Source organism: Flavobacterium sp. ASW18X (assembly GCF_005144745.1).
Classification (GTDB): Bacteria; Bacteroidota; Bacteroidia; order Flavobacteriales; family Flavobacteriaceae; genus Croceivirga.
On record NZ_SWKK01000004.1, the window covers coordinates 1 to 57,671 of the forward strand.

At 36.7% G+C, this 57,671-nt stretch carries 55 protein-coding genes (1 of these 55 running past the window's edge); 33 read left to right on the forward strand and 22 right to left on the reverse strand.

The features are described from left to right. The 8 genes from FBT53_RS02740 to FBT53_RS02775 form a co-directional block, all read left to right on the forward strand. Window positions 1–854, forward strand: an 854-nt coding sequence (locus FBT53_RS02740) for a T9SS type A sorting domain-containing protein (protein WP_136949645.1), incomplete at its 5' end; no start/stop codon positions are given. 65 nt (window positions 855–919) lie between these two features. Continuing rightward, on the forward strand, window positions 920–3,373 hold the full coding sequence (locus tag FBT53_RS02745) for a hypothetical protein (RefSeq protein WP_136949646.1): 2,454 nt from the start codon (window positions 920–922) through the stop codon (window positions 3,371–3,373). 4 nt (window positions 3,374–3,377) lie between these two features. After that, window positions 3,378–9,038 carry a fibronectin type III domain-containing protein gene (locus FBT53_RS02750; RefSeq protein ID WP_136949647.1) on the forward strand — a complete coding sequence of 1,887 codons (5,661 nt, stop codon included), beginning with the start codon at window positions 3,378–3,380 and terminating at the stop codon, window positions 9,036–9,038. A gap of 2 nt (window positions 9,039–9,040) precedes the next feature. Continuing rightward, on the forward strand, window positions 9,041–9,769 hold the full coding sequence (locus tag FBT53_RS02755; protein ID WP_136949648.1) for an NADAR family protein: 729 nt from the start codon (window positions 9,041–9,043) through the stop codon (window positions 9,767–9,769). A gap of 462 nt (window positions 9,770–10,231) precedes the next feature. Beyond that, window positions 10,232–10,705 carry a DUF6495 family protein gene (locus FBT53_RS02760; RefSeq protein WP_136949649.1) on the forward strand — a complete coding sequence of 158 codons (474 nt, stop codon included), beginning with the start codon at window positions 10,232–10,234 and terminating at the stop codon, window positions 10,703–10,705. A gap of 80 nt (window positions 10,706–10,785) precedes the next feature. Beyond that, the gene (hisS, locus tag FBT53_RS02765) at window positions 10,786–12,171 is read left to right on the forward strand and encodes a histidine--tRNA ligase (RefSeq protein WP_136949650.1); all 1,386 of its coding nucleotides are present in this window, start codon (window positions 10,786–10,788) and stop codon (window positions 12,169–12,171) included. Window positions 12,172–13,002: 831 nt separating this feature from the next. Further along, a complete protein-coding gene (locus FBT53_RS02770; RefSeq protein ID WP_080318507.1) occupies window positions 13,003–13,239 on the forward strand; it encodes a type II toxin-antitoxin system ParD family antitoxin in 237 nt (78 codons plus the stop codon). Continuing rightward, on the forward strand, window positions 13,239–13,547 hold the full coding sequence (locus tag FBT53_RS02775) for a type II toxin-antitoxin system RelE/ParE family toxin (protein ID WP_080318506.1): 309 nt from the start codon (window positions 13,239–13,241) through the stop codon (window positions 13,545–13,547). Before FBT53_RS02770 ends, FBT53_RS02775 begins: the two co-directional genes overlap by 1 nt. Window positions 13,548–14,456: 909 nt before the next feature. On the opposite strand, the gene FBT53_RS02780 is transcribed toward FBT53_RS02775, so the two are convergent. Both FBT53_RS02780 and FBT53_RS02785 read right to left on the reverse strand, forming a co-directional pair. After that, the gene (locus FBT53_RS02780; protein ID WP_136949651.1) at window positions 14,457–15,011 is read right to left on the reverse strand and encodes an NUDIX domain-containing protein; all 555 of its coding nucleotides are present in this window, start codon (window positions 15,009–15,011) and stop codon (window positions 14,457–14,459) included. 6 nt (window positions 15,012–15,017) lie between these two features. Beyond that, on the reverse strand, window positions 15,018–16,106 hold the full coding sequence (locus tag FBT53_RS02785) for a M42 family metallopeptidase (protein ID WP_080318504.1): 1,089 nt from the start codon (window positions 16,104–16,106) through the stop codon (window positions 15,018–15,020). A 101-nt stretch (window positions 16,107–16,207) separates the two neighbouring features. Between FBT53_RS02785 and FBT53_RS02790 the strand changes: the two genes are divergently transcribed. After that, on the forward strand, window positions 16,208–16,888 hold the full coding sequence (locus tag FBT53_RS02790; protein WP_136949652.1) for a DUF4294 domain-containing protein: 681 nt from the start codon (window positions 16,208–16,210) through the stop codon (window positions 16,886–16,888). On the opposite strand, the gene FBT53_RS02795 is transcribed toward FBT53_RS02790, so the two are convergent. From FBT53_RS02795 to FBT53_RS02845, 11 genes are all read right to left on the reverse strand, one after another. Further along, on the reverse strand, window positions 16,885–17,121 hold the full coding sequence (locus FBT53_RS02795; protein WP_136949653.1) for a DUF6095 family protein: 237 nt from the start codon (window positions 17,119–17,121) through the stop codon (window positions 16,885–16,887). The two genes, FBT53_RS02790 and FBT53_RS02795, sit on opposite strands and share 4 nt — an antisense overlap. Before the next feature lie 24 nt (window positions 17,122–17,145). Next, a complete protein-coding gene (locus FBT53_RS02800) occupies window positions 17,146–19,539 on the reverse strand; it encodes a TonB-dependent receptor (protein ID WP_136949654.1) in 2,394 nt (797 codons plus the stop codon). Window positions 19,540–19,553: 14 nt separating this feature from the next. Next, complete coding sequence (locus FBT53_RS02805; protein WP_136949655.1) at window positions 19,554–20,369, reverse strand: DUF4249 family protein; 816 nt, start codon at window positions 20,367–20,369, stop codon at window positions 19,554–19,556. Between the two features lie 80 nt (window positions 20,370–20,449). Further along, window positions 20,450–22,666 (reverse strand): NADP-dependent isocitrate dehydrogenase, encoded by a 2,217-nt coding sequence (locus tag FBT53_RS02810; protein ID WP_136949656.1) that lies wholly within the window; start codon window positions 22,664–22,666, stop codon window positions 20,450–20,452. Between the two features lie 593 nt (window positions 22,667–23,259). Then, the gene (gene rplS, locus FBT53_RS02815; RefSeq protein ID WP_136949657.1) at window positions 23,260–23,610 is read right to left on the reverse strand and encodes a 50S ribosomal protein L19; all 351 of its coding nucleotides are present in this window, start codon (window positions 23,608–23,610) and stop codon (window positions 23,260–23,262) included. A 123-nt stretch (window positions 23,611–23,733) separates the two neighbouring features. Beyond that, entirely contained in the window at window positions 23,734–24,048 is a 315-nt protein-coding gene (locus FBT53_RS02820) for a hypothetical protein (protein ID WP_136949658.1), read from the reverse strand. 3 nt (window positions 24,049–24,051) lie between these two features. Beyond that, window positions 24,052–24,732 (reverse strand): tRNA (guanosine(37)-N1)-methyltransferase TrmD, encoded by a 681-nt coding sequence (gene trmD, locus FBT53_RS02825; RefSeq protein ID WP_136949659.1) that lies wholly within the window; start codon window positions 24,730–24,732, stop codon window positions 24,052–24,054. 24 nt (window positions 24,733–24,756) lie between these two features. Further along, window positions 24,757–25,206 (reverse strand): GNAT family N-acetyltransferase, encoded by a 450-nt coding sequence (locus tag FBT53_RS02830; RefSeq protein ID WP_136949660.1) that lies wholly within the window; start codon window positions 25,204–25,206, stop codon window positions 24,757–24,759. Window positions 25,207–25,212: 6 nt separating this feature from the next. Then, window positions 25,213–25,824: a tRNA (guanine-N1)-methyltransferase gene (locus tag FBT53_RS02835; protein ID WP_136949661.1), complete on the reverse strand. Its 612-nt coding sequence runs from the start codon at window positions 25,822–25,824 to the stop codon at window positions 25,213–25,215. Between the two features lie 82 nt (window positions 25,825–25,906). Beyond that, window positions 25,907–27,355 (reverse strand): glyceraldehyde-3-phosphate dehydrogenase, encoded by a 1,449-nt coding sequence (locus tag FBT53_RS02840; RefSeq protein ID WP_136949662.1) that lies wholly within the window; start codon window positions 27,353–27,355, stop codon window positions 25,907–25,909. Window positions 27,356–27,481: 126 nt separating this feature from the next. After that, the gene (locus tag FBT53_RS02845) at window positions 27,482–28,873 is read right to left on the reverse strand and encodes a S1C family serine protease (RefSeq protein WP_136949663.1); all 1,392 of its coding nucleotides are present in this window, start codon (window positions 28,871–28,873) and stop codon (window positions 27,482–27,484) included. A gap of 104 nt (window positions 28,874–28,977) precedes the next feature. Between FBT53_RS02845 and dapF the strand changes: the two genes are divergently transcribed. The 4 genes from dapF (at window position 28,978) to FBT53_RS02865 (ending at window position 32,137) form a co-directional block, all read left to right on the forward strand. Further along, on the forward strand, window positions 28,978–29,787 hold the full coding sequence (gene dapF / locus FBT53_RS02850; RefSeq protein WP_240729750.1) for a diaminopimelate epimerase: 810 nt from the start codon (window positions 28,978–28,980) through the stop codon (window positions 29,785–29,787). 23 nt (window positions 29,788–29,810) lie between these two features. Then, entirely contained in the window at window positions 29,811–30,305 is a 495-nt protein-coding gene (locus FBT53_RS02855) for a GNAT family N-acetyltransferase (RefSeq protein WP_370323662.1), read from the forward strand. Beyond that, a complete protein-coding gene (mltG, locus tag FBT53_RS02860) occupies window positions 30,302–31,348 on the forward strand; it encodes an endolytic transglycosylase MltG (protein ID WP_136949666.1) in 1,047 nt (348 codons plus the stop codon). The genes FBT53_RS02855 and mltG overlap by 4 nt, the downstream gene beginning before the upstream one ends. A gap of 147 nt (window positions 31,349–31,495) precedes the next feature. Beyond that, window positions 31,496–32,137 (forward strand): hypothetical protein, encoded by a 642-nt coding sequence (locus FBT53_RS02865; protein ID WP_136949667.1) that lies wholly within the window; start codon window positions 31,496–31,498, stop codon window positions 32,135–32,137. Between the two features lie 10 nt (window positions 32,138–32,147). On the opposite strand, the gene FBT53_RS02870 is transcribed toward FBT53_RS02865, so the two are convergent. From FBT53_RS02870 to dnaA, 3 genes are read right to left on the reverse strand one after another with little or no spacing between them, the layout of a single operon-like run. Continuing rightward, a complete protein-coding gene (locus FBT53_RS02870) occupies window positions 32,148–32,870 on the reverse strand; it encodes an SAM-dependent methyltransferase (protein ID WP_136949668.1) in 723 nt (240 codons plus the stop codon). After that, window positions 32,870–33,322: a low molecular weight protein-tyrosine-phosphatase gene (locus FBT53_RS02875; protein WP_136949669.1), complete on the reverse strand. Its 453-nt coding sequence runs from the start codon at window positions 33,320–33,322 to the stop codon at window positions 32,870–32,872. The genes FBT53_RS02870 and FBT53_RS02875 overlap by 1 nt, the downstream gene beginning before the upstream one ends. A gap of 12 nt (window positions 33,323–33,334) precedes the next feature. After that, entirely contained in the window at window positions 33,335–34,759 is a 1,425-nt protein-coding gene (gene dnaA / locus FBT53_RS02880) for a chromosomal replication initiator protein DnaA (protein WP_136949670.1), read from the reverse strand. Between the two features lie 212 nt (window positions 34,760–34,971). Between dnaA and FBT53_RS02885 the strand changes: the two genes are divergently transcribed. Next, a complete protein-coding gene (locus FBT53_RS02885) occupies window positions 34,972–35,370 on the forward strand; it encodes a thioesterase family protein (RefSeq protein ID WP_136949671.1) in 399 nt (132 codons plus the stop codon). On the opposite strand, the gene FBT53_RS02890 is transcribed toward FBT53_RS02885, so the two are convergent. From FBT53_RS02890 to ribD, 4 genes are read right to left on the reverse strand one after another with little or no spacing between them, the layout of a single operon-like run. Then, a complete protein-coding gene (locus tag FBT53_RS02890) occupies window positions 35,359–35,976 on the reverse strand; it encodes a YigZ family protein (protein WP_136949672.1) in 618 nt (205 codons plus the stop codon). The two genes, FBT53_RS02885 and FBT53_RS02890, sit on opposite strands and share 12 nt — an antisense overlap. After that, the gene (locus FBT53_RS02895) at window positions 35,976–36,839 is read right to left on the reverse strand and encodes a DMT family transporter (protein WP_136949673.1); all 864 of its coding nucleotides are present in this window, start codon (window positions 36,837–36,839) and stop codon (window positions 35,976–35,978) included. The genes FBT53_RS02890 and FBT53_RS02895 overlap by 1 nt, the downstream gene beginning before the upstream one ends. Then, window positions 36,839–37,438, reverse strand: coding sequence for an HAD family phosphatase (locus FBT53_RS02900; protein ID WP_136949674.1), 600 nt, complete (start codon window positions 37,436–37,438; stop codon window positions 36,839–36,841). The genes FBT53_RS02895 and FBT53_RS02900 overlap by 1 nt, the downstream gene beginning before the upstream one ends. Further along, window positions 37,431–38,480 (reverse strand): bifunctional diaminohydroxyphosphoribosylaminopyrimidine deaminase/5-amino-6-(5-phosphoribosylamino)uracil reductase RibD, encoded by a 1,050-nt coding sequence (gene ribD, locus FBT53_RS02905; RefSeq protein WP_136949675.1) that lies wholly within the window; start codon window positions 38,478–38,480, stop codon window positions 37,431–37,433. The genes FBT53_RS02900 and ribD overlap by 8 nt, the downstream gene beginning before the upstream one ends. Before the next feature lie 30 nt (window positions 38,481–38,510). Here ribD and FBT53_RS02910 point away from each other — a divergent pair, with 30 nt between their 5' ends. Genes FBT53_RS02910 through FBT53_RS02935 form a run of 6 tightly spaced genes read left to right on the forward strand, consistent with a single transcriptional unit; the run spans window position 38,511 to window position 43,016 of the window. Continuing rightward, window positions 38,511–38,996 carry a GNAT family N-acetyltransferase gene (locus FBT53_RS02910; RefSeq protein WP_136949676.1) on the forward strand — a complete coding sequence of 162 codons (486 nt, stop codon included), beginning with the start codon at window positions 38,511–38,513 and terminating at the stop codon, window positions 38,994–38,996. 1 nt (window position 38,997) lies between these two features. Beyond that, on the forward strand, window positions 38,998–39,864 hold the full coding sequence (prmC, locus tag FBT53_RS02915) for a peptide chain release factor N(5)-glutamine methyltransferase (protein WP_136949677.1): 867 nt from the start codon (window positions 38,998–39,000) through the stop codon (window positions 39,862–39,864). Between the two features lie 18 nt (window positions 39,865–39,882). After that, window positions 39,883–41,877 carry an NAD-dependent DNA ligase LigA gene (gene ligA, locus FBT53_RS02920; protein ID WP_136949678.1) on the forward strand — a complete coding sequence of 665 codons (1,995 nt, stop codon included), beginning with the start codon at window positions 39,883–39,885 and terminating at the stop codon, window positions 41,875–41,877. A 3-nt stretch (window positions 41,878–41,880) separates the two neighbouring features. Next, window positions 41,881–42,273 (forward strand): hypothetical protein, encoded by a 393-nt coding sequence (locus FBT53_RS02925; RefSeq protein ID WP_136949679.1) that lies wholly within the window; start codon window positions 41,881–41,883, stop codon window positions 42,271–42,273. A gap of 1 nt (window position 42,274) precedes the next feature. Then, window positions 42,275–42,727, forward strand: coding sequence for a hypothetical protein (locus FBT53_RS02930; RefSeq protein WP_136949680.1), 453 nt, complete (start codon window positions 42,275–42,277; stop codon window positions 42,725–42,727). Continuing rightward, window positions 42,711–43,016 (forward strand): hypothetical protein, encoded by a 306-nt coding sequence (locus FBT53_RS02935; protein ID WP_136949681.1) that lies wholly within the window; start codon window positions 42,711–42,713, stop codon window positions 43,014–43,016. The genes FBT53_RS02930 and FBT53_RS02935 overlap by 17 nt, the downstream gene beginning before the upstream one ends. Here FBT53_RS02935 and FBT53_RS02940 read toward each other — a convergent pair. Beyond that, window positions 43,013–44,134 carry a DUF695 domain-containing protein gene (locus FBT53_RS02940; protein ID WP_136949682.1) on the reverse strand — a complete coding sequence of 374 codons (1,122 nt, stop codon included), beginning with the start codon at window positions 44,132–44,134 and terminating at the stop codon, window positions 43,013–43,015. The two genes, FBT53_RS02935 and FBT53_RS02940, sit on opposite strands and share 4 nt — an antisense overlap. 461 nt (window positions 44,135–44,595) lie before the next feature. Next, window positions 44,596–45,645, reverse strand: a complete 1,050-nt coding sequence (locus FBT53_RS02945; RefSeq protein WP_136949683.1) for a hypothetical protein — start codon at window positions 45,643–45,645, stop codon at window positions 44,596–44,598. Window positions 45,646–45,866: 221 nt separating this feature from the next. Between FBT53_RS02945 and FBT53_RS02950 the strand changes: the two genes are divergently transcribed. From FBT53_RS02950 to FBT53_RS03010, 13 genes are all read left to right on the forward strand, one after another. Then, window positions 45,867–46,394: a hypothetical protein gene (locus tag FBT53_RS02950; RefSeq protein ID WP_136949684.1), complete on the forward strand. Its 528-nt coding sequence runs from the start codon at window positions 45,867–45,869 to the stop codon at window positions 46,392–46,394. Window positions 46,395–46,397: 3 nt separating this feature from the next. Beyond that, a complete protein-coding gene (dapA, locus tag FBT53_RS02955; RefSeq protein ID WP_136949685.1) occupies window positions 46,398–47,288 on the forward strand; it encodes a 4-hydroxy-tetrahydrodipicolinate synthase in 891 nt (296 codons plus the stop codon). A 103-nt stretch (window positions 47,289–47,391) separates the two neighbouring features. Beyond that, a complete protein-coding gene (locus FBT53_RS02960) occupies window positions 47,392–48,228 on the forward strand; it encodes an outer membrane protein assembly factor BamD (protein WP_136949686.1) in 837 nt (278 codons plus the stop codon). A gap of 17 nt (window positions 48,229–48,245) precedes the next feature. Continuing rightward, window positions 48,246–48,572 (forward strand): DNA-directed RNA polymerase subunit omega, encoded by a 327-nt coding sequence (locus FBT53_RS02965; RefSeq protein WP_136949687.1) that lies wholly within the window; start codon window positions 48,246–48,248, stop codon window positions 48,570–48,572. After that, window positions 48,573–49,781 carry a bifunctional phosphopantothenoylcysteine decarboxylase/phosphopantothenate--cysteine ligase CoaBC gene (gene coaBC / locus FBT53_RS02970; RefSeq protein ID WP_136949688.1) on the forward strand — a complete coding sequence of 403 codons (1,209 nt, stop codon included), beginning with the start codon at window positions 48,573–48,575 and terminating at the stop codon, window positions 49,779–49,781. Further along, window positions 49,774–50,664, forward strand: a complete 891-nt coding sequence (locus FBT53_RS02975; protein WP_136949689.1) for a DUF4835 family protein — start codon at window positions 49,774–49,776, stop codon at window positions 50,662–50,664. Before coaBC ends, FBT53_RS02975 begins: the two co-directional genes overlap by 8 nt. Window positions 50,665–50,713: 49 nt before the next feature. Continuing rightward, entirely contained in the window at window positions 50,714–52,372 is a 1,659-nt protein-coding gene (recN, locus tag FBT53_RS02980; protein WP_136949690.1) for a DNA repair protein RecN, read from the forward strand. A gap of 59 nt (window positions 52,373–52,431) precedes the next feature. Then, window positions 52,432–53,244 carry an enoyl-ACP reductase gene (locus tag FBT53_RS02985; RefSeq protein ID WP_136949691.1) on the forward strand — a complete coding sequence of 271 codons (813 nt, stop codon included), beginning with the start codon at window positions 52,432–52,434 and terminating at the stop codon, window positions 53,242–53,244. 59 nt (window positions 53,245–53,303) lie between these two features. Further along, window positions 53,304–54,311: a glycosyltransferase family 2 protein gene (locus FBT53_RS02990; RefSeq protein WP_136949692.1), complete on the forward strand. Its 1,008-nt coding sequence runs from the start codon at window positions 53,304–53,306 to the stop codon at window positions 54,309–54,311. After that, window positions 54,308–55,270, forward strand: coding sequence for a YbbR-like domain-containing protein (locus FBT53_RS02995; RefSeq protein WP_136949693.1), 963 nt, complete (start codon window positions 54,308–54,310; stop codon window positions 55,268–55,270). The genes FBT53_RS02990 and FBT53_RS02995 overlap by 4 nt, the downstream gene beginning before the upstream one ends. Continuing rightward, window positions 55,267–55,857, forward strand: coding sequence for a dephospho-CoA kinase (gene coaE, locus FBT53_RS03000; protein ID WP_136949694.1), 591 nt, complete (start codon window positions 55,267–55,269; stop codon window positions 55,855–55,857). Before FBT53_RS02995 ends, coaE begins: the two co-directional genes overlap by 4 nt. A 72-nt stretch (window positions 55,858–55,929) precedes the next feature. Then, window positions 55,930–57,507, forward strand: a complete 1,578-nt coding sequence (locus FBT53_RS03005) for a sensor histidine kinase KdpD (RefSeq protein ID WP_167988038.1) — start codon at window positions 55,930–55,932, stop codon at window positions 57,505–57,507. A 5-nt stretch (window positions 57,508–57,512) separates the two neighbouring features. After that, window positions 57,513–57,671: the 5' end (the start) of a response regulator transcription factor gene (locus FBT53_RS03010; RefSeq protein ID WP_136949695.1), read on the forward strand. Its footprint extends 564 nt past the window's final position; 159 of the gene's 723 nt are visible here — the first part of the coding sequence; its start codon is at window positions 57,513–57,515; its stop codon lies off the right edge, out of view.

Sequence of the window (57,671 nt, forward strand, 5' to 3'; positions counted from 1 at the left end):
CAGGTTTTTACACGGTAACGATAAGTGGTTTTGCAAGCGGAACAGAAACCCGCACGTATGAGTTGGTTAACCCCCCATTACTCACGGTAGACTTGGGGCAAGACGTAGTATTGTGTAGAGACCAAGGTGTGAGTTACGATATTAGCACAGAAGCAGAAGGCGCCATCTACCAGTGGACGTCCGACACAGGATTTAGCAGCAGCTCGCCCATAGTAGATTTAGACCAAGCCGGTACCTATAGCGCCACAGTAAGCACTCCACTAGGTTGTACAGCCAGCGGCACGGTTACCATAACCACGGTAGCGCAAGATATAAGTGCAGAACTAGCATTATCTACCCAAGCCTTTACCGATGAGAGCATCATGGCAGTAGACATCAGTTATCCACTCCCAGACCGTGTAGAATGGATATTACCAGAAAAGGCGGAGTTATTGGAGCAAGACCAAGACCAGGTAGCTTTCTTGTTTCAAGAGCCCGGGGAGTATGAGATAGGAATGATTACTTACCGTGGACCATGTACGGCATTCCAATACAAGACTATATTGGTATTAGAAAAAGACCAAACGGTTAGCGGCGAGGGTACGGATGGGTATCAAAAGCGGGTAGATGAGTTTTTAGCTTATCCTAACCCTACTACCGGTAGTTTCACAGTAGAAGTAGGGCTAACAGAGGTAGCCAACGTATCGGTTAAGGTATTCAACCTAGCCAACAACCGTGTTATAGCAGCAGAAAAGGTAGGGGGAGAAGATTATTACCAAATGGCAATGGATATCAGCTCTGAACCCGCAGGCATATACGCTGTACTCATAGAAACCCCGTATGGAAAATACCTAAGAAAAGTGATTAAAAACTAATTGATATAAAATAGAACCATTTATCCGTAGTAAAGCGGAAGATTAAAGCAATTAAACCAACCAACTTGAGTAAAACACTAGTACTAATTTTTATGATGTGCTCATCATTTGTTTTTGCGCAAAGCATCAATTTTGACCAGCTAGGTAAAGAAAAATGGCTGCGTTATAATGGTGGTATATCCGCAAATGGTATTTATTATGATGGTACAGCCAATAGGCAACCCTTTACCTATTATTTAAATGGTAACTTAAACTTTAATGTAGCTGGGGTATATAATATTCCATTATCCTTTAGTTATTCTAATCAAGAATTTGATTTTCCCAATCCATTCAAATTTAACCGGTTTAGTTTTCATCCCTCTTACAAATGGATTACAGGTCATTTTGGAGACGTAGCGATGACATTTTCACCATATACACTGGCAGGGCATCAATTTACTGGGGCAGGATTAGAGTTAAATCCAGAAGGGAAATTTAAGATTAGTGCTATGTATGGGCGTTTATTAAGACCTACAGAGTATAATCCAGAAGAACCTCAAGCACAAACAGCATATCAACGAATGGGGTACGGGCTTAAAACATCGTATGAATTTGAATTTGCCCAATTTGGGGCTATAATTTTTAGGGCTAAAGATGATATCAATTCTTTAACCAATCCCATACCTATAGAAACTGGCGTACAACCCAAAGAGAATACGGTAGTATCCTTGGAATCTGACTTTAAATTATTTGATAAAGCAAGGTTGCATATAGAGTATGCTGTTTCTGGTATAACAGAAGATACCAGACAAGCTACGGCTAGACCAACGGCAGGTATGTTATCTTTTTTGTTAGATGAAAACATTACCACCAATTATTACAACGCAATAAATGCCAATATAACATACCCAGCAGGGAATGGAACTTTGGGGGTTGGTTACGAGCGTATAGACCCGGAATATAAAACCTTGGGAGCTTATTTCTTTAATAATGATTTGGAAAATATCACCGTTAATGCTTCGCAAACCTTATTCAATGGTAAATTAAATGTTGCTGCCAATGCAGGTTTACAACAAGATAACCTAGATAAAAGTAAGAACACACAGCTGCAACGCATTGTAAGTGCCTTTAATGTTGGGTTAAATGCATCGGAAAAAGTGAGTATGAATGCATCTTACAGTAATTTTCAATCATACACCAACATACGGGACCAGTTTGACTATATCAACCAAGTAGGGCAATTAGATAATGTAGACACTTTAAATTACCGTCAAATTTCGCAAAACGCCAATTTTGGCTTAAACGTTGCCACAAAAAAATCAGAAACCAAACAACACAATGCAAGCATTAATTTGGTCTACCAAACATCTGACAATCAACAAGAGGGAGAGACCATAGATGGCGGTAAATCTTCTTTTTACAATGCAGCAATAGCCCATACGTGGGGTTTTATGCCGCATCAACTTAAAATAGCATTGGCAGGTAACGTATCTTACAATACTACTGGTGGTATAGATGATAATATGATTCTAGGCCCTACACTTTCTGTAGGCAAACAGTTTTTTGATAAGCGGTTAAGAACCAATTTATCTTCTAGTTACAATACCTCATTCACCAATGGCAATCAAGACAACTCGGTTTTCAATATTCGCTTTAACAGCGGCTATACTTGGTTTAAAAAGCACAATTTTAATTTCTCAGCCTTATACCTCACTAGAAATAGTAGCACAAGCACCGGGAACGATGTTACCCTTTCTTTAGGCTATACCTATACCTTTGATAATTTTAGGTTAGACCTTAAGTGGAACAAAAGCGAGCGGATAAAAAAAGAACGCAACTATGTTAGTTTTAGGTTCCGTAACGTTACCTATAGTGGCAGCATAGCAGAAGTAAATACACAATTATCAGATGTATTTAATAGCGAACAGTTTCGTTTTATCCCCGAAAAAGAAAAAGAGGCTTTGATTTTAGATTTAACAATTGTTAAAAAAGAGACCAAAAGTGGTAAGTACAAAGAAAAAGCACTCGATTTCTTGTCTAAACTATATGATTTTAAGGATTTTGAAGAATTGTTTAACCGCAGTTTATTCAATGCAATCCGTAAAACCAAGGCTGAGTTTAACCAGCGCGATTTAAACTTGGAAGAAGACATGGTCTTGGCAAAATCAGATTTAATAAGTCATCCATTGCATGGTAAGGATAGTATTGGTTTACAGATTGAAGAATTAAAGTTATTGCCAGCATACCGTAAATTAAAATTGCATCATAAGGACCGGTTAGAAAAATTGGTGGGTTACCGTTGGATGCAGCAAGATTTAGAAAAATACACCAATGTCTATGCCGTAAAAGGTATGGATGGGCATTTAAAGCGCTTTAAAGACAAGTTTTTTATCAAAGCCAAGGAGACCTTAGAACAGTCTGGAGATGAAAGTATACTAACAGCTTGGTTAGAAAGAGAAATGAACATTTACTATTATAAAAAGTCGTTACAACTGGTAGACCCAGAGGCTTTTATATTAAAATATACCTATAAGAATTAACCTTATGGAAAAGTACAACAACATATTAAGAAGTATGCTAAAATGTAGTAGTAGCTTCTTGGGTAATACCAAGCTAGGATTCATGGCATTGTTATGGGGACTTTTACTGAGTGGTTGGGCAACAAATGCACAAGGCTATCCTGTACAAGTGATACCACAGGTAACCCCCCCGCCGCCCATATACTTATCAGAATATGCAGATGCATCTGTTACCAATGGGCCGTTACGGGTACAATTGTTGTTGAATGATTTTTCTATCTCTAATAGAGAAGTACGGTTACGCATGTATTTTGATGGTAACGGACTTTCTTTCCAAAGCAACCCCATAGTAAATGGCGCAGCACCTTTATTTTTAGATGGTGGGGTGCCTTTAGTTTTAACACAAACGGATTTAGCGCCTTATTTTCAGTTCGAGAATATTAGCGGTGTTTCTGGCAATGCCTATGGTAAAGTATTGGCAGAAGGTTCGTATAGTGTATGTTATGAAGTTATAGATGTGCTCACGGGCAATGCCTTGTCTGCGCGTACCTGTGCTGCAGCTATTGTTTTCCAGAATGAACCTCCTTTGTTGGTAATGCCATACAACCGTGCCCATGTAGAGGAAAAAAATCCACAAAATATTGTATTTCAATGGACGCCAAGACACCTTAACGTGACCAATGTGGAATACCAGCTAGATATTGTAGAAGTGTGGGATAACCAAGTAGACCCACAGCAAGCATTTTTGTCTTCGCCACCTGTTTTTAGTATTACAACCAATAGTACCAACTACGTTTATGGCCCCGCAGACCCACTCCTATTATCTGGTAAGCGCTATGCTTGGCGGGTAACGGCAAAAGCCTTGCAGGGTACGGAAGAAATAGGGTTATTTAAGAACCAAGGGCACTCAGAAATCTATAGTTTTAGCTACGCAGGGGAGTGTGGTTTACCAGAAGGCGTAACTTATGAAGTTAAAGGTAAGTCTAATGTTAACCTGTATTGGACAGATTTTTCTACTGACGTACCAGAATATACCATACGTTACCGTAAAAAAGAAGGGGAGAACAACGAGTGGTTTTATAGTAAAACTACGAGCAATACAACAACCCTTTGGGATCTTACAGCAGGGACCACCTACGAGTACCAAATTGCCAAAAGTTGTGGTATTGTGGTAAGTGATTTTACCCCTGTAGATGAATTTACCACCGCACTAGAAAATGAAGAAGATAGTTTGTACGAGTGTGGTATAGACCCTAATTTTTCTGTAGAAAACACCAATCCATTAGCGAGTTTAAGTCCTGGGGAAAGCTTTGTAGCTGGGGATTTCCCGGTTACCGTAGAAACCGCAAGTGGTAGCAATGGCCGTTTTACCGGTACGGGCTTTGTACGGATTCCCTATTTGCGAAACTTAAAAGTAGCCGTAGAGTTTACCAATGTGTTGGTAAATACAGACAGCCAGTTAGCAGAGGGTAGTGTACGTACGGTGTATGATTATGAAAATAGCAGTATTTTAGATATAGATGAAGTCATAGATACCATAGACACTATAGCGGAGCAAGTGGGTGAGTTTTTTGAAGGGGATAACGATTTAGACGAAATAACCGTAAACTTCCCTATAGCAGATACCACGGCTATTAAGGTGCAAGACGGTAACGTTGTTATAACCAACCCCGCCAATGGCGCCACCGTTACCGAACCTCTTGGAGACGATATGGTAATTACCGATTCTGAAGGAAACGTGTACCACGTAGATGCAGCAGGTAATGTTACCAAGGGTGGTATTAAAGACTCCGGGGGAATAGTAAATGCAGACAATGTTTCTGGGGTTAATAACAGAGGTGAGATAGAATCTTTAACAGCACCTGGCATAAAAGTAACCTTTAACACCAAGGGCACTTACGGTATGGACCGTATGCCAAGTGGTGCTAATGCTGCCTTAAAAGAAGAGTATACTATAATAAAAGATTATGAAGGCAAAGACTATGTACTAACCCACCATGCGGTAAAAAAAGGTGCAGACACTCAAATTTTAGCAAACATAGCGGTAACGGGTAATGACTACACCGCAGAAGACCTTATTTTTAAGACCAAGCAAGGCGAAACGGTAACCAAAGACGTTGTAAATGGAGAAACCTATTTAAAATTAAATGGGCATTACACCTTAGAGAGTGAGACTATTTATGCCGTAGTTACCTCTAAGCAAGATACTACCAAGCAACTTACCGCAGGGGCGTTTACCCTTTGGCATTTAACGGAGCGCAGTGTAGACGTAGCACTCGTAGCGGTAAATAATGCCCAATTAGATAATTACCAAGATACCATAGACCAAATTTTTAACCAAGGTGTAGCCCAAGTAAATTTTGCAAAGCCTTTACAAATAAGCATAACTGCTGAAGAATTGGGCGGTAGTTTAGATGTTGGGGACAGCCCATTTGCAGCGGCATATAATGCGGAGCAAAAAATGCTAATAAATAAGGTTAAAAATCATCCAGATTACAATAGGGATACCTATTATATTTTGGTGTTTAATGATATACCTGCCGCTACGGGCATTGCCGGCTTTATGCCACTACAACGCCAATTTGGGTTTGTGTTCTCTGGCTCAGGAGAAGAAGAAGGGAAAGGTGGCGATAAAGGCAAAGTATTGGCGCACGAAATGGGCCATGGCATTTTTGCCTTACAACACCCATTTGCAAAATACGGCAGCGATATGGAAAACGCTACCGATTGGTTAATGGATTATAACGGAGGCACCGGCTTGCCCCACATGCATTGGGCACAAATACACAACCCAGACCTTAAATTTTACACCTTCCAAGATGAGGAGGATGGGGAGTACGAACCTTGGGAATTTGTAACCAGTCAAGATTTCTCCATAGCCAATTTAAGTGCGGATATCGAAAACTATACATTTATTACCCCAGCTGGAGTTTTATTTACGCTACCTAACACAGCGGTAGATGTATCCTTTTTAAGTGGCTTTCTACATGCTTTTACCATTGCAAATGAGAGATACGTTGCAGGGCAGGGTAAAAGTTCCAAACGTTTTTTAGGTTATTATGCAGATTTTAATAAAAACAATACCAAATACAAAGACCTTATTACCACAACCCTAGCCGATTCAAATATTAGAGCCTATTACGGTTATGTAGATGAAAACCTTGGTTGTAACGGAAATAAATTGCTGAGCGCTACTTTTATAGGTGATCGCAATGGAACAACATATGGTAATGTCTCGGATAAAAACATCAAATCATTCATCCATTTGGCAAAAAAGGCCTACGATGAAGATGTAAATTTATTAGCTCAAAATGACATTGAAGAAATAACTCAGGTACAAGATGTTTTCAATTGTTTAAAATCCGATGATTTAAAGGTTCTTTACAAGTACATACAATACCAACACCCAGATTTTGCACACTTGGAATCGATGTTTCAAAATTTGAATAAGCTGGGGCAAGTGCGTATAATGGGATTTTTATCAACCGCTGATGACGATACTTCATCTACTGAAAATACGGTTGATTTTGATTTGTCTACGACCGGGTTAGCAATAGAGTTCAAGAATGCTGTTGATGGTTATGTTAGCAGATTTACAGAAGAGCAATTAAAAACCAAAAATCTGCATATAAAAGTTATGCTTGGCGGTAAGCACGCTTTTAGTTTTAAAACATGGCAAGATGTTTTTAATTGTACCGTATCCTTTACAAATACTTTTCAATCAACAGATAGTTTTGTACCCAGATGTATGTGGTATGGTATAGATGAAGGCATTCAATACTATAGCAAGTTTGATCCAGCATTTATGTCTGGGGTTACAGATGGCGGTCTTATGGCTGTTAAGGATGTGGTTGAGTTGGTGAATCAACTTCAACAGTTGTCAGAAGCGTATACACAAGGTTTAGCTTTTCTACCAGAGGAGGAAATAGAAGCAGAAGTTACAAGGTTGATTACAACACTATCTGACATTGTAACCAATTTGCCACGGCTACAAGGCTATTATACTGTTCAGAGTGAATATCAAGAATATTTAGAATTATTTAAAATAAGTGCAATAGTAAATCAATTAATTATTGATGGGGTTGCTAATTATGCCGAAGATACCGCTATTGATAGTTTTAAAAAATTGATTGAAAGCTTAAAAACCAATGCGCCAGAAAAATATAGGGAGTGGCAAAATTGGGTAGGCAACAATACTTCTGAATCCTTCACGAGTCGTAAAGCCGAATATCAAGCAACTAGAGACGAGTTTATTACTGTTTTAACCTTTCTAAAAGATCTAACAGATCCTGAAAATCAAGAAATGAGAGATGCTGTATTTGCGTCTTTACAGCAAGAACTTGGTGATTATTGGGAAACAGTTGCAGCTAAAAATAGTGTAGCAAGATACCAACAAGGTAAAATAGTTTTTCAGATAGTTTCAGAATTGGCAATTGCCTATGTTTCTGGCGGTAGCGGTAATATGGCCACTATACTCTCAAAGGCAGGTGCGCTCTCACAAAAATCCATAAGAATAGCCACAAGAATTGCTAAAAGAATATTAAGGAATTTAAATGAGGTTAGCATAAAGGTAGATGGCAACGATTTATTACTGGATAACCAAACAATCGCAAAAATACTACAAGATGGTTTGGAAATGGAGATAGATAAAGTTCCAAATACCATTAATCTTGAAGAAACTGAGACAATTTTAGATGAAATTCAATTACCGGTACTGCAACAAGATGGTACCTTTAAAGAAACCACTATAAAAGTAGTTGAAAGTAATGGTATTAAATATTACGTAGAAGTAGATATTGATTTAAATGACCTAGTAAACTCTCTAAAAAATAGTTTACCAGCTAATTATAGCAATAAAGTAGACCAGCTTTTGGATAATTTAAATCTAACAACTACTTTAACGGATCAAGAAAAAGGAGCGCTATTAAATAAAGTTTTAGATTTAGAAGACGCCCATAAGTTCATTGATGATTTTGCTGCAGATGCCGATAAACTGGCCACCATAGCTGGGAAACCGCAGTTGGTTGATAGTTGGAAGGTGCTACAGAATACTTCTTTTAGTACCGAAATTAAGTGGCTCGAATCATTTGATGCTCTTAAAAAGAATGATCTATTAAAGTATGTAAGTGATATTAGTGACGCAGAAGTTACTGCGATTCACCGATATACTGTTAATAATTTCGAGTTAACTAAAGGAGCATATACAGGTACATTAACTGTGAAACAACAGGAGTGGATAGATTTAGTAAACTCAGGATTAGACAAATTGAGACCGACCAAAGGTTATCAAGGAAAAGTTTTTAGAGGGAGTAACCGACCAGAATCAGAAATCATTGAAAAGTATGTTATTGTTTATAACGAGGGGGGCGCAAGAGGAATTACTCCAAGAGTAAATGAACCGCCATTACTTTCAACTTCAAAGAATGCAGATGTAGCAGAAGATTTTATTCAAAGGTTTAAGTCACCTAATAATGCTGAAGTAATGTTTGAAATAACATCAAGGAGAGGTGTTGATATTGATGACATATCAGATTACGGTAAAAATTTAGGTCCTAAAAATCATCCTGACAGGTTGGTGCAAGAGGAAGTAATTTTGTCAAATAATCAAGATTATGAAATCTTAGATGTAATAAAGTCCACTAATACTGATGGTTCTATCAGGTATTTAATCAAGCTATCTGAGTAATAATGAGTGAAAAAGATATTGAAATACTTAATGCACAAACCTTTTTTGTAAATAGAAGGGATATTGGTTCTGAATCAAAAGAGGAGCTTATTGGAGATGCTTTAAATAAGAATATACCGTTAGAAAAATTAAGTTATTACAATTGGCAAGATAGAGAGCTAATTAAGGCAATTAGGGAAAGGGATGAAACTCAATTTACATTTTTTTGGGAGACGAAAAGCCCCTTTTCTCAATGGCATAAATCCTTATTTAAATCTTCGGATGTATCCTTTCATAAGGGAATTTATGAGCAACAAAAAGAGTATTTAAAGAGTAGCTTGCCCAATGAGTTGGAGTTTAGTTCTGCTGAGCAATTTATGATGTATCATAAGGCAATCATTTTTTTGGATAGAGAGATTGCAGATAAAATACTAAACACCTCTAACCCGAGAAAGCTTAAGGAGCTTGGTCGACAAGTCAAAAACTATGATGATGATATTTGGAAATATCATCGTAGTAATGTGATATATGCAGCTAACAAAGCCAAGTTTAGTCAAGCTCCACATTTAATGGATGTTTTAACTGACACGATTGGAACTACACTTGTAGAGGCAGCTCCGAATGATCAGATATGGGGAATTGGGTTAGTTGCTGATGATCCTAAGGCTCAGCAAAGAGAGACTTGGGAGGGTAAAAATCTCTTAGGAGAAATACTTACTCTTTTACGTATGGAGTTTATGGGGATGTATTAGTCTACCTCAAATTAATTTTAGCAGCCTTGATAAAATGGTCAATGGTAATAATCAGCGACTCTCTTTCGCTTTTTCCTTTTCAGAATACCCCCAGCTGGCGCTAGTTTATAACTAGTGCCGTACCAAGTAAGAAGGGTAAAGTACTGAGTAGAAAGTACAAAGTAAAAAGCACTGTTTGTATTCGTCATGCTGAACTTGTTTCAGCATCTTAGTGTTGTAGTAATGAGAATTTCTATTTCATAAATTGCTATTGCTGTCTGGTCGAGCGCAGTCGAGACCTCTTAGTAAGTAAAAATTGCCATATGTTATTAAATCCCTTGGCAAATTCATTTTTTCACTTTACTTCTATCCACGAAAAACGAAAAACGAAAAACGAAAAACGATTGTCCATCAACCCAACACCCAAACAAAACACAACTTTCCGTATTTTTGCAGCCAATTTAGTACAGCAGCAATACAACCATGAAATACAGAAGACTCACTAAAGAGCAGTTAGAGGAGCTACACCAAGAGTTTATCAACTTTTTAGCAACCCAGAGCATCACCGCAATGGAGTGGGAGCAATTAAAAAAAGACAAGCCTGCAGTAGCAGAAGAGGAGCTAGATGTGTTTAGCGATTTAATCTGGGAAGGGGTTTTAAACAAGGTTAACTATTTAGAAAACATATCGGAACGCCACATGCATCTGTTTCATTTAGAAGAGAAAGAGATGAAACTGATTTCCGTAAAAGTGATGAATCCAGAAATAGACCTGCGCACCAAAGAAGGTTTTGGTTGGTTTAAAAAGAACTGGCAATCAGACTTTGTAGAATACCTCACCGCATCCAAAGCATACAGCCACGATAAAAATGTAGATAAGTTTGAGCTTATTAAACAAGGGGCAGTCATAACCAAAGGGGAATTGTACCAATGGTTCGATGCTATTATAGAAAACTAAATATTGAAATAAACGGTCGGCCTAGTCCAGCTTTGGCAGGGCGGCCATGGCAACTTATATTTGCATTTTAAATACAACTTATGGCCCAAAAACCAAGCATACCTAAAGGAACTCGCGATTTTTCTCCAGTAGAGGTCGCTAAGCGTAACCACATTATCAAAACCATAAAAAGGCATTTTGAAACCTTTGGGTTTATGCCCATAGAAACACCAAGTTTTGAGAATTCGGATACTCTTTTGGGCAAGTATGGAGAAGAGGGCGACCGTCTGATTTTTAAGATTTTAAATTCGGGCGACTTTATTTCTAAAGTTGATGATGTTACGTACAGCTCTAAAAATAGCAGTACCATAGCACCTAAAATTACGGAGAAAGCCCTGCGGTATGACCTTACGGTACCGTTTGCGCGGTATGTGGTAATGCACCAGAACGAGATAGATTTTCCATTTAAACGCTACCAAGTACAGCCGGTTTGGCGGGCAGATAGACCGCAAAAAGGTAGGTTTAGGGAGTTTTACCAGTGCGATGCCGATGTGGTGGGTGCCAACAGCCTGCTACAAGAGGTGGAGTTTGTACAGTTGTACGATGCTGTTTTTACAGATTTAGGGCTTACGGGTACTACCATTAAACTAAACAACAGAAAAGTGTTGTCTGGTATAGCGGAGGTTATTGGCGCACAACACCTACTGGTAGATTTTACCGTGGCTTTGGATAAGTTAGATAAGATTGGCGAAGAAAAAGTAAAAGAAGAAATGTTGGCCAAAGGCATTTCCGCCGCTGCAATTGCCAAAGCACAACCGCTTTTTAATATGCAAGGTTCCGCAGCAGAGCAATTAGACCAACTAAAAGATTTGTTGGTAACATCTGCAGTGGGGATGAAAGGTGTGGCAGAGCTAGATGAGATTCTAGAAACCGTGACCGAGTTAGGGCTTAAGTCTGCCAAGCTAGAACTAGATGTTACCCTGGCCCGGGGATTGAATTATTATACGGGAGCTATTTTTGAAGTAGCTGCACCAGAAGGCGTAAAAATGGGGTCTATAGGTGGTGGTGGCCGCTATGACGACCTTACCGGTATTTTTGGACTTAAAGATGTGAGTGGTGTTGGTATTTCTTTTGGTCTAGACCGTATTTATTTGGTGTTAGAAGAGCTGGATTTGTTTCCAAAAGCCATGGAGCAGTCTTTAGATGTATTATGCCTAAATTTTGGACAAAAAGAAGGTCGTGCCGCATTGCGTTTGGTTACGGCATTGCGTGGTCATGGTTTGCGTGCAGATTTGTATCCGTCTGCAACCAAAATGCAAAAACAATTTAAATATGCCGATAAGCGCAATGTACCGTATGTTATTCTTTTGGGTGAAAGTGAAATTGCCCAAGGCGAATTTACTGTAAAAGACATGGCCAAAGGCGAGCAAACTAACTATAGCCTTACCGATTTGGAAGCTTTTGTTACTAAGGTGAAGCAAGGGTAAATTGTTGTCCGGCAGAGCGCAGTCGAGACTTTTTTAAAGTTAAAGGTTAAAAGTACTAACGAATATCTGCCATGTGTCATTTCGAACGGAATAGCGAAGCTTTGACTGAGAAATCTTTTTGGAAGTAATAAGAACGAAGTATAAAGTTTTAAGTGGTCTGTATTCGTCATGCAGAACTTGTTTCAGCATCTCGTTTCTAAAGAATTTATGGTGTCATTTCGATAGAATGGCTAAGCTATGACCGAGAAATCTGTTTGGAAGTAACAAGTACGAAGTACAAAGTTTTAAGTGTCGTCTGTATTCGTCATGCTGAACTTGTTTCAGCATCTTGTTTCTAAGATATTTATGGTGTCATTTCGAACGGAATAGCGTAGCTTTAACTGAAAAATCTGTGTAAAAAATGAATACAGGTGCTCCCTTTGGTAAGGGGAGCTGTCCGAAGGACTGAGGGGTCTATTTTGAAGTTAGAAGTGATTAGCTAAAAGTGAAAAGTACGAAGTAGAAAGTATTAAGTAATCTGTATGCGTCATGCAGAACTTGTTTCAGCATCTCACCCACCTGCTAGCGTTCGAGTAATTGAAGTAAACGCCTGTAATGGTTACGCTACCTAGTAAGCAATACCCTGTTATGTGACTTCAGGCTGTAAAAGTTTATAATTGCTTGTGGATTGTATAAACTAATTTATTTTTAGTAAGTCAGAATATTTAGCTTACCCTTGTGGGTATTAGTTACAAACTAGTGCTAGCAGGATTAGCTTAAAAAAAGTATTTATATCCATATTTGCTAAATATCATTAAAATAAATATCTTTAAGTTATCAAAGCCTTAAAAAATGAACATAAGTTTCACTAAAAAACAGGAAGAGTACATTGCCAAACAAGTAGCTTCAGGTGAGTACCAGAACAATAGCGAAGTAATCAGGGATGCGCTACGATTGCACGAGATTTATCGTGAAAAGGTTATTGCAGATTTAAGGGCTGAAATTGAAAAGGGTTTAAGCAGTGGTATTAGCAAAAGATCGGTAAAAGATATTATCGATGCAAAACGCAAATCCAAGAAAACGGCTTGATGACCTCCCACAAACTTAAATTATTCTTGTTAACCAAAGATGCAGATTCAGATTTAGATGAAATTTTTGATTATTCAGAAGCTGAATTCGGATTTAATAAAGCAGTTAAATATTTATCTGATTTTGAAAATTTATTTGAACAACTGGTTAAAAATCCCAATCTCGGAAGAGAGCGAAATGAAATAAAAAAAGGTATTTATAGCATTATTGAAAATGAGCATATTGTATTTTATGAGATACATGAAAATCATATTTTGATTGCAAGAGTATTACATGGTAGAAAGGATATTCCTAAATTTATTAAATAACGGAAGTAGCAAATTATTTGAAATAAAAAAAAATCTTAAAGACAAAACCTAGTTACAACCCATCAATTGGAAGAATTAATCAATTTGGTCGAAGACAATACTCCCAACTAGCGCTAGTTTTCAAATAGTGCTGTACTGAGTAGGAAGGGTAAAGTACTGAGTAGAAATTGAAGATTATAAAGTATTGTCTGTATCCGTCATGCAGAACTTGTTTCAGCATCTCGTTTTAGGGAAATTTATGGTGTCATTTCGATAAGAATAGCGTAGCTATGACTGAGAAATCTGTTTAAAAAACGAATACAGGTGCTCCCTTTAGTAAGGGGAGCTGTCCGAAGGACTGAGGGGTCTGTTTTGAAGTTAGAAGTGATTAGTTAAAAGCTAAAAGTATTATCGAATACCTGCAATGTGTCATTTCGATAGTTGTAGCAGCGCTACGACTGATATCTCATTCTATTTTTTTCTTTTGTCTTGATACAAAATGAAACAAAAAAACAAGTCTGTATGGGGTACTTGCTACGCAACACTCGCTCTCAAGGCTGCATGCTCTTTTTCGAACAAGTTCGAAACGCACTTTCGCTATTTCGCTCATTAGTACTGCATACCGACGGTTGTGGATACGCGGAATATTCATTTTTAATGCATTAATGTTAGACTGAGAAATCTTTTCGGAAGTAACAAGGACGAAGTACAAAGTATTAAGTGCCGTCTGTATTCGTCATGCTGAACTTGTTTCAGCATCTTGTTTGTAAAAAATTTATAGTGTCATTTCGATAAGAAAAGTGAAGCTTTGACTGAGAAGTCTTGTTAGAATTAAAAAGTACGAAGTACGAAGAGCCGTATGTACTCTAAGGTCTTAGTAAATTCATTCACTTAACTATCAACGAAAAACGAAAAACGAAAAACGAACAACTATCGTTTAAGTCGAGCCTGTATTTCTTTACAAATCAGCTTATAATAATCGGAGCCATGGGGCACGTAGACATTCATCTGTGCAAGCCCCCATGTTTCTTCTGCAAACCTCAAGAGCGGTTTTAATTGTAACGCATCAACCTCAGATTCTTGTTTGGTCAATTGGGATAGGGGTACGGTAAGCGCACATAAATACACCTGGTGAAATTCGTTATCCTGTATGCCATTAGAATGGGTATGCATCGCTTTTACAACGGCAATTTTCTCTAACTGTTCAGGTTTAATCGTTAATCCAATCTCCTCTATAACTTCCCGCACAGCGGCAACCTTATACGCTTCACCAGCGGCAATATGCCCCGCAACGGAAACATCCCAAAGTAGGGGATGGGTGGCCTTGTTTTTTCCACGTTGTTGTAGCAAAACTTCACCTCGGTTGGTATAAAACCATACATGTACCGTAGGGTGGAAAAGTCCACGTTGGTGCGCTTCGTACTTAAGCAAAACGGTTCCCGTTGGGGAACCGTCTTCATGCAATATATCTATCAATTCGTCCATAAAAGACTACTCAAAATAACTAAAGGTTTCCCCATCTTTAATGTTCAATAGGGTTTCGTAAATCAGTTTTATCACGTTTTCTACATCGTCTCTATGCACCATTTCTACCGTGGTATGCATGTAGCGTAAGGGTAGAGAGATTAATGCAGAAGCTACACCACCATTGCTATAGGCAAACGCATCGGTATCCGTGCCGGTATATCTAGAAGAAGCCTGTCTTTGGAACGGGATATTCTTTTCTTCCGCAGTGGCTAAAATTAAGTCGCGCAACTTCTGTTGTACCGCAGGCGCATAGGAAACTACAGGGCCTTTGCCAATATGGGTTTCGCCTTGGGTTTTCTTGTCAATCATTGGCGTAGTGGTATCGTGCGTTACATCTGTAACTATAGCCACATTAGGTTTAATGCGTTGGGTAATCATTTCTGCACCACGCAAGCCAATCTCTTCTTGTACGGAGTTGGTTATGTACAATCCAAAAGGTAGTTTTTTCCCATTTTCGTGTAACAAACGAGCCACCTCTGCAATCATAAATCCGCCAGCACGGTTATCAATGGCCCGGCACACAAATTTATCATTGTTCAGCACTTGAAATTCGTCTGGGTAAGTAATTACACAACCCACGTGTACGCCCATTTTTTCTACCTCTTCTTTGTCTTTTGCACCTATATCTATAAATATATTATCAACTTTTGGGGCTTCTTCTTTTTCGTTTTTACGAGTGTGAATGGCCGGCCAACCAAAAACGCCTTTTACAATACCGTTCTTGGTATGGATGTTTACCCATTTAGACGGTGCAATTTGGTGGTCACTACCGCCATTTCTAATCACATAAATAAGACCATTATCGGTAATGTAATTTACGTACCAAGATATTTCATCAGAATGGCCTTCTATAACCACCTTGTATTTTGCGTCTGGATTTATAACCGCAACAGCAGTACCATAGGTATCTGTGATAAACTCATCTACGTACGGCTTTAGGTAATCCATCCATATTTTTTGCCCTTCCCATTCGTAACCGGTAGGGGAAGCATTATTTAGATATTTCTCAAAAAATGCTAACGACTTTTCGGTAAGTATGCTTTTCTCTGCCATAGTTTTAAATTTCAATACAAACTTAGCAATTTAAAGAGGATTTAATAATACACGCTGTTTCTAATCGTTACCTTTGGTAAGGTTTTTGTATTATTTTTTATATGAAAAAGTTAGTACCATTTATCGCATTGTTCTATGGAATGTTCCTTTTTGCACAGCAGAAAGAAATAGACTCCACAGAATATTATGTGCGTATGCAAGGAGACACTACGTGGTTAGGAACCATTGCATTAGACGATGTGTATATTTTTGGTAAGCTAAAGTTTGATGATAAAAAAGAGCGTTTACGGTACTATATTTTAAGACGAAAAACAATAAAGGTCTATCCGTACGCTAAACTAGCTGCGGAACGCTTGGTAGAACTAAACGATAGTTTGGGAAAGATTACCAAAAAGAGACATAAAAAGAAATATACTAAAGAAGTACAAAAATATATTGAGGGCGAATTTTCTGCCGAATTAAAGAAACTAACCCGTACAGAAGGGCAGATTTTAGTAAAGCTCATCCATAGGCAAACAGGTAGTACCGCATTTGATTTGGTTAAAGAACTCCGCAACGGTTGGCGCGCCTTCTGGTACAATACCACAGCAAGTGCCTTTAACATTAGCTTAAAAGAAGAATTTATACCGGAAGAAAGGCACGAGGATTACCTTATTGAAGATATTCTACAACGGGCTTTTGCGGCTAATCAACTTAAAAGACAAAAATCTGTGTTGGACTATGATTATGCAGAACTTAGCAATAAGTGGAAAAACGCGCCCAAACCTACCGAAAGCAACTAGGATTTAGGTTTTTTGCCAAAAACAGCATCCATTACTATTTGCACAGACCTAAAACCCATGTATACAGCTGCAATAGCTAAAATTATACCCACAATTAATACAGGAATGTAAAACGGGTGACCTGTATTTTTAAAAGCTTGATATAGCACAAAGGGAGCTAAAAACATAAGACCTACTGTTTTTAAGAATGATTTTAACCCTTTTACCAATAAATCCTTATCTGTTCTTCTCATCCTGCAAAGTTACGGAAGCTATGGTTAGAATTTAAAATTGTAGGTGATGCTAGGTACTAATCCAAAAATGGCAGTTCGTGTAGCTTCATTACGGCCGTTATCCTCATTTCTACTAAAGTTAATGGATGCCGCATTACGCCTGTTGTACACATTGTAAATGCTAAAAACCCACTCGCCCTGTAATTTTCTATTCTTGTTTTTTCTTGGGGTTAAGGTAGCAGAAAGGTCTAACCGATGGTAGCTGGGTAAGCGGGTTTGATTACGCTCTCCATAGATAGGGATAACTAAACCTTGTTGTTGAAATTGCCCTATTGGAAAATTGGTGGGTTGCCCCGTTTGAAATATAAAGTTAGAACCAAAAGACCATTTATCATTATATTGATAATTGGCATTTAAAGAAAGGTCGTGTGTTTTGTCATAAGCAGTAGGGTACCAGTTACCATTATTAATACCAGTTTCAACAGCTGTTCTTCCTTGCGCACGTTGCTCAGAACGAGAAAGGGTGTAAGACAACCAACCGGTTAAATCGCCCTCATTTTTTCTTAATAAAAATTCTAATCCATACGCCCTTGCGTCTCCATTTAGGATTACGCGTTCAATAGCGTTATTTGCAATTAAGTCTGCCCCATCTATATAATCTATACGGTTTTGTATGTCTTTATAAAAACCTTCTACTTCTAAAGTGTATTCTCCTTCATTAATCGTTCTAAAATACCCTATAGCAAATTGGTCTAACAATTGGGGGTCTACAAACGGTCCACTAGGCGTCCATACATCTAAAGGGGTAGGTGAGCTGGTATTAGATAATAAATGTAAGTATTGTGCTAAGCGTGTGTAACTGGTTTTTATAGAGGATTGCTCATTGAGCGTATACGCTAGTGATAATCTAGGTTCAAAATTGGTGAATTTGGACAAACTGCCACCTCTGCCTAGTGTTAAGGTATCTATGGGAGTGGCTTCTTTGTATATGCCTTGACGCTCATCAAACACAACAGCATGGTCATTTTCATAAACAAAAAATTCTTCTTGCCCCATACGGTTAAAATGGCTGACCCGTAAACCATAGTTAAGAGATAAGTTAGTAGTGATTTGATGTTCTATATCTATATAACCCGCAGTTTCGTTTGCGTATTTTTTGGTTAACTGGTCTTCTATAATGCCAGAATCTGGATTGTTTGGTGCTATTTCCCCTGGATTAAAAACATAATAAATATTATTTAATCCGTAGTTGATTTGTAAGTTATTGTTTAAGTAATGTTTTAAATCGTACTTCACATTAAAATTGTGTATGCCAGAATCCCATTCAAAACCAACAAAATCTAGTTCTAGGCCATAATAATAGTCAGAATAGATTAATGATAAGTTAGAAAATAGCTTATCACTGAACAAATGATTCCAACGCAGATTACCTACAGCATTACCATATACATTGATAAAACTTTCATTAAAACTAAATAAATCCCTGCCAAAGTAGCCAGAAAGGTAAAGGCTATTATTATCATTAATACGATGGTTGATCTTGGTATTAACATCATAGAAGTAGGCCTTATTGTTAATATCAAACAGCGGTAAAAATAAATGCGCATAAGAAGAACGACCGCCAATTAAAAAGGCAGTTTTATCTTTTTTGATAGGACCTTCTAGTAATAATCGACTTGCTACGGCACCAATACCGCCACTTACTTTAAATTCTTTGCTATTGCCTTCTTTTTGATAAATATCTAATACAGAAGAAACTCGACCACCATAGCGCGCTGGGATACCTCCTTTGTATAATTTTAAATCTTTAATAGCATCGGGATTAAATACCGAGAAAAACCCGAATAAATGCGAAGAGTTAAATACAGTTGCCTCATCTAACAGAATTAGGTTTTGGTCTACTGCACCACCTCTTACATTAAAACCAGAAGCACCTTCACCGGCATTAGTTACCCCAGGGAGTAAAACTAAAGATTTAATAACGTCTGCTTCTCCCAGAACAACAGGTACTTTTTTAATGGTAGCTGCGGATAAAGTATTAACACTCATTTGGGGTTTACGGACATCCATGCGTTCTACATCTTCTGATACAATAACCTCTGCCAATTGCTCTGCCTCTTCTGTAAGGGAAAAGTCCATCTTGGTATTTTTAGATAGTTCCAAGGTTAAGTATTCTTCTTTAAACCCCATGTAAGACACTATAACATCGTAACTGCCTTGTGGAAGTGTTAAGGAATAAAAACCATATTCATTGGTAACGGTACCTGTATTTAGACTTGGCACTGCAACGGTGACACCAATTAAAGTTTCATTGCTACTCGCTTCTTTAATAACACCACTTAACGTATATTTTTCTTGTGCCGTGAGTGAGTAAAAAGAAGTAAAAAGTATAAAGACAAAAAGAAAATTAAGGTTGGCTTTACGATTTCTGATACGCATAGAAGGGGTTTGCATTATTGAACTCGGATTAAAGCTACCTCAGCTTCGCTTATGGCAAAATAGCCAAATGCATAATTTTCTGGATTGGTAGTATTATAAAAATTGCCACGAACATTTGCTGGTGGTATGCCAAAGCCGCCGCTCCCATCTTCTCCTGATTGGGTTAAAATTTGTTCTGTATAATCTGCAAAATCTTTGTCTATTCCTAAAAGAGTTATCGTCAACAAGTCTCCCGGTTCCACTTCTTCATAGTAATAAGAAAATTTTAAACCTTCATCAATGTAATACTCATCATCTGTTACGAGAAAATTGTTAAATCCGAAGGCAAATAAATAATAATTACGCTCCCCAATAACATCAGAAAAATCTACAATTACTTCGGTTTCCTCTTCCTCATCAAACAGGTAGCCATCTCCTTGGGTGACACTATTAATGGTGCCCGTACGCATCAGTTGCGTTGTTGCTTCATAGGTTTCGCCCTGGTATACTACACGGAGTGTGTATTCCGTATTAAATTCTAAATTAGGAATACCGTCTCTAAAAACTCCAGGTTCGTTTTCAGTTAGAGGATAAGAGGTCTTGGTGCTTTCATCAATAAGGGCAACTTCGGCACCGCTAGCAATAGGAACTTCTTCATCAAAAAAAGCAGTAGTTAGCGTTAGTTTTACTTCGCCTATAGTAACGGGTTCCCCATCATTGTCATTATAACCAATAATAGCATCTATGACCAATCTAGGTTCAGTAGTTTCTAAATCTACATCTATGGTGTCCTCACAGGCTACTAAGCAGAACGCTAGAAAGAGGATTGGAGTGATTTTTTTAATAATCATGGGTAACTAAATTGCTGCCTAAATTAACTAAAGGAAGCCATAGTTACCCATGATTAACACTTATTTAAAGCATAAAATGCTTATAACTTTGCTAGAATGCTGTTTAACGTAGCACTTGGTCGCATTGCTGCAGCGGCTTGTTCATTATTTGGCAAGTAATAACCACCAATATTTACCGTTTTACCCTGTGCAGCCAATAACTCTTGATGAATGGTAGCTTCTTGCGCAGTTAATTCCTGCGCAATCGGAGAGAATAGGCTTTTTAAAGTTTCATTTTTATCTTGAGTAGCTAGCTCTTGTGCCCAATATAACGAAAGGTAAAAATGACTGCCTCTAGTGTCCAATTCGTTAACTTTTCTAGAAGGTGATTTATCATTCTCCAAGAACTTTTCCGTAGCCTTATCTAAAGTATCTGCTAATACCAATGCTTTTTCATTGTTATTTTTTTCGCCATAATGTTCTAAAGAAACACCAAGCGCTAAAAATTCGCCCAAAGAGTCCCATCGTAAGTGGCCTTCTTCCATAAATTGTTCCACATGTTTAGGAGCAGAACCACCAGCACCAGTTTCAAACAAACCACCACCATTCATTAAAGGAACAATGGAAAGCATTTTTGCGCTAGTACCTACTTCTAAAATTGGAAACAAATCTGTTAAATAATCCCTTAATACGTTACCAGAAACAGAGATGGTATCTTTACCTTCTTTCATGCGTTTAAGCGTGAATTTGGTAGCCTCTAATGGCGATAGAATATGAATCTCTAACCCAGAAGTATCATGCTCTGGTAGGTATTGGTTCACTTTTTTAATAAGCTCAGCATCATGAGCTCTATTTTCATCTAACCAAAAAACAGCTGGCCAATTGGTGGCTCTAGCTCTAGTAACCGCCAATTTTACCCAGTCTTTTACAGGCTCATCTTTTACTTGGCACATTCTCCAAATATCACCTGCTTCTACAGCGTGCTCTGTAAGTACGTTACCTGTTGTTGTATCTATTACTTGAACGGTACCTGCTTCTGCTAGCTCAAATGTTTTATCATGAGAACCGTATTCTTCTGCCTTTTGTGCCATTAGGCCTACGTTGGGCACTGTACCCATAGTAGTAGGATCAAACGCCCCATTTTTTTTACAAAATTCGATTGTAGCTTGGTAAACGGCTGCGTAGCTGCTATCTGGAATTATAGCTTTGGTATCTTGCAACTCTCCTGCCTTATTCCACATTTTACCGCTATTCCTAATCATAGCAGGCATAGATGCATCAATAATTATATCAGAAGGCACGTGTAGGTTGGTAATCCCCTTGTCAGAATTTACCATGGCTAAATCGGGTCCATTTTCGATAGCGCTTGTAATCGCATTTTCAATAGCTTTTTGTTGGTCTTCTGGCAGTTTTTCTAGTTTATCAAACAAACTCTCTAAACCATCATTTGGAGAAATACCGGCTTCTTTAAAACTATCTTGATATTGTGCAAAAACATCTGAAAAGAAGGCTTCCACAGCATGACCAAAGATAATTGGGTCACTCACCTTCATCATGGTCGCTTTAAGGTGAAGGGATAACAATAACCCTTTTTCCTTTGCGTCTGCAATTTCTTGCTTTAAAAAGCTTACCAATGCCGCCTTACTCATTACGGTAGCATCTATGATTTCCTTGTCTAAAATGGAAAGGTTATCCTTTAGAACAGTTGTACCATTGCTATTTTTTAATACAATTTGTACAGTGGTTGCACTTTCTAAGGTTGTAGACTGCTCATTAGACCTGAAGTCTCCTTGCCCCATAGTGGCAACGTGAGTAGCAGAATCACTACTCCATGCGCCCATTTTGTGTGGGTTCTTTTTGGCATAATTTTTTACTGCCTTAGGAGCTCTACGGTCAGAGTTTCCTTCCCTAAGAACAGGATTAACAGCACTACCTTTAATTTTGTCATAGCGAGACTTTATGTCTTTTTCTTCAGCGGTTTTAGGTGCTGCAGGGTAGTCTGGCAGTGCAAATCCCTTTTGTTGCAATTCCTCTATAGCCTCTGTAAGCTGTGGAATTGAAGCACTGATATTAGGAAGTTTAATTATGTTAGCTTCTGGTGTTTTAGCAATAGCACCAAGGCTAGCTAAATCATCAGAAATGCGTTGGTCTTCTTTTAAAAACTCAGGAAAAGCAGAAATAATTCTACCTGCCAAGGAAATATCCATGGTTTCAATTTGAATATCGGCAGATTTAGTAAAAGCTTTTACGATTGGAAGAAATGATTGGGTTGCTAAAGCGGGAGCTTCGTCAGTTTTAGTGTAGAGTATTTTTGCCATTTAAAATATTTTAATTTTAAGCGGAGCAAATATACGATTTTAACACCTTGTAAAATGCTGCGAAATCCCTAAAAATATGGTACAAAAGCTGCTATAAATGTTAAAAGCCATGTTAATGTATAATACTTTAACATGGCTTTTTAGAAAACACTTTACCATAGTATTACGGTCCTGGTAAGAGCCATAGCACTTTTGGTGTGTATTTCTACGTTTTTAGGTATTGATATGCGTTGTTAGATTGCTGTTATCAATACTGTTGCAGCTCACCTAACTCTGTCAAAACATGTCTTTACCCGACTTGTCTGCACACAAAGTAAATAACTAATTAATTGTAGTAATTCAATTACTTTTTAGAATGTGATTAACACCTCAGGCATTCTTTATAAGCTGAACATCATTTAAATAAAAGAACGTGAACTTTTAATAAAATGTAAGGCTATATCCTTAACAACCATACTAATGTACTAATTAATTTAATGCAAATTGTAATTTTAACACTTTAGAAATCAACTGGTTATAAACTGTTAAAATTAACAATTGTTCATAAAAAAAGCACCCCAATGGAGTGCTTTTGTATTTGTGCTAGCGTAGTCTTAAGAACGAATTTCTTTAAGTCTTGCTTTTTTACCTCTAAGTTGTCTAAAGTAGTAGATTCTTGCTCTACGTACTTTACCTCTTTTGTTCACCTCTATCTTCTGTAAGGCAGGCATGTTGATTGGAAAGATACGCTCTACACCAACAGTACCAGACATTTTTCTGATAGTAAAAGTTTCTGTAGCTCCAGAACCACGTCTTTGGATTACTACACCTCTAAAGAACTGAGTACGGGTTTTTTCACCTTCCTTAATTTCATAATACACAGTGATGGTATCACCAGAACTGAAATTAGGGAACTCTTTTTTTGTTACAAACTCGTCTTCTACAAATTTTATTAAAGACTCCATTTTAATCTTTTTAGATGGTTTACTAAGAGCAACTTACACGGATATCGTCAGAGGTTGCAATTATGCGAGTGCAAAATTAGTTCAAATTTTTGATTAGACAAGCATTTGTAAGGAATTTTCTACTCAGTTTTTCGTTTTAGGCAGGTTGATAACAAAAGCTATTAGTCCTGTAACGATTAATAAACTTGGCAACACGGCAAAGACGTTAAAAATCATTTGTGCATTTACTAAGGCTTCAACTGAATGTTGGGCAAATAGTATTGAAAGTACTAATCGCCCAGATATGAATAGTATTCCCAATATTGAACCGACTAAAACCAAATAACTAGGTAACCCTTTTGTCTTGGTAACCATGATTATTCCTAAGACTAAAAAGAGAAGGGAAACAAGTCCCGTAAATATTGCTGTTAGGATTGAGTAAATATCTAAATATTCCATAGTCTACGCTTTGTCTAGTAAATCTGGTCGGCGTTCTTGAGTTCTTTTTAGCGCTTGCTCTTCCCTCCACTCTTCAATTTTGGGGGTGTTACCACTGGTTAGAATTTCTGGTACCTCATGCCCATTATACTCAGCAGGCCTAGTATATACTGGCGGTGCTAATAAATTGTCTTGAAAGGTGTCTGTAAGTGCAGAAGTTTCATCATTTAAAACCCCTGGTAAAAGACGAATTACGGAATCTGCTAAAACAGCTGCTGCAAGTTCACCACCAGATAAAACATAATCTCCTATAGATATTTCTTTAGTAACTAATAAATCCCGTACACGTTGATCTACACCTTTATAATGACCGCAAAGAATAATTAGATTTCCTTTTAAAGAAAGTTCGTTTGCTATTTGTTGGTTAAGTGTAACGCCATCAGGAGTCATATAAATCACCTCATCATAATCTCTCTCTGCTTTTAATTGGCTAATACATTTATCTATAGGTTCAATCATAAGTACCATGCCAGCACCACCACCAAATTGGTAGTCATCTACTTGTTTGTAGTTGCCAACAGCATAGTCTCTAAGTTGATGTAAATGAACCTCTACAAGCCCTTTTTCTTGGGCACGTTTTAAAATAGAGGCCTCAAATGGACTATGTAATAACTCGGGTAATACTGTTATGATATCTATGCGCACAATGGAAGTATAAAAGCAAATAGTTTAATTGCAGCTCCAAAAGTAATGCAAAAATCCATTATCTTTTATCCAACCTAATTTTTCATACAAATGTTGAGCCGGATTATCTTCTGCTGTCTCTAGCGCTACGCCTTTATAATTGTTCTGTTTGCATAGTGTTTTAGCAGCGAATAATAATTGTTCTCCAATACCTTTGCCTCTATGTGCTCCTTCTACAAACAAATCGTTCAAAATAAAAAGTGGTTGTAGTGAGACTGAAGAAAAAGAAGTATATAATTGGGTGAAACCAACGGGATTGCCCTCCAAATAAGCTACAAAAATTACAGATTCATCTTTAGATAATCTCTCTGTTAAGAATTTATGAGCAGCTGCTACATCAGATGTTTGCTTATAAAAAACGCGATAGGCATCAAAAAGAAAAGCCACATCTGCAATAGTTGCAAGTGTGGCTCTTTTAATTTCTACGGTACTCATATGTAATTAAATACCTTTTTTATTTTTATTGATTTCGTCTTGTAACTTACGACTAATCTTTTGCTCTCTTTCTAAAGCTCTTCGTCTGTGTTGTTCGTATTCTTCTTCTAAATCTGCTAAAGCAATTTTGGCCTGTTGTGTAAGCGAATTGCTATTTTTAAACTTATAGATAAAGAAAGCCAAGAAAACAACCAATGTTAGAATTATGGACCAAACAATCAGCTTATACGTTCCTTTGTCTATTTGAACCCCAAAAAAATCAATACTATCTTTTTCCTGTGTAATAGTATTTAGGTTTTCCGTAGTATTATCTAATTTACTATTTAAACCACTAATAGTATTTTCATGTTCTTGAATGGTAGCGTTTAAATCGCTAATGGTATTATTAGCGGTTTTTAGAGAATCTATAACATTCCGTTGCAAACGATCCAAGTCAATTACGTTAACAACTTCGTATCTTTTTCCGTTGGCCCTATAGTTACCAGATTTACGTATTAAAGTTTCAAATTGTCCTTTAACAGATGGGTCATCTTGCGTAGTTTCTTCTTCTGCTTCTTGGGCAGCCATTGTGGCAATGGACAAACCTACCAATAGTAGGTACATTGAAAGCTTTTTCATAGTGTTCTTAATGCTTTAGTGTTCTTAGATTATTTTGGGGATTGGCGAAGTTACAGCAATTACTCCAATCCCCAAAAATATTCTAGTAATAGGTGTAACGTCTTACCTTGGCAATGTATTTAGCCAGACGTATCACTTGATGAGAATAGCCATATTCATTATCATACCAAACATAAAGCACAATATTATTGCCCTCTGCATCTACAATAGTAGCTTTACTATCGTAAATAGAAGGGGCAGAAGTGCCAACGATATCAGAAGACACCAATTCATTACTTAAGGAGTACTTAATTTGCTCTACCAAATCGCCCTCCAAAGCATATTTCTTAAGAATTGTATTTACCGCTTCCTTGCTTGTTTTGTTATTCACTTCTAAATTAAGAATAGCTAAAGAACCGTTGGGTACAGGCACTCGGATGGCATTAGACGTTAACTTACCTTCTAACACTGGTAGCGCTTTAGATACCGCTTTGCCGGCTCCTGTTTCTGTAATAACCATATTTAAAGCGGCCGCTCTACCTCTGCGGTATTTGTTATGCATATTATCTACCAAGTTTTGGTCGTTGGTATATGCATGTATGGTTTCTAGATGTCCTTTTTTAATGCCAAGCGAATCTTCTATTACTTTTAATATTGGAGTAATAGAATTTGTAGTGCAAGATGCCGCTGAAAATATTTTAGTTTTATTAGGGTCGTACTCCGTGTGGTTTACACCGTGAACAATGTTAGGAATTTCTTTGCCAGGGGCAGTAAGCAATACTCTGCTGGCACCTTTAGCTTTTAGATGTCTAGATAAAGCAGTTTTATCTCTAAAGGCGCCTGTGTTGTCTATGATTAGGGCATCTTTAATGCCATACACACTGTAATCTATATCTTCTGGTTGGTTAGCACTAATGAAATAAACAGTAGTTCCATTAATGGCTAAAGCCTTGTTTTCTGTATCTATACTCACGGTACCGCTGAATTCTCCGTGAACAGAGTCTGTTCTTAATAATGCAGCTCTTTTTTCTAGTACTTCTGCTGTAATTTCGCCACGGGTTACAATGGCCCGTAGACGCAATTGGTTGCCTTTTCCTGTTTTTGCCATTAATTCTCTTGCAAGCAAACGACCAATTCTTCCAAAACCGTATAAAACAACATCTTTGGGTTTTATAGGTTTAGAGGATTGCGCGTCATTCAACTTATCTAGTACAAAGGCCTTGACATTTAAATGCTCATCTTCTTGAGTGTGAAATTCATACGTTAGTTTACCAATATCTATTTTTGCAGGTGGTAGGGGAATATCATTGATAGCCCTTAAAATCTCTACCGAATCAAAAATAGAAATAGGTTTTTGCACAAACTCACCAGCGTATTCATGTAGGTTGATGATATCACTTACATTTTTATCAATTACCTGATTTTTAAAGAGGACAATCTCTATAGCTTTATCATACCATAAATCGCTAATAAGTTTAATGAATTCAGTCGTGGCCTTTCTTCTGTCAGCCTGAAAAGCAAGTTCCTTTTCGTAGGATGTAATGTTGCTCATAACAGTTTAGAATAGTCTTAAAGTTTTTGCAAAAGTATCATTTCAAACGTTTTCGTGAAAGTTTGTGAAATAAAAAAAGCATCCTTTTTTAGGATGCTCTTTCAATGGTAATCTTTATCGGGTAAACTACTGAAAAATTAGTCTTTCTCGCTCCCCATTTTTGCCAAGTAGCGTTATGCTTGTACGTCCGTATCTAGATATACTACCAAATAATTCCTTGGCATCATCTACATCTTTAATTTCTTCATCGTCTATCATAATCATTACCTTATCTTCTAATTCATAACCTCTAAAACGCTCCGGAACATTCGTAATTTTCACACCTTTTTTGGTTTTAAACGCTTTTTCATCATCCTTAGATAGATTTTTAACCTCTAGGCCCATAATAGGTAAAATCTCGGTCATTTTTTTCTTTAATTCTACCTCAAAAGTCTCCGTTTTTCCATTACGATCTACTATAACTTCTATGATGTCTCCAGGACGTTTAGTAGATAAATATCCGGTTAATTCAGAAAATTTAGATACTCTAACATTCCCTACCTGTTTAATAATATCACCTTCTTGCAAGCCAGCATCTGCTGCGCCAGATTCATCTTCTACACCATTTATATAAACCCCATCTATTTGGTCTAAATTTTTCTCTTTTGCTACAGAGCTATTAGCATTTATAGTAGTTACGCCTAAAATCCCTTTTTGTACCTTACCAAACTCAAGTAAATCATCTACCACCTTTTTAGCAATGTTACTAGGAACTGCAAAACTGTAGCCTACATACGAACCAGTTTGTGAGGTAATTGCGGTATTAATCCCGATTAAATCTCCATTAGTGTTTACCAATGCACCACCAGAATTACCAGGATTCACAGCGGCATCAGTTTGTATAAACGATTGGTTTCTGCCTGGGCTAATAGAACGTGCTTTAGCGCTTACAATACCTGCGGTAACCGTGGACGTTAAGTTAAAAGGATTCCCTACGGCTAAAACCCATTCGCCAATTTTTGCATTGTCAGAATCTCCAAATGCTAAATAGGGTAAGGGTTCTTCAACGTTGATTTTTAATAAAGCAATATCAGAATTGGCATCGGTACCCACCACTTCTGCATCGTAACTTCTGTTGTTATTCAGTGTAATTTCTAGATTTTTAGCATTGTCAATAACATGGTTGTTGGTTACAATATATCCGTCAGGCGAAATGATTACTCCAGAACCAGTGCCAACTTGAGATGGTTGTCCGCCTTTATAACCGTAAAAGAATTCCGCAATAGGATTACTGGTACCTACCGTCATGTTTTTAACGTGTACTACGGCGTGCACCGTTTTTTCTGCAGCTATCGTAAAATCCACCTCATTTATATCCGCACCTCTTGGAGATGTTGGCATACTTGTGGTGATAAAAGGGTTATTGTCTGATTCTGATACAAATGTAAATTGGTCCTTTTCTAAAAAGGTTTTATAAGCTCCAAGTGTAATTCCGCCAGCTAATAGAGCTACCAAAAATAGTTGTGCTACTTTTTTCATATGTTCATTAAATTTTATTTTCTTTCTGTTGTTTAAAATTAGCCATAAATCGTGCCAATTTTAACAGTTTAACGGCTTTTTAACTGCTAAACAAAGCTTAAAGAATGTACTATATTTGTGGCATGAACACAGGCTTACAATTAGAATTTTATAAATATCAAGGCACGGGAAATGACTTTGTAATGGTGGATAACCGAGCTTTATCTTTTCCAAAGGAAAACACGGAATTGGTAGCTTTTTTATGCGACAGACGATTTGGAATAGGAGCAGATGGACTCATACTATTAGAAAATGACAATGTGTCAGATTTTAAGATGGTATATTATAATTCTGATGGTAATCCAAGTACCATGTGTGGTAATGGTGGCAGATGTATTGTGGCCTTTGCCAGAGATTTAGGAATAATACAAGGAGAAACTACGTTCAACGCCGTAGACGGATTACACCATGCAACCCTAGTAAAAGATGTAGTTTCTTTACAGATGATAGATGTAACTCTTGTAGAGCAAAGAGATAAGTATTATTTTGTGAATACGGGGTCGCCTCATCATGTACAATTGGTAAAAGACTTGCCTAAGCTAAAGGTAAAGGAAGAGGGTGCTAAACTCCGATATGGTATTTATGGCGAAAAGGGGAGTAATATTAATTTTGTGGAAGCCATAGACGCAGAAACCTACGCTGTACGCACTTATGAAAGAGGTGTAGAGGATGAAACATTGTCTTGCGGTACTGGGGTAACTGCAGTGGCCTTATCCATGTACGCAGCTAAAAAAACAGATGTTAAAAGAATTCAAATCAAAGCAATGGGTGGAGATTTAGAAGTTTCTTTTGAACACCAAGAAGATGGCAGTTTTACCAAAGTGCGTTTAAAAGGTAGTGCAAAACAAGTATTTTCTGGTGTTATAAAATGTTAACCCTCAAAGGCAAATATTGTAAGTTGCGAGCACTAGAACCAGAAGATTTAGAGTACCTCTATCGGTTGGAGAATGACACTAAAATATGGGAGCTAAGCGGTACTTTTGCACCCTATTCTAAAGCTATATTAGAACGATATTTGAATCAAGCACATTTAGATATTTATGAAGCTAAACAATTTAGATTCTGTATCTGTGATGATTATAATAAGCGTTTAGGGTTGATAGATTTGTTTGAATTTGACCCTATAAATAAACGTGTGGGAGTAGGAGTGTTAGTATATAATGAGGAAGATAGGGGTAAGGGAATAGGTACAGAGGCATTACAGTTGGTTTGTGATTATGCATTTAAGGTTTTAGATGTACATCAAGTATTTGCAAATATATTAGAAGACAATAGTGTTAGTAGAACGGTATTTGAAAGATTAGGATTTTCGCTTATCGGAACAAAAAAAGATTGGGTGCGTATAGATGGTACGTTTAAGAATGAAGTTTTATATCAAAAAATAAACGCTTGAAAAATTTAAAGAAAGTTATCTGGGCAACAGCCGTATTAGGTTTGCTAGTGTGCGGAATTTTTGCATATTACGTGTATAGTGCCATTTTTACACCAAATACGGCTTTTTCTAATAAAGAGGCCTATGTTTTTATACCTTCCGATGCAGGATTTGGGGAAGTGATGCAACAATTGACGCCTTTATTAGATGATGTCGATTCTTTTGTTGCGGTAGCAAGGCGCAAAGGCTATACTACTAATGTAAAAGGAGGTAGGTATGCACTAAAGAAAGGAATGAATAATAATGAATTAGTGAATGCCTTGCGTAGCGGTAACCTGCCCGTTAAAGTAACTTTTAATAATCAAGAAAGTATTGCTACACTAGCAGGGCGCATTGCTGCGCAATTAGAACCAGATAGTTTAAGCCTTTTAAAAAGCCTTAGCGATGCTACTTTTCTAACAGAAAATGGTTTTGATGAACCAAATTACTTAAGCATGTATATTCCTAATACATATGAGTTTTTCTGGAATACTTCTGCAGAAGGTATTAGGGCAAGAATGTTGAAAGAATACAACAGATTTTGGAATGAGGAGCGTAGGGCAAAAGCAAAACAATTAGGTATGAAACCTAACCAAGTTACGGCTTTGGCATCTATTGTACAGAAGGAAACTGTAAAGGTAGATGAGAGACCACGTGTAGCAGGAGTGTATTTAAACCGCTTAAAACGTGGTATGTTGTTGCAAGCAGATCCAACGGTAATTTATGCTATAAAAAAAGAAACAGGGAATTATGATACCATCATAAAACGGGTTTTGTTTCGGGATTTAGAGATGGATTCTCCCTACAATACTTATAAATATGCTGGGCTTCCACCAGGGCCTATAACAATGCCAGATGTTTCATCTATAGATGCAGTCTTAAATTCGGAAAAGCATGATTATTTATATTTTGTAGCAGATGTATCAAGGTTCGGCTATCATATGTTTGCCAAAACCCTAGCGCAGCACAACCAAAATAAAGTGCAGTACGTCCGATGGTTAAACCAGCAAAAAATAAACAGATAGTGCATTTTAACCCACAAAGCATGCCTTTTGGCGGATTTTAATACCTATTTATCAAAAAGTTAGGAAATTTTAACCTCTAGAACAAAGATCCCCTCTTATATTTGCCCGCTAATTAGAATTTGCGAGAATTCTTAAAAGAGAACGCTTATGAAAAGATGGATCGGTTTTTTAGGTCATCTTGCCATAATTACAATTTTGACCAGTTTTGCCAGTTATAAGGCAAAAAGTAATAAGGTAGCTGTACCTGCAGATTTAGTTGTTGCAGACGGAGTGTACAAGTTTGGATATCCAAAAATATTGGCAAATCAGCCAAAAGAAGAAACTTCTTCTGTTTTTCTTGGTAAATCTTTCCATGGTTTTAAAGAAGCCTTGGCTTTTAAAGAGTCTAGAGGTGATTATACCTCTATAAATACATTGGGGTATCTAGGTAAATACCAATTTGGTGCAGGCACTCTACGATTGATGGGTGTGTATGATGTGGATGACTTTATTCAAAATCCAGAAATTCAAGAACGTGTTTTTGAATTGAACGTGGCAAGAAATAAATGGATTTTGCGTAGAGATATTAAGAGATTTGTGGGTAAGAAAATCAATGGTACTGTAATAACAGAATCTGGTATTGTTGCGGCAGCACATTTGGCTGGTGCTGGTAATGTTAAAAAATACTTGAGGTCTTACGGACAACAAGATTTTGCAGACGCCTACGGTAGTACCATTGCTTATTATATTAAAAAGTTTGCAGGTTTTGATGTGTCTGGCATTAAAGCGGTACAGCGGCCTAAGGTGTAGATAGAATTGGTTAAAAGGAATGTATGATAAAGACCGCTGGCCTTTTTTGAAGGTCTAAACTAGTCTTTTTCCATTCTTGTATGGTTTTAGTGACTATATATTCTGTAGGTAACGTAATATCAATACCAATACATAAGCGGGTTTCTGGATGCAGCTTTTTAAGCATTTCTTGAAACAACTTATCGTTTCTGTAAGGAGTTTCGATAAATACTTGAGATTGTTGTATGTCTTTTGAAAGTTTTTCAAACTTCTTTAGCGCTTTTCCTCGTTCTGCTCCATCAATTGGCAAATAGCCGTTAAACGCAAAGCTTTGCCCGTTCATTCCACTGGCCATAAGTGCTAATAGAATAGAGGAGGGGCCTACTAAAGGGACAACCTGTATACCTTTTTCATGGGCTATCTTAACTACATCTGCCCCTGGATCTGCAATACCTGGGCACCCAGCTTCTGATAATAAACCAACAGAAGTGCCTTCTAGACATGGGTCTAAAAAGGAAGGAATTTCTAGTGGGTCTGTATATTTATTTAATAGCTGAAAATGTAAGGAAGGTTGTGATTTAGATGGGCTTATTCTTTTAATAAATCGCCTTGCTGTTTTTTCATTCTCCGCAATGTAAAAGTCAATATTCTCAATAGTTTGCTTTATAGACAACGGCAAAACTTCTAACGGAGCTGTATCTCCCAACATTGTAGGTATCATATATAAAATACCTTGGGGGCTTGTGGTATTCATTAGAGTGTTATTTGTTTTGCAATTTTAGTACAAGCTTCATCTATCATCTGAAATACTTTTTCAAAACCGTCATCTCCCCCATAGTAAGGGTCTGGTACTTCTTTTATTGGACCATTTAGTTCACTAAGTAATAATTTAACTTTGGCTCTATCTGCATCATTTTTAGCTAAAGCTAAAACATTAGCCAAGTTACTTTTATCCATTACATAGATACTGTTAAAGGCATCAAAATCTTCAGGAATAAACTTTCTACACTGTTGTTTGCTAATATCTAGACCGTGAATTTTAGCAACAGCAACAGACCTAGGGTCGGGCGCATTACCTATATGATAACCTGCTGTGCCTGCGGAGTCTACATATACTTTATCTGGGTCAACTTTAGCTTTCAAAATTCCTTCTGCTAACGGAGACCTGCAAATATTGCCAAGGCACACCATGAGTACTTTGGTCATGCAGTAAACTTTTTAGGTGAATTTTTTAGTTAAATCATCTATGTACTTGCGAAATTGCTTATCGGTTTCCGCAAGATTATCCACAGTTTTACAGGCATGTAATACCGTAGCATGATCTCGTTTGCCTATTTGAGAACCTATGCTTGCTAAAGATGCTTTAGTGAATTTTTTCGCAAAAAACATTGCTAGCTGTCTTGCCTGTACAATATGTCTTTTACGTGTCTTGGACTGCAGTGTGGCCACATCCATTTCAAAGTAATCAGAAACTACTTTTTGTATGTAGTCAATAGACACTTCTCTTTTAGTGTTTTTTACAAATTTTTCTACTACTTGTTGCGCTAAATCTAAAGTAACTTCTCTTTTGTTAAAAGAGGATTGTGCAATCAGAGAAATGATTGCTCCCTCTAACTCACGAATGTTCGTTTTAATATTTTTAGCAACGTGGTCTATAATTTCCTCTGGCATTTCTACCCCATCCCGGTACAATTTGTTTTTAAGGATGGATACCCGAGTTTCATAGTCTGGACTTTGTAATTCTGCAGATAAGCCCCATTTAAACCGAGATAATAAGCGTTGCTCAATATCTTGCATGTCTACAGGTGCTTTATCTGAGGTCAAAATTACTTGTTTGCCATTTTGGTGCAAGTGATTGAATATATGGAAGAACACATCTTGAGTCCCAGATTTACCGCTTAAAAATTGTACATCATCAATTATAAGTACATCTATTAATTGATAAAAATGAATAAAATCATTACGGGTATTCTTTTTAACGGATTCAATATACTGTTGCGTAAATTTTTCCGCAGAAATATAGAGAACTGTACGTTCTGGGTATTTATCTTTAATTTCTACTCCAATAGCATGTGCTAGGTGAGTTTTTCCTAAGCCTACCCCGCCAAAAATCATTAATGGATTAAAACTAGTGCCTCCTGGTTTATTGGCAACTGCCATACCTGCCGAACGTGCTAACCTATTAGAGTCTCCTTCTAAAAAATTCTCAAAATTGTAATTGGGATTTAATTGGGATTCAATTTTAATATTTCGAATACCAGGAATTACAAACGGGTTTTTAAGCTCCGGATTTTTAGAAGTTATAGGAACATCCAATTCTTGTGGTGCCATAGCAGAACGGTTAGAACTCGGAATCTTTTCTGTAAAAGATTCATTGTTACCGTACTTGTTTTCCATTTTAATTACATAAATCAACTTAGCATTGGCACCGAGTTCCTTTCTTAGAGCAACTTTTAAGAGCTTTACGTAATGCTCTTCTAGCCATTCATAGAAAAATTTACTAGGCACTTGTATGCTTAATGCATTGTCTGCAAGTCTAACGGGCTTAATAGGAAGGAACCACGTTTTGAATGCCTGCGGTTGGATATTATCCTCGATAAATGCCAAACAATTGTTCCATACGGAAGATGCAGTATTATTCATTCTTAGTGTGTCCTTTGTTGTTGGTTAGTGTTTAACTCGTGTTTTATAGGATAAAACTTTTGGGGGTATCCCTGTTGCTATGAACAGGGGCAAATATGTGAACAAAAAAGCTAAAAAAAAAATAGGGCATCAGTTGAAAATATACTTTTTTTTTTGCATGCTTTGTAACCCAAAAGCAGATCTTATAAATATAGTATTTTTTTGCACTTTTTATGAATTTTAACACATGTAGTTTTAGAGTAAGGTATGGCGAAACAGACCAAATGGGAGTAGTATATCATGGTAAATATGCTGATTATCTTGAGGTTGGTCGTGTGGAGTGGCTTAGAGCTTTAGGTGTTTCTTACAAAACAATGGAAGAAGACGGTGTAATGTTACCTGTAATAAACTTACAAATTTTGTATAAAAAATCTGCAAAGTACGATGACTTAATCACAGTAAAAACCATTCTAAGAAAAGTTCCAGGCGTACGAATTATTTTTGACTACGAAATTTATAACGAAAATAAAGAGTTGTTGGTCGAGGCAAGCACCACTTTAGTATTCATGGATAAGTTAAAAATGAAGCCTATAAAATGCCCAGGTTATATCTTAGATAAGTTAAGGGGTTAAAATTTTAACCTTTACCTTTCTTAAAAGGGATAAGTCTTCTTTAACTGCTGCTAATTTACTGGTTCTAAATTGAAGAGTAATGGAGCAGTCCATTTCTAATCGTTGTGCACTAATATCTAATTGGTGTTTTTTAATTAACCGCATTACGTTGTTCATTTGCTCATAGGTAAATTGTAGTTGTAAGCTTGATTGTTGGTATTGTGTGCAAATTTTAGCTTCTTCCAAAGCCAATTGCGCTGCGGTTTTATAAGCAGAAATAAGACCGCCTACGCCTAATTTAACACCACCAAAAATCCGAACAACAGCCACTAGTGTATTAGTGAGTTCAAATGCTTGCAACTGACCATAAATAGGCATACCAGCAGAGTTATTGGGTTCACCATCATCGTTAGCACGGTATCTTACATTTTTTACTCCCAATTGCCAAGCGTAACAAACATGGTTGGCATTGGGGTACTGCAGTTGCAATGTTTCAATAATCGGCTTTACCTCTTCTTCTGTAGATATAGGATACGCATAGCTGATAAACTTGCTTTTCTTTTCTTTGAAAAGGACATCTGTAACGGGTTCTTTGATGGTTTTATAACTGTCTTCTACCTCTTGCATTATAGCAAAGCTACCAAAAGTATACTGATTATAGCTAGCCCCACACCTAGCCAGTTTTTAGGCAATAATTTTTCATTAAATAGCAGAATACCAATTAAAGTGGTAAACATAACTACGGCAACATTATTAATAGTAAAGATAGATGCACTATTAAAATTTGGATTATTCAAAGCCTGTAATAAAAAGTAGATTGAAAAGTAATTAGGGATTCCTAAACAAATTCCGCCTACCACATTTTTTAAATTTAGTTTTAAGGGTACCTTTCTACTATTTATTAAAAGGTATATAACGCCTGTGGTGCCTGCGGCACCAAAAACAGTAGCGGAAAATATGGGATACAGACTTTCGTCTAAAAATTCATCTTGGATATACTTTATGGTAGTATCAATAACCCCAGATCCCACAAATACCAGAAAAGGAAGCAAAAGCGTTTTAGGGTCAATTACTAATCCTTTCTTTTTGATAGAAGCAAAATACACAGCGCCTAAAGCTAGGAGTATGCCAATGCCTTGCCAAAAGGATAAACTCTCTTTGTAAACAACAAGAGCAAATACTACAGGGATAGCTAAGGACATTTTTGTGGCAACAGAGGTAACTGCAACTCCATTTACCTGAGATGACTTTGCCATTACATTAAAAATGGTAATAAATAATACGCCCAAAGCAAATGTACCATAAAACCAACCAGTCTGTGTTAGATTGCCCAATTGCACATCTCCCTCATAAAAAAGAAGTCCGCAAATGCAGGCAACAAAATAGTTGACCACAATAGCGTAAAGTGACTGAACTTTATAAGTGCCAAAAAGTTTGAATACCACAAAAATGAGGCTAGAACATAAAACACTTAGAGCAAGATTTAGCATTATAAATGTTTTTTAAGGTCTATAATATCTTCTTTGCCCACTAATAGATTCCAAGTTTTCATGCCAAGTTTTGCAGCGGTGTCTGTATTCTCTTGGGTGTCATCTATAAAAAAGGTTTCTTCTGCAATTAAATTATTTTCTTGCAATACTTGCTCAAATATATCGGCATCTGGTTTACGTTTACCCATATTGTAAGAAAGGTAAAAAACTTCAAAACAGTTTTGAAATTCAGTATAGGCATTGCCCATCTGTTTTTTTACTTCTTCAATATGCAAATCATTCGTATTGCTTAATAAGAACAATCGGTAATTATGCTGTTTTTTAAATTCTTGTAAAAACTTTAAACGATACTCTGGAAAATCCTTTAAAATGGCATTCCAAGCGTCTATCAAGTCAGTTTTACTTGCGTTTGGGAAAATTGCTCCCGTTTCTTGCAAAAATACATCGGTACTAATCGTTCCTTTTTCGTAAGCTTTAAATAGATGGTCTAGGGAAGGTGTAATTTCGGTAAACCCGAATTCTGACATTGCTTTTGGTGTTGCCGTTTTATCTAGATTGATAAAAATATCGCCAAAATCAAAAATGATGTTTTTAATCATTATACAGTATGGTTAGGCTATCGGTTTCTAAGTTTTGTGCAAACATAAGTTTTCCTGTAATTTTTGGTGCTGCAATTCCAGATTTAAATACAGTATTTCCAGTAAAAATTCGGGCTTCATCCCAAAGGTCATCCGTAATAAATTGCTCTAATGTTTTGGCGCCACCTTCTACAATTAAACTTGTTATATTTTGCAGATGCAATGCTTTTAAAATTTGTGGAACTAAGGGAGTGCTAAAATCTAAGGTTAGGTAGGTTAAATTCGCTTTAGTTGCAGTGGTCTTCTTATTTGTTAATACTAGCACTTTGGCGTCATCATTAAAAACTGCGGCTGTAGCAGATAATTTTAGGTCTTTATCTATAACAACACGCATAGGATTTTTTCCTTTCCAATCTCTAACAGTTAAGGAGGGGTTATCCATTAGAACAGTTTTTGTGCCCACTAAAATTGCTTGTTCCTCTGCACGCCATTTGTGAACCAATTGTCTTGCAGGTATCCCTGTAATCCAATATGGTTCTGGGTTTTTACTTCTCATTTGTGGGTCAGGAGCTAAAAAACCATCATAGGTTTCTGCCCATTTTAGAATGATGTAAGGACGCTTTTTTTCTATAAAAGTTAAAAAACGCTTATGGTGTTCTCTACATTCTTCTTCCAGAATCCCGTAGACGACATTTTTACCCGCGTCTTTCAATTTTTGAATGCCTTGCCCTGCAACTTTTTCATGCGGGTCCTTAAGGCCAATAACAATATTGGGTATTCCTTTTTCAATGATTAAGTCTGCACAGGGAGGTGTTTTTCCGTAGTGTGAACAAGGTTCTAGGGTTACATACAGTGTAGCTTTTTGTAAAAGCGATTGGTCTTTAACACTATGTATGGCATTAACTTCCGCATGTGGCCCACCAAAAGGGCTTGTAAAGCCTTCCCCAATAATTTTATCATTATACACTATAACACAACCCACCATAGGATTGGGTGCAGCGCTACCTAAAGCATTTTTGCCTAATTCTATACAGCGAAACAAGTATTTTTCGTCTATATTCATGCCCTAAAAGTAGCATTTAATTTCAAAGTAATGAACACTCCTGTAATTAGAAAAATAACCCCAAAAGATAATGCCCATATTGCTGCAGTAGTGCGGAAGGTTTTAGAAGACCTAGGAGTGCCAAAAGTGGGTACAGCCTATGCAGATAAGGCCTTAGATAATATGTATAATGCATATAAGAAAGATCGCAGTGATTATTTTGTAGTTGAGGCCAATGGTAAGGTAATAGGTTGTGCCGGAATTGCACCTTTGGATAATTATGAAGGCAACGTTTGTGAACTACAAAAAATGTATTTTTTAGAAGAGGCTAGAGGTTTAGGTTTGGGTGCTAAAATGATAACTACCTGTATTAACCAGGCTATGGCTTATGGTTTTGAAGCAATGTATTTAGAAACCATGCCCTATATGGAAGCTGCTCAAAAATTATATAAGAAAAATGGATTTGAATACATTGATGCTCCTATGGGCTGTACAGGCCACTCTGCTTGTCCAGTATATATGTTGAGAAAATTATAATATGCAGCTTTCAGAAATCAAAAGTATCTTTCATAAAGAACTAGTAAATTACTATCCCAAAGAAGAGATAGATAGTTTCTTTTATGGTTTGATAGACTATTTTTTAAACCTGCAAAAGTTTGTCCTAGTTATGCAGCCTAATTATGTAGTTAGTAAAGAGGAAGAATCACTATTGTTCAATGCGCTTCATCGCTTAAAACAAGAAGAGCCTTTACAGTACATTACAGGTGTAGCATATTTTAGAAATTTAGTACTCAAAGTAACTAAAGATACGCTTATACCTAGGCCAGAAACAGAAGAGCTAGTGTCATGGATTTTGGAAGATGTTAGGGTGGATCAACAACTCAAGGTTTTAGATCTAGGTACAGGTAGTGGGTGTATTGCATTGTCCATAGCACAAGAACTTCCTAAAGCATCTGTGACCGCAATAGATATTAGCAAAGAAGCTCTGGCTGTTGCAGAGCAAAATGCAGAAAAGAATGGTGTAGCTGTAAATTTTTTACAGGCTGATGTATTGTCTGATAATTTCCAAAAAGAACTACAAGGACCTTGGGATATTATAGTGTCTAATCCGCCCTATGTTCGAGAATTGGAAAAAGCAGAAATTCAAAAAAACGTAAAAGATTATGAGCCAGTAACGGCTCTTTTTGTTTCGGACCAAGACCCACTCATTTTTTATCAACACATCACTCTAAAAGCAAAAATATTCTTAAAACCCAGTGGTAGATTGTATTTTGAAATTAACCAGTACCTGCCAGAGGAAACAAAGCAACTACTAGTGGAAAACTCTTTTGAGCAAGTGGAATTGAAAAAGGATATTTTTGGTAATTTCCGAATGTTAAAAGGAATTAAATCGGGCAAAAATTAGGTATTGTCACCGTAAATTATGGATGTAGAAAAAAAGATTACTGCACTTAGAGAGGAGTTAAGAGCGCATAATTACCAATATTATGTTTTGGACCAACCATCAATATCAGATTATGATTTTGATATGAAGTTGAAAGAGTTACAGGCATTAGAGGAGGCGCATCCAGAGTTTTTTGACGAAAGCTCACCAACTTTACGCGTGGGTGGCGGTATTACTAAGAATTTTGATACCGTGGTTCATGATTACCGCATGTATTCCTTGGACAATTCTTATTCTAAAGAAGACTTAGAAGATTGGGAAAAACGTATACAACGCATTTTAGGTGATGCTGAAGTGAGCTATACCTGTGAGTTAAAGTATGATGGTGCTAGTATAAGTTTAACATACGAAAACGGCACGCTAGTACGGGCAGTGACTCGTGGAGATGGTTTTCAAGGAGATGACGTTACTACAAACATTAAAACGATTAAGTCTGTACCTCTTAAGTTGAAAGGAGATTACCCTCCAAAGTTCCACATTAGGGGCGAAATTATTTTACCCTTAGAGGGTTTTGCTCAGATGAATCAAGAGCGATTAGAAAATGGAGAAGAACCCTATATGAATCCCAGAAATACGGCCTCTGGAAGCTTAAAGTTACAAGATAGTAGTTTGGTAGCGCAACGACCTTTGGAGTGTTTGTTGTATAGTATTGTGGGCACCGATTTAAATTTTGATACTCAGTTTGATATGCTAGAGAAAGCCAGGGCATGGGGCTTTAAAGTGCCTACGGTGGCTAAATTGTGTAAATCTACCCAAGAAGTGATGGATTTTGTTGCCTACTGGGATGTACATCGTCACGATTTACCTTATGAAACCGATGGTGTGGTTATTAAAGTAAACAATCTTGTGCAGCAAGAAGAACTAGGGTACACCTCCAAATCGCCTAGGTGGGCTATGGCATATAAATTTAAGGCAGAACAAGTGGCTACCGTCTTAAAGCAAATTACTTACCAAGTGGGGCGAACTGGCGCCATTACACCGGTTGCTAATTTAAATCCTGTTTTACTTGCCGGTACAACAGTAAAACGAGCATCACTACACAATGCTGACCAAATTGCAAAATTAGATGTAAGGGAAGGGGATACGGTATTTGTTGAAAAGGGAGGTGAAATTATTCCGAAAATTATCGCAGTTGATTTTACCAAACGAAGTTTGGACTCGGAGCCTACTCAATACATACAACAATGTCCGGAATGCGGTACCGAGCTATTACGTAAAGAAGGCGAGGCTCAGCATTTTTGTCCAAACGATATGGGGTGCCCACCCCAAATTACAGGAAGAATACAGCATTTTATTAGTCGTAAGGCTATGGATATAGAGGGTTTAGGAGGGGAAACAGTAGACTTGCTGTTTAAGGAAGGTTTGATACGTAATTACGCAGATTTGTACACACTGAATAAGGAACAACTATTGCCTTTAGAACGAATGGCCGAAAAGTCTGCTGAAAATTTGGTTAAGGGTGTGGCTGCATCTGTGGCTATTCCGTTTGAGCGGGTTTTGTTTGCTTTGGGGATTAGGTATGTTGGGGAAACCGTAGCTAAGAAATTGGCAAAAGCTTATAAAAATATAGATGCTTTAATGGCGGCTACGGAAGCGCAGTTGACTGCCATAGATGAAATAGGTACGCGTATTGCTAAAAGTGTGGTATCATTTTTCTTAGACCCACACCATCAAGAGTTGGTGGCAAGATTAAAGTCTTATGGATTGCAGTTTTCCTTGTCAAATGAACAACTGCAAAACCAATCAGATACACTAAAAGGGCAAACCTTAGTGGTTTCTGGAGTGTTCCAAACATTAGACCGCAATCAACTTAAGAAAATGATAGAAGATAATGGAGGTAAGGTAGGGTCGTCTATAAGCTCAAAAACTTCCTATCTAGTGGCTGGGGATAAAATGGGACCTAGTAAACGTACCAAAGCAGAAAATTTAGGTGTGCCTATAATAAGCGAACAAGATTTTTTAAATATGCTTTAGGGTATGGAAGAACTGTTTAATCCTGAAGCCTATAGAATGGTGCGTAACATCATGATAGGTTTTGCTATTTTTTACGTGCTTTTTGAGGTGGCGCTAAATCTTAACGAACTAGAGGATGATACCTCTAATATTATTTTGCTAGACGCTGCCAAAAAACAGTTTTTCTTCATCCCATTTGCATTAGGTGCAATTTTGGGGCATTTATTTATTGGTACTACAAATAAGGCATTCTATATAGGGGACGGCTGGCCTGTTTATATTTTGTTCGCTTTAGCTATTATTTGCACCATCATAGGGTATAAGGTTGAATTTAAAAAGCCTTTATGGTTTTTATGCTTATTACTATTGTTAGGACTAGCTTACGGTCATTTTTTATGGTCATTAAATTTTGATTAAGATGAAGTTGAGATTCTTTCTGTTACGTCATTTAAAGGCTATTAATACCATTCGCTTAATTTTAGCTATTCTCTTTGGGGTTATGGTTGTTCTAGATATCATTCTTGTAATATTGGGGGATGAATTTCCCACGTTTAGTGAGGTGGTAGAACACAATCGAAGCGAACTGATTTGGTTGAACTTTCTGCTCTCAGGACTTATAGCCAAAGTATTTTTTAATAGAAAAGTGACGGTAAAGAAGAAAGAGATTTCTGGTTTCTTTGGTTTTTTAGCTATGCTTATTCTTTTGTTTGCAATTGGGCAAATAGAAGATTTACAAATTGAGCCATGGTTACAAGTGTTAATTATGTTTTGCGGTGGCTATTTAGGGCACCGCGTTTGGCCACAATATGTTTTTGAGCCAGAAGATGTACAAGAAGTGTTAGAAAAACAAAAAGATGAAAGTACCCGTTAGTTTAGAAGTATTTAAAGACACCTTGGATGCTGATGAGCCTATAAAATCTTGGCCAAATTATTTACAGGCTTTATGGTGGGCCTGTAATGAGAATTGGAAAAATGCACATGATTTGGTAGACCAGAGTACAGATGCCACTAGTAAATGGGTACATGCTCATTTACATAGAGAAGAGGGTGACCAATGGAATGCTAATTATTGGTATCGCCAAGCAGGTAAGACCATGCCAAATATTAGTATACGAGAAGAAAGAGATACAATAATTGCTGCTTTGTTGAAGACTAATTAGCTAATTGGGTTAGGTATATACCGATTAAAAGACTGCCAATATTTATCCTTGTAAACTGTGTATTTTAGTTCCAAATCATCACTATTTTTGCAATAACGGTTCAACACTTTAGAAACTCTTCTAAAATCCTTACAAGCAAAAAAGATTTCTCTTAAGTGGTCTGCTGTTTCCCTACCAATATTTAAATATCCTTCTTCATCTTTTAATTCTTCTAAAATAGCATCCTCTAAACCATTCATCATGTCTAAACATTTTTGATTAGGCATACCATTTTCTAAAGCTTCTTTATAATTAATAGAGAACGTTGCAATCCAAGGATGAGAGGCTTTACTGTCCCAATTAAGTAAATCCATATTTACAACGGCAATAAGTGGATTACCATTTTCAAGTGTTGCTTCTAAAAGAGAATAGTTATCCGTATCAGTATTACGTCTGGTTCCTGTATATTTCTCTATAAATTCTTTTTCTCTCCAGATTAAGAAATCTTTTAATTTGTTAATTGGTACGAGTTCTTGGGATGCTTGGGATGGGTGAATAACTGTAATGTCATCAATTAAAGTTATAAATTTTAGTTCGCCAATATAATTATCTAGATAAAGACAAACCCCTTGGAAAATAGCATCTTTAGTTTCCTCAGAAAAATCTTGGTGCGTTACGGTAATGCTTATTTGGTCTGGATAGCTAATGTCATCAATGCTATAAAAATTTAACTTCACTGCACTGAAAGAAAATCCATCTTTTTCCAACGTTGATTCACCTTTTATGGATGGAGGCTTTAAAGCTGTAAATCTCCAATTAGGTAATTCTGGAGCTTCTGCAATTAGTTCTTCTACAAACACTACATTTTTAACGATACCATCTGGAGTTAAAATGAGCTCAGCCGTGGTATCATTATACATACCACATAAAAACCATATCCCTGGATGTATAACTTCTAATTTAGGAGATAGCTCGTCAAAAAACACTTTAGTAATATCACCATTAGCTGCTATAACTTTGTAGAAGGTCTCCTGGTGTTGTGTAAACCAGTTCCAAAAATCTTTGTAAGTAGTGAAAGGTTGTTCTATAACTGTTTTGCTAGTTATGGCATTGTTAAAGAGCTTTTTAAAGAAACTCATAGACTAGTTTTATACATTTAAAAATACTAACGTTTAAATATAAGTATATATTATATTAATGAGCTAAGTGTAGATTATTGTAATTGTGTTTCGAAATTATCATGATAAGATTTAGAATTTCTTCTAAATGAACTTAGTAGCTCATACAATTAGATTCTTTCCTTTTTCTTAGATTAATAAAAGCTTATGGCTATTTGCATTTTAAGATTATATTTCTTCAATTTTACAGATAATAGTCCTCTTGTCAATTAGCTAAAAATCATTTGTTTAAGGGTGTTAATCTAAGTTTGTATAGGAATACTCGTGGTTTTTATTTGTAGTACAAATCCACCCTAAAATGAAAAAGAAAAGCCGGGGGAGTTAAATGCTTTTCTTTATACGATGAACAATTCAAAACTAATTTAATTTCAACTTACATAATAATTTTCTTACAAATTTTAAGATTTAATTACGAAAATAATTTACAGTCTAGTTGTTTCTATGTTGCACACTACAGGAAAATGGTCTGATGAATCAGGGAAAGCTCGGTATATTTTTTCGCCATTAGTTAGGGAATCTATAATTTTTCCATTAGCAATCCAATCTTTCCTGTTTTTACTGTATAAAATATGGTCTATCCATGCGCGTTGGTATTGGTTATTAAAAATGGGGTCTTTAAAACTTGCGGTATAAAGGCTTCTAAAATCCAATTCTTTTTGGTCTTCGGCAGATAAACTATCAAACATTACATTGCCCAAGGTTTTTTCTGGTTGCCAAATACTACCCATAAGACGTTCTACACCGCTAGCGCTGATTTTCATTTCGCTGGTGTCAAAACCAGGACCGTCATTAATATCACCGCAAATAATGATAGGGATGTCTTTTGTGGTAGCATCTTCTAAATAATCATCTAAGAAGGCACATCGCAATTGATAGCATTGGGCCACAATTTTTTTTCGATTTCCATCAGCTTTTGCCCACCACTTAGACCATTCCATTGCGTTGAATATTCCTTTGCTCTTTAAGTGTACACCTACCACTCTAAAGGCTTTTTGGTTGGCCGTATGTATCGTTGCATAAAGTGGTCTGCGTTCAAATTTGTGTTGTTCTTTTAAGCCATCATTATCAGTATCCATAAAAAAATCATCCGTAGCCGCTCGGAGTGGTTGTGCCAAAGGGTCGTTCAATAAATCATGCCATGTTATAGGATTTGCTGCAAATAAGTTGTTATCTGTTTTAATAGCAATGCCAATACTTTGTGCTCCAGAAGATTGTACCTCGCACTGCCAATCCCCTTGTATATCACTATCAAAGAATAATTGTAGTTCTTCTTTTTGGTTAGGACCTTCTACGAGCACCCAGATATCAGCATCAATATCATGAATAACACCAGCCAAATCTCTACGCCGGTTTTCAATTTTTTGTTTTGTCATGTAACCTTTGTGGTTGTTGGGATGAAATTGTGGTGGATTTCCTGTAAACAATTCGTTCATCCATTCGGCATTCCAAAGTGCGAATTTTAATGTAGCCATGGCAATTATTATGTGTTTAGTACTGTGGGGAAATTTATTAGTCTAAATATAAGAGAGTTGTGTTAAGCTTGTGCAAGGAGAAGGTTAGAAAATGAAAATTTCAATTTGTTGTATTTGTAACAAAATGTGTAATTATTTAATTTAGGCTTTCCTGTAACTTCGCACAGTGCTTTGAGCAGAATATTTACATTTGCAGTAATGGCATAGTTAAATAGTAAAGTGTGTTCAAAGTAATCCAAGATAAATTTAAGATTAAGTCCGCCAAAAAGTTTGTGGAGGATAAGCTTAATCAAGAAAGTTCATTGAACAATAAAAAAGGCATTGGTAATGTGGCGTGTATTGTAGACATGGACCAATTTAATAACGCAGAGATTTTTAAGGAGCTTAAAAACACCTTGGGATTAAAACCCAATGCGGTACAAATTATTGGTTATAAGAGAGGGAAAGATAAAAACGGTATGTTCTCAATTCCTTTTTGCACTGATAAGGATTTGGGATGGAATGGCTCTGTTGAAAATGGCGATTTTTCTGAATTTATGGGTAGACCTTATGATGTGCTCATAAATTATTTTACAGATGATAGGTTGTTTTTAAAATTGATGTCGTTACATGTAGATGCTCGAATAAGAGTAGGTTTGGTAGGTGGTGACAACGCCTTGAGCGATTTAATTCTTGGAGCGCAAATGAACGATTATAACACGTTCAAAAACGAACTAAAAAAGTATTTGACAATATTAAATGAAATTTAAGCCATGGAGCAGTTTATTGGAACAGGTGTAGCGTTGATAACTCCATTTACCTCAGATTTAAAGGTAGATGTACCGGCTCTGGAAGCCTTGGTAGAATACAACATTGCAGGTGGTACAGATTATTTGGTAGTTTTAGGAACTACTGCGGAATCCGTTACACTTTCCAACGAGGAGAAACAATTGGTGATGCAAACCGTTTCTAAAGTAAATGCAGGTCGCTTACCTTTAGTGGTTGGGGTAGCTAGTAATAATACAATGGCATTGGTAGAAGAATTGCAAACCTTAGATTTTATAGATTACCAAGCCATATTATCGGTGTCACCTGCTTACAATAAACCTACACAAGAAGGTATTTATCAGCATTTTAAAGCGGTATCCGAGGTAGCGCCACTACCTATTATACTGTACAATGTACCTTCTAGAACAGGTAGTAATATGTTGCCAGCAACAACGTTGCGTCTAGCAAGAGATTTTGAAAATATTATTGGTATAAAGGAAGCAATTGGTGACCCTAAACAAATAGATCAGTTGATACAAGATAAACCAGAGGATTTTTTAATCATTTCTGGGGATGATTTTACTGCGTTACAAACCGTTTTAGCCAGTGGTAGCGGTGTGATTTCTGTCATTGGACAAGGTTTGCCCTCTCAATTTTCCAAAATGATAGCACTTGGTTTGCAAGGAGATAGTGAGCCAGCCTACGCTATCCATCAATCGCTCTTAAGTGGAATGCATCTTATTTTCGAGGAAGGTAACCCAGCTGGGATAAAAGCACTTTGCGCGCAACAAGGTATTGGAAGTACCAATGTGCGTTTACCATTAGTGTCGGCTAGTCAGGAATTACAACAAAAAATAGCACAGTTTTTAAAGACGACACAGCAAGTACCTGCCTAATGCGTTAAAATTTGACTAAAACTTAAGAGGCAACTAGGTTGCCTCTTTTTTTTGATTCTAATTTGTGTTTTATAAATCCGTTGATAATCACTAATTTTGCAGAATGTTTTGGAAAAAGAGCACTAATCTTATTATAGCGTTAATGGGCGCTATCGTACTAACCTCTTGTAACGAGTACCAAAAAGTACTTAAGAATGAAGATGTTAAAGCAAAGTACGATTTAGCAGAGCGTTACTATAATGAAGGAGATTTTAAAAGAGCTAACCGCTTGTTTGAGCAAATAGCTCCAAAATATATAGGTAAACCGCAAGGAGAACGAGTGATGTTCTTTTTTGCAAATTCTTATTTTAAAACAAAACAATATTACTTGGCAGGATATCAATTTGAACGTTTTATCAAATCCTATCCACAAAGTGATAAACTACAAGAGGCCTCTTTTTTAGAAGGTAAGAGCTACTATAAAATGTCTCCAAAATATTCATTAGATCAAACAGATACAGATAAAGCCCTTGCTAAATTGCAGAATTTTATCAACACGTTCCCAGAATCAGAGTACTTTGAGGAGGCCAATAATATGGCGCAGGAGCTTACTACTAAAAAGCAGAGAAAAGAATTAGAAATAGCCAAACAGTTTGATAAATTGGGAGAATTTAACTATCCCATTTTGATATCTTCTATGACGGCTTTTAACAATTTTATCACAGATAATCCAGGTTCTGTTTATCGTGAAGATGCTTTTTATTACAGATTAAAATCTGCAATGACTTTGGCTGAAAACAGTGTCGCAGTAAAGCAAGAGGAGCGTTATCAGGAAGCTTTGGACTATTATAAGGCGTTATTAAAGTCTTACCCAGAGACCAAGTATAAGAAGGAAGTTGATAAGTTTTACGAAGTATTAAAGGAAGAACTGAATCTAGAACAAGAGGAAGTTGCTAAATAAAAGTTAGATTGTTACACATGAAGGATTTAAAAAATACCAACGCCCCAGTATCTACGGTAACGCACAACCGTAACGAGGTAGATACAAGAACAGAGAATATCTACGAGGCTATTTCTATTGCCTCTAAAAGGGCAATCCAAATCAACTCAGAAATAAAAAAAGAGTTGTTAGAGAAGTTAGAAGAGTTTGCTACGTACAGTGACAGCTTAGAGGAGGTTTTCGAAAACAAGGAGCAAATAGAGGTTTCTAAGTTCTATGAGAAGTTACCTAAACCACACGCTTTGGCTATCCAAGAGTGGTTAGATGACAAAATCTATTATAGAAATACAGAGAAAGACGCATAAATGTTAAGCGGTAAAAAAATCCTTTTGGGGGTAACCGGAGGGATTGCTGCATACAAAACGAGTTTTTTAACACGTTTATTGGTAAAAGCTGGCGCTGAGGTCAAGGTAGTAATGACCCCTAGCGCCAGCTCTTTTGTTACGCCTCTTACCTTGGCTACACTATCTAAAAACCCAGTACAGTTAGATTTTATTAATGAGGAAGATGGCGCTCTATCTTGGAACAACCATGTAGATTTGGGCCTTTGGGCAGACCTGATGCTTGTTGCTCCCGCAACCGCAAATACCTTATCTAAAATGGCTAGTGGTCGTTGTGATAATTTATTAATGGCTACTTACCTTTCTGCTAAGTGTCCTGTGTATTTTGCCCCTGCGATGGATTTGGATATGTACAAACATCCAAGCACCAAACAATCTTTAGATACTTTAATAGCTTTTGGTAATATTCTTATTCCCGCAGAAGAAGGGGAACTGGCAAGTGGTTTAAGTGGACAGGGAAGAATGGCAGAGCCAGAAAATATTGTTGCATTTATCAATGCACATTTAAAACAAGGTTTGCCTTTGCATGGTAAAAAAGTCTTAATTACTGCAGGGCCTACCCATGAGGCTTTGGATCCTGTTCGTTTTATAGGGAATAAATCTACTGGGACAATGGGTTTTAGACTAGCGGAACAAGCCGCTCATTTAGGGGCAGATGTAATTTTGATAGCCGGTCCAACCGCATTACAAACAACAACTTCGCATATACAAGTAATACGAGTAACTTCTGCAGAAGAAATGTACAATGCGGTACATCTATACTTTCAAGACGTTGCTGTGGTTATTAGTGCTGCTGCAGTTGCAGATTATAGACCTAAAACCATCGCAGTACAAAAAATCAAAAAGAAAGATGGCGAACCTATGGTACTAGAGTTGGAACGTACCAAAGACATATTAAAATCTTTAGGAGAGGCTAAAAAGAATCAGTTTTTAGTTGGTTTTGCTTTAGAAACCCAAGATGAAATGATGAATGCTAAGGGTAAACTAGAGCGTAAGAATTTGGATGCTATTGTTTTAAATTCTTTAAATGATGCTGGAGCAGGATTTGGCACGAATACTAATAAAATTACTTTTTTAGATAAGAATTTAAAGGTAAAAACGTTTGATGTAAAGACAAAAGCCCAAGTAGCTATAGATATTTGGGAAGAAATTATCCAGAGAATACATGCGTAGCTTTCTTATTTGTTTGTTTACTTGTTTGCTGAGTTTTGTGATAAAAGCACAAGAGCTTAATTGCGAAATAACCATTAATTCTGACCAAGTTGGGCAAACCAATCAACAGATTTTCAAAACCTTAGAACGGAGTTTAAACGATTTTGTAAACAAGAATAAGTGGACCAATAGAGTATACGGCGAAAATGAGCGCGTAAACGCACGTATGTTTATCACGGTAACCAATTACGAGTCGGACCGCTTTGAGGCAAACCTACAAATACAATCTACACGTCCTGTTTTTAATACTTCTTATGAGAGCCCAGTCTTTAATTACAAAGACAACGCTTTTAATTTTCAATATCAAGAATTTGAACCTCTAGTGTATAATCCTAATACTTTTGAAAGTAATCTAGTGGGCGTTATTAGTTATTACGTTTATGTAATTTTAGGTTTGGATGCAGATACTTTTGCTTTACAAGGTGGCGACGATTTTTATAGACAAGCCAGAAACATAGTGACACAAGCACAAGGAAGTAATTTTGCAGGATGGGATCAAGATAGTGGTCAGCGTACACGGTTTGAATTGATAGATAATTTATTATCTAACACTTTTAGAGAGTACCGTATAGCTATGTATAATTACCATAGAAAAGGACTAGATATTTTAGGGGATAATAATAGTACTGGTAAGCAAATAATAGCAGGGAGCTTGCGTCTTTTTGAGACATTGATAAAAAGAAGACCAAATGCGTTTTTAATACAAACTTTTTTTGATGCTAAATCAGAAGAAATACAAAATGTTTTTTCTGACGGACCAAAGGTAGATATCGTTAAATTAAAAGAAACTTTAAATAAAGTTGCACCTTTCTATTCTAATACTTGGAATCAGATAAAATATTGATGCCAATTAAGTTGTATGCTTATCTTTGCGATTCAAAATATAAATTGAATTGCTTACCCAACTCACAATAAAAAATTACGCGCTAATAGACGACCTAAATGTTGGTTTTGAAAGCGGTTTTACTACCATCACCGGAGAAACTGGAGCCGGTAAATCCATCTTATTAGGGGCTTTGTCTTTAGTATTAGGCAAAAGAGCAGATTTAAGCGCCCTAAAAAATCAAGATAAAAAGTGCACTATAGAAGGCACTTTTGCTATCAAAGCTTATCAATTAGAAGGCTTTTTTAAAGAAAACGACTTGGATTATGAGGAGGATTCTATCTTGCGTAGAGAAATTTTGCCCAGTGGTAAATCTAGAGCATTTATAAACGATACTCCTGTTACTTTAGGTGTGCTTTCTAGTTTAGGAGAATTACTGGTAGATATCCACAGTCAACACCAAACCATGCAATTAACAGAAAACGCCTTTCAGTTTAAGGTGGTAGATGCGCTTGCAGGGAACCAAGCGGAATTATTGAAATATCGAAAGGAACTAAATGAGTATCGCAAACTAGTAAAAGCATATCAAGAGCTACTCCAGTATCAAACGGAAGCTTCTAAAGAATTAGAATACAATACATTTTTATTAGAAGAATTACAGGCTGCACCACTAAAAGAAGGAAAGTTAGCTGAACTAGAGGAGGAATACGAGCAACTAAGCAATGTTGAGCAGGTACAAGAATGGCTAGCTCAAGCACATCAAGTTTTAAATGACGAACAAATAGGTATGGTAAACACTGCAGCAGGTTTACAACAAGCCTTGCAGAAATTAGCCACTTTTGGTCAGCAATATGGAGTACTTAATAATCGGGTACAATCGGTAGCCATAGAGCTTGCAGATTTAGCATCGGAAATAGAAAAATTGAATGATACTATTGATGCTGACCCAGAGCGTTTAGAAATCGTAAACGGGCAGATGCAACAATTGCATACCCTTCTTAAAAAGCATCAAGTAAGTTCAGAAGAAGAATTACTGGCACTTAAAAAAGATTTGGAGGAGAAAGTTGATATTTCTTTAAATATAGATCAAAAAATTACCGCTAAAGCCAAAGCAGTAAAGGAGCAAGAATCTATTTTAAATACTATATGTACCTCATTACATCAAAAAAGAAAAAAAAGCATACCCATTTTAGCAAATACGCTTCAAGAAAAGATAGCCTCTTTAGGAATGCCAGCAGCGACGTTTAAGATAGAAATAGTACCTGCGGAAGACTTTAAAAGTAATGGAAAGGATGAACTTGTTTTTCTTTTATCTTCTAACAAAGGTTCTGCCTATGGCGAATTAAAAAAAGTAGCATCTGGGGGTGAATTGTCCCGAATTATGTTGGCAATAAAATCCATATTAGCATCTTATGAAAAACTACCGACGTTAATGTTTGATGAAATAGATACAGGCGTGTCAGGAGAAATTTCTAATCGGATGGGAGAAATTATGAAAGAAATGGGAGCTTATATGCAGGTTTTTTCTATTACACATTTACCACAGGTAGCTGCCAAGGGTAAGCAGCAATACAAGGTATTTAAGCAAGAGGTAGGGGATACCACCACAACACAAATGAAGCGTTTAGAAGAAGAGCAACGCATTGCAGAATTAGCAGAAATGCTAGGAGGAAAGCAATTTTCTTCTTCTGCAATGGAACATGCAAAAGAATTATTGGCTAATGCATAAGGCAGCTTTTTTGCAGGTCAAATTAGTATATTTACAACTTAAACCAACAAAAATCACACATGGGTTATAACTTATTAAAAGGTAAAAAGGGAATTATTTTTGGTGCGTTAGACGAGAATTCTATCGCTTGGAAAACAGCTGAACGTGTGCATGAAGAAGGCGGTTCCTTTGTGTTGACCAATGCGCCTATAGCAATGCGTATGGGGCAGATTAATGAATTGGCTGCTAAAACTGGTTCAGAAATTATACCTGCAGACGCTACCAATGAAGAAGATTTAAAAAACTTGGTAGAGAAATCCATGGAAATCCTTGGTGGTAAACTAGATTTTGTACTACACTCTATAGGAATGTCTGTTAATGTTAGAAAAGGCAAGCACTATACAGATGAAAAGTATGATTGGACAGCCAAGGGTTGGGATGTGTCTGCGCTTTCTTTTCATAAAGTAATGCAATCCTTGTTCAAAGCAGATGCTATGAACGAATGGGGTAGTATTGTAGCATTAACCTATATGGCTGCGCAACGTACATTTCCTGATTACAATGATATGGCCGATAATAAAGCTTACTTAGAATCTGTAGCGAGAAGTTTTGGCTATTTTTTTGGTAAAGAAAAGAAAGTAAGAGTAAATACCATCTCTCAATCTCCTACGCCAACAACAGCGGGTCAAGGTGTTAAGGGGTTTGATGGTTTTATTTCTTATGCAGAAAAAATGTCTCCTTTAGGTAATGCAACAGCGCAGGATTGTGCAGACTATACTGTAAGCTTGTTTTCTGATTTAACTAAGAAAGTAACCATGCAGAACTTGTTCCATGATGGAGGCTTTTCTAACGTAGGTGTTAGTCAAGAGGTGATTGAAGAATTTAGCAAATAATTTAGCATAAGCGTTAAGGAGCCATCCATTTTTATGGATGGCTTTTTACTTTTTAGACCATGGAGTCATTATATTATTCTTTTATTATACCTGTATACAATCGCCCAGACGAGGTGCAAGAGCTTTTAGAAAGTTTGGCTAAACAAGAATACGGTAAACCTTTTGAAATTGTTATTGTAGAAGATGGCTCAACAAAAGACAGTGCTGCTGTAGTGGAAGCATTTACAGAGCAATTGCAAATTAGTTATTACCAAAAACCTAACTCCGGACCGGGAGATTCTAGAAATTACGGCATGCGTAAGGCTAAGGGAAATTACTTTATTGTTTTAGACTCAGATTGTATAATTCCACCACAGTATTTAATGGAAGTAGAAAAAGAGCAAAATACCCGTTTTGTGCATTGTTTTGGCGGGCCAGATGCGGCACATGAGTCTTTTTCTAAAATACAAAAAGCAATTAACTATGCTATGACTTCCGTTTTAACAACAGGTGGCATACGGGGTAATAAAAATGCGGTGGGTAAATTTCAACCCCGTAGTTTTAATATGGGTATTTCTAAACAAGCTTTTGAGGCTACTCAAGGATTTGGCAACATACACCCTGGAGAAGACCCAGATTTAACTTTTAGAATTTGGAACGCGGGCTTTGAAACTCGATTGTTTTCAGAGGCATACGTTTATCATAAACGTAGAATAGACTGGGACAAGTTTAAGTTACAAGTTCAGAAATTTGGCATGGTAAGACCAATTTTGAATAAATGGCATCCGAACACGGCTAAAATTACATATTGGTTTCCTACGGTATTTTTCATATTTAGCATTTTAGCCGTGTTTGCACCGCTATTTGGCTTTTACCTACCCTTAAAAATGCTTGCTTCCTATTTTATAGTATTATTTGTAGAATCATTAGTAAGGAATAAAAATTTAGAAATTGCTTTTTTATCATTGTATGCGGTAATAATTCAATTTTTTGGGTACGGTTGGGGCTTTTTAAAATCCACCTTGTTGGTTAACTTTAGCGGTAAAGAACCAGAAGAGGTTTTTCCTAAACTATTTTTTAAGAATTGAAAGCAACAAAAGACATAAAAAAATTAGTAGATAAACGTAAGTTCAAAGTATTTTCTTTGTTTTTGCTTTGTTCGTTTTTTGCATGGGCTATTAATAAGCTTTCTGGAGCATACGAGTCTAGTGTAAGTTTTAATGTTGCCTATACACAATTACCAGATAGTTTAATGTTACCCCCAGATGCCCAACCACTAATCCCTGCCAAGATTAAAGCTAGTGGCTTTAAATACTTAGGATATGCCATGAGTGCTAAAGAACTTCAACTGAACTTAAGCCAATTAAGAGAAGGGCGTACTGGTTTTTATTTAACAAATGCAGAAGTAAAAAGACAAATAAATCAACAATTACCTAGTAACATTGCCTTAATAGATATTTTAGAGGAAGAGCATCAGGTAAAAGCTATGCTGGTAGATGCTAAAAAAGTACCAGTTATATTAGCTCTAGATTTAAGCTTAGCCCATAACTTTATACTGGAAGAAGAAGTGAAGTTGGTGCCAGACAGCGTTTTAATAAAAGGTCCAAAGGTAAAACTCGATAAAATACATAAAGTAGTTACAGAAAAACTTGAATTGCAATCGGTAAATCAAAATTTTAAGAGGGAAGTAGCTTTAAAACCTATAGAAAATGGGGAGAATCTGGAAATTGCTGCAACTTCTGTAACGGTAAAAGGAAAGGTGGTTCGTTTTTCAGAAAAAGAGTTTGTAGTGCCTATTAGTCCTTTGCATGTACCAGACGGATATCAATTAAAGATGTTCCCCAATACCGTTAAATTGGTGTGCAAAGCAAGCGTAGATAAGCTTAAAGAAATTACTGAAGAAGATTTTGAAGTTTTTGTAGATTACAATTCAAAAAACGAACAAGAAGAACAAACCTTATACATAGAGTTGGGTAAAGACCCAGAAGGCGTGTATTCTGTAAAGTTGGTACAGAACAAGGTAGAATTTGTTTTAGAGAAAGAATGATTGTAGGGCTAACAGGAGGTATAGGTAGTGGTAAAAGCACGGTAGCCAAAATGTTTCAAGAATTAGGCATTCCTGTTTACATTGCAGATGAAGAGGCCAAAAAACTGATGCATACCCAACCAGAAGTCAAATCTGCCATTATACATTTATTGGGCAAAGATGCTTATTTAAATGGTAGGCTCAACAGGGCCTACATTGCAGATAAAGTATTCACAAATAAAGGATTGTTACAAGAATTAAATGCTATAGTGCATCCCGCCGTTCGTACTCATTTTTTAGAGTGGGTAAAAAAACAAGAAGCTCCATATGTGTTGCAAGAATCTGCTTTAATATTCGAAAACAATAATGAAGCTAACTTTGATGCTGTAATTTTAGTAACAGCGCCAGAGGAAGTAAGGTTAGCACGGGTAGTAAAAAGAGACCAAGTAGCTCTAGAGAAGGTAAGGGCACGTATGGCTAACCAGTTAGCGGAAGCAGAAAAAAAAGATAGGGCCACTTTGGTTATTGAAAATACGCTTCTCTCTAAAACCAAGGAAAAAGTTGCCAAAATACATCTAAATCTGTTAAAACAAGCTAGTTGCGACTAAAACTTTAACATTTTTGTTAAGGTTAGGTTAAACGGACAAGTCCCGAAATGTTAAATTTCTAATTTTGACTAAATGAACAAGAGAAAGTTTATTCTACTGGTCATTTTGATGAGCCTCTCGCTTGTTGGTATTATTTCCGTTCAAGTATATTGGATAAAGAAATCAGTATCAGATAAGCAAGAGCAGTTTTCAAATACTGTGGAGGATGTTTTAGATAAAGTTGCTGAACGGGTAGAAAGTAGAGAACGAAAAGACTACATGGATCGTTTGGTAGATTTAATAGACAGTGTAGGAAAACCAAAGACCTCTCACTACAAAAGCATATTTTTTGTAGATAGAGATTTAAATTCTGATGAGATGAAATTCTACTCCCATGGAATTTTGGAAGAAGGGTACGATATCTCATCCATGTTCTTTGACAACGCTTTAGATGACACGACTACGATTAAGAATTTTACTAGTAAGCGTACGACGACGATACTTAAGGAAGATTTTGGTTTAGATGGTAAGCGTTATGCGCTAACCCCTATACAAAAGGTAGAAAAAATTGGAGGTCTTAGTGCTGTAGATAAAGCTGCTTATGAAGATGTATTTATGGAGCAGGCCAAGCTAGTGCCAATACATGAACGTGTTTCTAACCAGGAACTGCAGCTATCACTACAAAAAGAACTAGAAGACAGGGGTATTGATATTGAATTTGAATATGGTATTTACAGCAAAGGTTTCCCTACAAAAGTGAGAACCAAAGGTTTTAAATTTGATAGAGGTACCATTTACGAAACACCAATCTTTAGGGATAGTGAAGGCGTTACTAACTTTTCTTTATTACTGACATTTCCAGAAAAGAAAAAGTTTTTGTTGAATAGTATCATGTCTATGGCCATCTTATCCTTATTATTTACTTTGATAATTGTGCTTGCATATTCTAGTGCTATTTATCAATTAATACAGCAGAAGCAAATTTCTGAGATTAAGTCGGACTTTATCAACAATATGACGCATGAGTTTAAAACTCCTATTGCTACAATTAATTTAGCGGTAGAAGCCATACGTAACCCTAAATCCATTACAGATCAAGAAAAAGTATTACGGTATTTGGGTATGATAAGAGATGAAAATAAACGTATGCATGCTCAGGTAGAAAATGTTTTGCGTATATCTAAATTAGAAAAGAACCAGTTAGATATAAGTAAGGATAGGGTAGATGTGCACGACATAATAGAAGATGCAGTGACCCATGTAGATTTAATAGTGCAAGATAGAGGGGGTTATATTAATACGCATTTAGATGCAGCAAGAACGGAGATATTGGCCAATGATATGCATTTTACCAATGTTATTGTAAACATGTTAGATAATGCCATAAAATATTCTCCAGAAACTCCCAAGATAGATGTGTATACAGAAACGGTAAAGAACCATATTGTTATTAAGGTGCAGGATCAAGGGTCGGGGATGAGTAAAGCGGTGCAAAAGAAAGTTTTTGAAAAGTTCTTTAGAGAGCATACAGGGAACATACACAACGTAAAGGGCCATGGTTTAGGATTGGCTTACGTTAAAAATATAATTGATGATCATCAAGGTGAGGTCTATGTAGAGAGTGAAAAAGGGAAGGGAAGTACCTTCTACATAAAATTGCCTTTAATTTAAACGTTATGGAAACAGAGAATAAAAAAATACTTTTAGTTGAGGATGACCCAAACTTTGGAATCGTGTTGAAGGATTACCTTCAAATGAATGATTTTGATGTGGTTTTGGCCAAGAATGGAATGGAAGGTTTTGAAAAGTTCAAAAAAGACAATTTTGACATCTGT

What these genes read in the sequence shown, in the direction of transcription:
- FBT53_RS02750 (WP_136949647.1), top strand. Translation starts at nt 3,378, where the DNA reads ATGGAAAAGTACAACAACATATTAAGAAGTATGCTAAAATGTAGTAGT.
- FBT53_RS02755 (WP_136949648.1), top strand. Translation starts at nt 9,041, where the DNA reads ATGAGTGAAAAAGATATTGAAATACTTAATGCACAAACCTTTTTTGTA.
- FBT53_RS02760 (WP_136949649.1), top strand. Translation starts at nt 10,232, where the DNA reads ATGAAATACAGAAGACTCACTAAAGAGCAGTTAGAGGAGCTACACCAA.
- hisS (WP_136949650.1), top strand. Translation starts at nt 10,786, where the DNA reads ATGGCCCAAAAACCAAGCATACCTAAAGGAACTCGCGATTTTTCTCCA.
- FBT53_RS02770 (WP_080318507.1), top strand. Translation starts at nt 13,003, where the DNA reads ATGAACATAAGTTTCACTAAAAAACAGGAAGAGTACATTGCCAAACAA.
- FBT53_RS02775 (WP_080318506.1), top strand. Translation starts at nt 13,239, where the DNA reads ATGACCTCCCACAAACTTAAATTATTCTTGTTAACCAAAGATGCAGAT.
- FBT53_RS02780 (WP_136949651.1), bottom strand. Translation starts at nt 15,011, where the DNA reads ATGGACGAATTGATAGATATATTGCATGAAGACGGTTCCCCAACGGGA.
- FBT53_RS02785 (WP_080318504.1), bottom strand. Translation starts at nt 16,106, where the DNA reads ATGGCAGAGAAAAGCATACTTACCGAAAAGTCGTTAGCATTTTTTGAG.
- FBT53_RS02790 (WP_136949652.1), top strand. Translation starts at nt 16,208, where the DNA reads ATGAAAAAGTTAGTACCATTTATCGCATTGTTCTATGGAATGTTCCTT.
- FBT53_RS02795 (WP_136949653.1), bottom strand. Translation starts at nt 17,121, where the DNA reads ATGAGAAGAACAGATAAGGATTTATTGGTAAAAGGGTTAAAATCATTC.
- FBT53_RS02800 (WP_136949654.1), bottom strand. Translation starts at nt 19,539, where the DNA reads ATGCGTATCAGAAATCGTAAAGCCAACCTTAATTTTCTTTTTGTCTTT.
- FBT53_RS02805 (WP_136949655.1), bottom strand. Translation starts at nt 20,369, where the DNA reads ATGATTATTAAAAAAATCACTCCAATCCTCTTTCTAGCGTTCTGCTTA.
- FBT53_RS02810 (WP_136949656.1), bottom strand. Translation starts at nt 22,666, where the DNA reads ATGGCAAAAATACTCTACACTAAAACTGACGAAGCTCCCGCTTTAGCA.
- rplS (WP_136949657.1), bottom strand. Translation starts at nt 23,610, where the DNA reads ATGGAGTCTTTAATAAAATTTGTAGAAGACGAGTTTGTAACAAAAAAA.
- FBT53_RS02820 (WP_136949658.1), bottom strand. Translation starts at nt 24,048, where the DNA reads ATGGAATATTTAGATATTTACTCAATCCTAACAGCAATATTTACGGGA.
- FBT53_RS02830 (WP_136949660.1), bottom strand. Translation starts at nt 25,206, where the DNA reads ATGAGTACCGTAGAAATTAAAAGAGCCACACTTGCAACTATTGCAGAT.
- FBT53_RS02835 (WP_136949661.1), bottom strand. Translation starts at nt 25,824, where the DNA reads ATGAAAAAGCTTTCAATGTACCTACTATTGGTAGGTTTGTCCATTGCC.
- FBT53_RS02840 (WP_136949662.1), bottom strand. Translation starts at nt 27,355, where the DNA reads ATGAGCAACATTACATCCTACGAAAAGGAACTTGCTTTTCAGGCTGAC.
- FBT53_RS02845 (WP_136949663.1), bottom strand. Translation starts at nt 28,873, where the DNA reads ATGAAAAAAGTAGCACAACTATTTTTGGTAGCTCTATTAGCTGGCGGA.
- dapF (WP_240729750.1), top strand. Translation starts at nt 28,978, where the DNA reads ATGTACTATATTTGTGGCATGAACACAGGCTTACAATTAGAATTTTAT.
- FBT53_RS02865 (WP_136949667.1), top strand. Translation starts at nt 31,496, where the DNA reads ATGAAAAGATGGATCGGTTTTTTAGGTCATCTTGCCATAATTACAATT.
- FBT53_RS02870 (WP_136949668.1), bottom strand. Translation starts at nt 32,870, where the DNA reads ATGAATACCACAAGCCCCCAAGGTATTTTATATATGATACCTACAATG.
- FBT53_RS02875 (WP_136949669.1), bottom strand. Translation starts at nt 33,322, where the DNA reads ATGACCAAAGTACTCATGGTGTGCCTTGGCAATATTTGCAGGTCTCCG.
- dnaA (WP_136949670.1), bottom strand. Translation starts at nt 34,759, where the DNA reads ATGAATAATACTGCATCTTCCGTATGGAACAATTGTTTGGCATTTATC.
- FBT53_RS02885 (WP_136949671.1), top strand. Translation starts at nt 34,972, where the DNA reads ATGAATTTTAACACATGTAGTTTTAGAGTAAGGTATGGCGAAACAGAC.
- FBT53_RS02890 (WP_136949672.1), bottom strand. Translation starts at nt 35,976, where the DNA reads ATGCAAGAGGTAGAAGACAGTTATAAAACCATCAAAGAACCCGTTACA.
- FBT53_RS02895 (WP_136949673.1), bottom strand. Translation starts at nt 36,839, where the DNA reads ATGCTAAATCTTGCTCTAAGTGTTTTATGTTCTAGCCTCATTTTTGTG.
- FBT53_RS02900 (WP_136949674.1), bottom strand. Translation starts at nt 37,438, where the DNA reads ATGATTAAAAACATCATTTTTGATTTTGGCGATATTTTTATCAATCTA.
- ribD (WP_136949675.1), bottom strand. Translation starts at nt 38,480, where the DNA reads ATGAATATAGACGAAAAATACTTGTTTCGCTGTATAGAATTAGGCAAA.
- FBT53_RS02910 (WP_136949676.1), top strand. Translation starts at nt 38,511, where the DNA reads ATGAACACTCCTGTAATTAGAAAAATAACCCCAAAAGATAATGCCCAT.
- prmC (WP_136949677.1), top strand. Translation starts at nt 38,998, where the DNA reads ATGCAGCTTTCAGAAATCAAAAGTATCTTTCATAAAGAACTAGTAAAT.
- ligA (WP_136949678.1), top strand. Translation starts at nt 39,883, where the DNA reads ATGGATGTAGAAAAAAAGATTACTGCACTTAGAGAGGAGTTAAGAGCG.
- FBT53_RS02925 (WP_136949679.1), top strand. Translation starts at nt 41,881, where the DNA reads ATGGAAGAACTGTTTAATCCTGAAGCCTATAGAATGGTGCGTAACATC.
- FBT53_RS02930 (WP_136949680.1), top strand. Translation starts at nt 42,275, where the DNA reads ATGAAGTTGAGATTCTTTCTGTTACGTCATTTAAAGGCTATTAATACC.
- FBT53_RS02935 (WP_136949681.1), top strand. Translation starts at nt 42,711, where the DNA reads ATGAAAGTACCCGTTAGTTTAGAAGTATTTAAAGACACCTTGGATGCT.
- FBT53_RS02940 (WP_136949682.1), bottom strand. Translation starts at nt 44,134, where the DNA reads ATGAGTTTCTTTAAAAAGCTCTTTAACAATGCCATAACTAGCAAAACA.
- FBT53_RS02945 (WP_136949683.1), bottom strand. Translation starts at nt 45,645, where the DNA reads ATGGCTACATTAAAATTCGCACTTTGGAATGCCGAATGGATGAACGAA.
- dapA (WP_136949685.1), top strand. Translation starts at nt 46,398, where the DNA reads ATGGAGCAGTTTATTGGAACAGGTGTAGCGTTGATAACTCCATTTACC.
- FBT53_RS02960 (WP_136949686.1), top strand. Translation starts at nt 47,392, where the DNA reads ATGTTTTGGAAAAAGAGCACTAATCTTATTATAGCGTTAATGGGCGCT.
- FBT53_RS02965 (WP_136949687.1), top strand. Translation starts at nt 48,246, where the DNA reads ATGAAGGATTTAAAAAATACCAACGCCCCAGTATCTACGGTAACGCAC.
- coaBC (WP_136949688.1), top strand. Translation starts at nt 48,573, where the DNA reads ATGTTAAGCGGTAAAAAAATCCTTTTGGGGGTAACCGGAGGGATTGCT.
- FBT53_RS02975 (WP_136949689.1), top strand. Translation starts at nt 49,774, where the DNA reads ATGCGTAGCTTTCTTATTTGTTTGTTTACTTGTTTGCTGAGTTTTGTG.
- FBT53_RS02985 (WP_136949691.1), top strand. Translation starts at nt 52,432, where the DNA reads ATGGGTTATAACTTATTAAAAGGTAAAAAGGGAATTATTTTTGGTGCG.
- FBT53_RS02990 (WP_136949692.1), top strand. Translation starts at nt 53,304, where the DNA reads ATGGAGTCATTATATTATTCTTTTATTATACCTGTATACAATCGCCCA.
- coaE (WP_136949694.1), top strand. Translation starts at nt 55,267, where the DNA reads ATGATTGTAGGGCTAACAGGAGGTATAGGTAGTGGTAAAAGCACGGTA.
- FBT53_RS03005 (WP_167988038.1), top strand. Translation starts at nt 55,930, where the DNA reads ATGAACAAGAGAAAGTTTATTCTACTGGTCATTTTGATGAGCCTCTCG.